Annotated in this window: 56 protein-coding genes and 1 pseudogene (1 of these 57 cut by a window edge); 35 read left to right on the forward strand and 22 right to left on the reverse strand. The window is 62.3% G+C overall.

Translation table 11 applies throughout. The features are described from left to right. Positions 1-646 precede the first annotated feature (646 nt). On the forward strand, positions 647-1,039 hold the full coding sequence (locus BLP82_RS18920; protein ID WP_092171466.1) for a DUF6124 family protein: 393 nt from the start codon (positions 647-649) through the stop codon (positions 1,037-1,039). Between the two features lie 297 nt (positions 1,040-1,336). Beyond that, the gene (locus BLP82_RS18925; RefSeq protein ID WP_092171471.1) at positions 1,337-1,582 is read left to right on the forward strand and encodes a hypothetical protein; all 246 of its coding nucleotides are present in this window, start codon (positions 1,337-1,339) and stop codon (positions 1,580-1,582) included. 129 nt (positions 1,583-1,711) lie between these two features. Here BLP82_RS18925 and BLP82_RS31710 read toward each other — a convergent pair whose 3' ends face one another. Both BLP82_RS31710 and BLP82_RS18935 read right to left on the reverse strand, forming a co-directional pair. After that, a complete protein-coding gene (locus BLP82_RS31710; protein WP_256576645.1) occupies positions 1,712-1,837 on the reverse strand; it encodes a hypothetical protein in 126 nt (41 codons plus the stop codon). Positions 1,838-1,991: 154 nt separating this feature from the next. Beyond that, complete coding sequence (locus BLP82_RS18935) at positions 1,992-2,708, reverse strand: SIMPL domain-containing protein (RefSeq protein WP_092171475.1); 717 nt, start codon at positions 2,706-2,708, stop codon at positions 1,992-1,994. Positions 2,709-3,055: 347 nt separating this feature from the next. Between BLP82_RS18935 and BLP82_RS18940 the strand changes: the two genes are divergently transcribed. The 4 genes from BLP82_RS18940 to BLP82_RS18955 all read left to right on the forward strand — a co-directional run bounded on the left by BLP82_RS18940 (position 3,056) and on the right by BLP82_RS18955 (position 7,690). Continuing rightward, positions 3,056-4,315 (forward strand): ATP-binding protein, encoded by a 1,260-nt coding sequence (locus BLP82_RS18940; protein WP_092171480.1) that lies wholly within the window; start codon positions 3,056-3,058, stop codon positions 4,313-4,315. Beyond that, the gene (locus BLP82_RS18945; RefSeq protein WP_003177957.1) at positions 4,312-4,872 is read left to right on the forward strand and encodes a response regulator transcription factor; all 561 of its coding nucleotides are present in this window, start codon (positions 4,312-4,314) and stop codon (positions 4,870-4,872) included. Before BLP82_RS18940 ends, BLP82_RS18945 begins: the two co-directional genes overlap by 4 nt. A gap of 96 nt (positions 4,873-4,968) precedes the next feature. Next, positions 4,969-6,696, forward strand: a complete 1,728-nt coding sequence (locus BLP82_RS18950) for an ABC transporter ATP-binding protein/permease (RefSeq protein WP_072410830.1) — start codon at positions 4,969-4,971, stop codon at positions 6,694-6,696. 247 nt (positions 6,697-6,943) lie between these two features. Next, a complete protein-coding gene (locus tag BLP82_RS18955) occupies positions 6,944-7,690 on the forward strand; it encodes a FadR/GntR family transcriptional regulator (protein WP_092171484.1) in 747 nt (248 codons plus the stop codon). A gap of 204 nt (positions 7,691-7,894) precedes the next feature. Here BLP82_RS18955 and BLP82_RS18960 read toward each other — a convergent pair whose 3' ends face one another. After that, the gene (locus BLP82_RS18960) at positions 7,895-8,251 is read right to left on the reverse strand and encodes a hypothetical protein (protein WP_092171489.1); all 357 of its coding nucleotides are present in this window, start codon (positions 8,249-8,251) and stop codon (positions 7,895-7,897) included. Positions 8,252-8,619: 368 nt separating this feature from the next. Here BLP82_RS18960 and kdgD point away from each other — a divergent pair, with 368 nt between their 5' ends. The 5 genes from kdgD to BLP82_RS18985 all read left to right on the forward strand — a co-directional run bounded on the left by kdgD (position 8,620) and on the right by BLP82_RS18985 (position 15,341). Continuing rightward, positions 8,620-9,531, forward strand: coding sequence for a 5-dehydro-4-deoxyglucarate dehydratase (gene kdgD, locus BLP82_RS18965; protein ID WP_092171493.1), 912 nt, complete (start codon positions 8,620-8,622; stop codon positions 9,529-9,531). A gap of 129 nt (positions 9,532-9,660) precedes the next feature. Beyond that, positions 9,661-11,106 carry an aldehyde dehydrogenase family protein gene (locus BLP82_RS18970; RefSeq protein WP_092171497.1) on the forward strand — a complete coding sequence of 482 codons (1,446 nt, stop codon included), beginning with the start codon at positions 9,661-9,663 and terminating at the stop codon, positions 11,104-11,106. A gap of 181 nt (positions 11,107-11,287) precedes the next feature. Then, positions 11,288-12,652: an MFS transporter gene (locus BLP82_RS18975; protein WP_060739175.1), complete on the forward strand. Its 1,365-nt coding sequence runs from the start codon at positions 11,288-11,290 to the stop codon at positions 12,650-12,652. A gap of 13 nt (positions 12,653-12,665) precedes the next feature. After that, the gene (gene garD, locus BLP82_RS18980; RefSeq protein WP_092171502.1) at positions 12,666-14,219 is read left to right on the forward strand and encodes a galactarate dehydratase; all 1,554 of its coding nucleotides are present in this window, start codon (positions 12,666-12,668) and stop codon (positions 14,217-14,219) included. 180 nt (positions 14,220-14,399) lie between these two features. Beyond that, entirely contained in the window at positions 14,400-15,341 is a 942-nt protein-coding gene (locus BLP82_RS18985; protein ID WP_092171505.1) for an AEC family transporter, read from the forward strand. Positions 15,342-15,477: 136 nt separating this feature from the next. Here the strand turns inward: BLP82_RS18985 and BLP82_RS18990 are convergent, their stop codons facing one another. The 6 genes from BLP82_RS18990 to gatC all read right to left on the reverse strand — a co-directional run bounded on the left by BLP82_RS18990 (position 15,478) and on the right by gatC (position 20,688). Further along, positions 15,478-15,858 (reverse strand): carboxymuconolactone decarboxylase family protein, encoded by a 381-nt coding sequence (locus BLP82_RS18990; RefSeq protein WP_025211835.1) that lies wholly within the window; start codon positions 15,856-15,858, stop codon positions 15,478-15,480. Continuing rightward, the gene (locus tag BLP82_RS18995) at positions 15,855-16,913 is read right to left on the reverse strand and encodes a calcium/sodium antiporter (protein ID WP_371914142.1); all 1,059 of its coding nucleotides are present in this window, start codon (positions 16,911-16,913) and stop codon (positions 15,855-15,857) included. Before BLP82_RS18995 ends, BLP82_RS18990 begins: the two co-directional genes overlap by 4 nt. A 52-nt stretch (positions 16,914-16,965) precedes the next feature. Beyond that, positions 16,966-17,343 (reverse strand): septal ring lytic transglycosylase RlpA family protein, encoded by a 378-nt coding sequence (locus BLP82_RS19000; protein ID WP_092171513.1) that lies wholly within the window; start codon positions 17,341-17,343, stop codon positions 16,966-16,968. Between the two features lie 133 nt (positions 17,344-17,476). Further along, positions 17,477-18,922 (reverse strand): Asp-tRNA(Asn)/Glu-tRNA(Gln) amidotransferase subunit GatB, encoded by a 1,446-nt coding sequence (gene gatB, locus BLP82_RS19005; protein WP_060739170.1) that lies wholly within the window; start codon positions 18,920-18,922, stop codon positions 17,477-17,479. A gap of 10 nt (positions 18,923-18,932) precedes the next feature. Continuing rightward, positions 18,933-20,384: an Asp-tRNA(Asn)/Glu-tRNA(Gln) amidotransferase subunit GatA gene (gene gatA, locus BLP82_RS19010; protein WP_092171518.1), complete on the reverse strand. Its 1,452-nt coding sequence runs from the start codon at positions 20,382-20,384 to the stop codon at positions 18,933-18,935. Between the two features lie 16 nt (positions 20,385-20,400). Continuing rightward, a complete protein-coding gene (gatC, locus tag BLP82_RS19015; protein ID WP_020297123.1) occupies positions 20,401-20,688 on the reverse strand; it encodes an Asp-tRNA(Asn)/Glu-tRNA(Gln) amidotransferase subunit GatC in 288 nt (95 codons plus the stop codon). A gap of 214 nt (positions 20,689-20,902) precedes the next feature. Between gatC and mreB the strand changes: the two genes are divergently transcribed. The 8 genes from mreB (at position 20,903) to tldD (ending at position 32,158) form a co-directional block, all read left to right on the forward strand. Beyond that, positions 20,903-21,940, forward strand: coding sequence for a rod shape-determining protein MreB (gene mreB / locus BLP82_RS19020; protein WP_002555108.1), 1,038 nt, complete (start codon positions 20,903-20,905; stop codon positions 21,938-21,940). A gap of 141 nt (positions 21,941-22,081) precedes the next feature. Beyond that, positions 22,082-23,212: a rod shape-determining protein MreC gene (mreC, locus tag BLP82_RS19025; RefSeq protein WP_092171522.1), complete on the forward strand. Its 1,131-nt coding sequence runs from the start codon at positions 22,082-22,084 to the stop codon at positions 23,210-23,212. Further along, positions 23,209-23,697 (forward strand): rod shape-determining protein MreD, encoded by a 489-nt coding sequence (gene mreD / locus BLP82_RS19030; RefSeq protein ID WP_003197820.1) that lies wholly within the window; start codon positions 23,209-23,211, stop codon positions 23,695-23,697. Before mreC ends, mreD begins: the two co-directional genes overlap by 4 nt. A 37-nt stretch (positions 23,698-23,734) precedes the next feature. Continuing rightward, positions 23,735-24,331, forward strand: coding sequence for a Maf family protein (locus BLP82_RS19035; RefSeq protein WP_092171526.1), 597 nt, complete (start codon positions 23,735-23,737; stop codon positions 24,329-24,331). Between the two features lie 56 nt (positions 24,332-24,387). After that, positions 24,388-25,845, forward strand: a complete 1,458-nt coding sequence (gene rng / locus BLP82_RS19040; RefSeq protein WP_053118461.1) for a ribonuclease G — start codon at positions 24,388-24,390, stop codon at positions 25,843-25,845. A gap of 60 nt (positions 25,846-25,905) precedes the next feature. Then, positions 25,906-29,709 (forward strand): YhdP family protein, encoded by a 3,804-nt coding sequence (locus BLP82_RS19045; RefSeq protein WP_092171529.1) that lies wholly within the window; start codon positions 25,906-25,908, stop codon positions 29,707-29,709. A 137-nt stretch (positions 29,710-29,846) separates the two neighbouring features. Beyond that, the gene (locus BLP82_RS19050; RefSeq protein ID WP_092171532.1) at positions 29,847-30,710 is read left to right on the forward strand and encodes a carbon-nitrogen hydrolase family protein; all 864 of its coding nucleotides are present in this window, start codon (positions 29,847-29,849) and stop codon (positions 30,708-30,710) included. A 5-nt stretch (positions 30,711-30,715) separates the two neighbouring features. Further along, the gene (gene tldD, locus BLP82_RS19055; RefSeq protein ID WP_003197828.1) at positions 30,716-32,158 is read left to right on the forward strand and encodes a metalloprotease TldD; all 1,443 of its coding nucleotides are present in this window, start codon (positions 30,716-30,718) and stop codon (positions 32,156-32,158) included. Between the two features lie 156 nt (positions 32,159-32,314). On the opposite strand, the gene yjgA is transcribed toward tldD, so the two are convergent. Then, positions 32,315-32,839 carry a ribosome biogenesis factor YjgA gene (yjgA, locus tag BLP82_RS19060; protein WP_072410857.1) on the reverse strand — a complete coding sequence of 175 codons (525 nt, stop codon included), beginning with the start codon at positions 32,837-32,839 and terminating at the stop codon, positions 32,315-32,317. A gap of 108 nt (positions 32,840-32,947) precedes the next feature. On the opposite strand from yjgA, the gene pmbA reads away from it, so the two are divergent. The 6 genes from pmbA to BLP82_RS19090 all read left to right on the forward strand — a co-directional run bounded on the left by pmbA (position 32,948) and on the right by BLP82_RS19090 (position 38,266). After that, complete coding sequence (gene pmbA, locus BLP82_RS19065; RefSeq protein WP_060739165.1) at positions 32,948-34,294, forward strand: metalloprotease PmbA; 1,347 nt, start codon at positions 32,948-32,950, stop codon at positions 34,292-34,294. A 204-nt stretch (positions 34,295-34,498) separates the two neighbouring features. Continuing rightward, the gene (locus tag BLP82_RS19070) at positions 34,499-34,894 is read left to right on the forward strand and encodes a hypothetical protein (protein ID WP_053118468.1); all 396 of its coding nucleotides are present in this window, start codon (positions 34,499-34,501) and stop codon (positions 34,892-34,894) included. After that, the gene (locus BLP82_RS19075; protein WP_092171535.1) at positions 34,887-36,263 is read left to right on the forward strand and encodes a class II fumarate hydratase; all 1,377 of its coding nucleotides are present in this window, start codon (positions 34,887-34,889) and stop codon (positions 36,261-36,263) included. The genes BLP82_RS19070 and BLP82_RS19075 overlap by 8 nt, the downstream gene beginning before the upstream one ends. A 26-nt stretch (positions 36,264-36,289) precedes the next feature. Then, entirely contained in the window at positions 36,290-36,730 is a 441-nt protein-coding gene (locus tag BLP82_RS19080) for a hypothetical protein (RefSeq protein ID WP_092171538.1), read from the forward strand. A 2-nt stretch (positions 36,731-36,732) separates the two neighbouring features. Then, the gene (locus tag BLP82_RS19085; protein ID WP_060739162.1) at positions 36,733-37,356 is read left to right on the forward strand and encodes a superoxide dismutase; all 624 of its coding nucleotides are present in this window, start codon (positions 36,733-36,735) and stop codon (positions 37,354-37,356) included. A 19-nt stretch (positions 37,357-37,375) separates the two neighbouring features. Beyond that, positions 37,376-38,266, forward strand: coding sequence for a ZIP family metal transporter (locus BLP82_RS19090; RefSeq protein ID WP_092171540.1), 891 nt, complete (start codon positions 37,376-37,378; stop codon positions 38,264-38,266). A gap of 186 nt (positions 38,267-38,452) precedes the next feature. Here the strand turns inward: BLP82_RS19090 and BLP82_RS19095 are convergent, their stop codons facing one another. The 10 genes from BLP82_RS19095 to BLP82_RS19140 all read right to left on the reverse strand — a co-directional run bounded on the left by BLP82_RS19095 (position 38,453) and on the right by BLP82_RS19140 (position 45,457). After that, the gene (locus BLP82_RS19095; RefSeq protein WP_092171543.1) at positions 38,453-38,728 is read right to left on the reverse strand and encodes an HPr family phosphocarrier protein; all 276 of its coding nucleotides are present in this window, start codon (positions 38,726-38,728) and stop codon (positions 38,453-38,455) included. A 15-nt stretch (positions 38,729-38,743) separates the two neighbouring features. Next, a complete protein-coding gene (gene rapZ / locus BLP82_RS19100; RefSeq protein ID WP_092171547.1) occupies positions 38,744-39,601 on the reverse strand; it encodes an RNase adapter RapZ in 858 nt (285 codons plus the stop codon). Positions 39,602-39,603: 2 nt separating this feature from the next. Beyond that, positions 39,604-40,068 carry a PTS IIA-like nitrogen regulatory protein PtsN gene (gene ptsN / locus BLP82_RS19105; RefSeq protein WP_092171551.1) on the reverse strand — a complete coding sequence of 155 codons (465 nt, stop codon included), beginning with the start codon at positions 40,066-40,068 and terminating at the stop codon, positions 39,604-39,606. Positions 40,069-40,080: 12 nt separating this feature from the next. Next, the gene (hpf, locus tag BLP82_RS19110; protein WP_003178005.1) at positions 40,081-40,389 is read right to left on the reverse strand and encodes a ribosome hibernation-promoting factor, HPF/YfiA family; all 309 of its coding nucleotides are present in this window, start codon (positions 40,387-40,389) and stop codon (positions 40,081-40,083) included. A 76-nt stretch (positions 40,390-40,465) separates the two neighbouring features. Next, on the reverse strand, positions 40,466-41,959 hold the full coding sequence (locus BLP82_RS19115; RefSeq protein ID WP_072410874.1) for an RNA polymerase factor sigma-54: 1,494 nt from the start codon (positions 41,957-41,959) through the stop codon (positions 40,466-40,468). 164 nt (positions 41,960-42,123) lie between these two features. After that, positions 42,124-42,849, reverse strand: a complete 726-nt coding sequence (gene lptB, locus BLP82_RS19120) for an LPS export ABC transporter ATP-binding protein (RefSeq protein ID WP_060739157.1) — start codon at positions 42,847-42,849, stop codon at positions 42,124-42,126. After that, complete coding sequence (gene lptA, locus BLP82_RS19125) at positions 42,849-43,394, reverse strand: lipopolysaccharide transport periplasmic protein LptA (RefSeq protein WP_092171556.1); 546 nt, start codon at positions 43,392-43,394, stop codon at positions 42,849-42,851. Before lptA ends, lptB begins: the two co-directional genes overlap by 1 nt. Beyond that, complete coding sequence (gene lptC, locus BLP82_RS19130; RefSeq protein WP_060739155.1) at positions 43,381-43,950, reverse strand: LPS export ABC transporter periplasmic protein LptC; 570 nt, start codon at positions 43,948-43,950, stop codon at positions 43,381-43,383. The genes lptA and lptC overlap by 14 nt, the downstream gene beginning before the upstream one ends. Before the next feature lie 7 nt (positions 43,951-43,957). After that, the gene (locus BLP82_RS19135; protein ID WP_060739154.1) at positions 43,958-44,482 is read right to left on the reverse strand and encodes a KdsC family phosphatase; all 525 of its coding nucleotides are present in this window, start codon (positions 44,480-44,482) and stop codon (positions 43,958-43,960) included. Beyond that, positions 44,483-45,457, reverse strand: a complete 975-nt coding sequence (locus BLP82_RS19140) for a KpsF/GutQ family sugar-phosphate isomerase (RefSeq protein ID WP_092171560.1) — start codon at positions 45,455-45,457, stop codon at positions 44,483-44,485. It lies immediately after the preceding gene. Between the two features lie 273 nt (positions 45,458-45,730). Between BLP82_RS19140 and BLP82_RS19145 the strand changes: the two genes are divergently transcribed. The 10 genes from BLP82_RS19145 (at position 45,731) to hisC (ending at position 53,705) form a co-directional block, all read left to right on the forward strand. After that, positions 45,731-46,540, forward strand: a complete 810-nt coding sequence (locus tag BLP82_RS19145; protein ID WP_060739152.1) for an ATP-binding cassette domain-containing protein — start codon at positions 45,731-45,733, stop codon at positions 46,538-46,540. Continuing rightward, positions 46,540-47,337, forward strand: a complete 798-nt coding sequence (gene mlaE / locus BLP82_RS19150) for a lipid asymmetry maintenance ABC transporter permease subunit MlaE (protein WP_092171564.1) — start codon at positions 46,540-46,542, stop codon at positions 47,335-47,337. Before BLP82_RS19145 ends, mlaE begins: the two co-directional genes overlap by 1 nt. Further along, positions 47,337-47,804 carry an outer membrane lipid asymmetry maintenance protein MlaD gene (gene mlaD, locus BLP82_RS19155; protein ID WP_003178020.1) on the forward strand — a complete coding sequence of 156 codons (468 nt, stop codon included), beginning with the start codon at positions 47,337-47,339 and terminating at the stop codon, positions 47,802-47,804. The genes mlaE and mlaD overlap by 1 nt, the downstream gene beginning before the upstream one ends. Positions 47,805-47,815: 11 nt before the next feature. Next, a complete protein-coding gene (locus tag BLP82_RS19160; RefSeq protein ID WP_060739150.1) occupies positions 47,816-48,469 on the forward strand; it encodes an MlaC/ttg2D family ABC transporter substrate-binding protein in 654 nt (217 codons plus the stop codon). A gap of 8 nt (positions 48,470-48,477) precedes the next feature. Then, positions 48,478-48,783 (forward strand): STAS domain-containing protein, encoded by a 306-nt coding sequence (locus BLP82_RS19165; protein ID WP_092171733.1) that lies wholly within the window; start codon positions 48,478-48,480, stop codon positions 48,781-48,783. A gap of 115 nt (positions 48,784-48,898) precedes the next feature. Then, positions 48,899-49,138 (forward strand): BolA family protein, encoded by a 240-nt coding sequence (locus BLP82_RS19170; RefSeq protein ID WP_007953556.1) that lies wholly within the window; start codon positions 48,899-48,901, stop codon positions 49,136-49,138. Positions 49,139-49,160: 22 nt separating this feature from the next. Further along, positions 49,161-50,426: a UDP-N-acetylglucosamine 1-carboxyvinyltransferase gene (murA, locus tag BLP82_RS19175; protein ID WP_018614024.1), complete on the forward strand. Its 1,266-nt coding sequence runs from the start codon at positions 49,161-49,163 to the stop codon at positions 50,424-50,426. 128 nt (positions 50,427-50,554) lie between these two features. Continuing rightward, on the forward strand, positions 50,555-51,190 hold the full coding sequence (hisG, locus tag BLP82_RS19180) for an ATP phosphoribosyltransferase (protein ID WP_047228656.1): 636 nt from the start codon (positions 50,555-50,557) through the stop codon (positions 51,188-51,190). A gap of 123 nt (positions 51,191-51,313) precedes the next feature. After that, positions 51,314-52,651: a histidinol dehydrogenase gene (hisD, locus tag BLP82_RS19185; RefSeq protein ID WP_092171569.1), complete on the forward strand. Its 1,338-nt coding sequence runs from the start codon at positions 51,314-51,316 to the stop codon at positions 52,649-52,651. A 1-nt stretch (position 52,652) separates the two neighbouring features. Continuing rightward, positions 52,653-53,705: a histidinol-phosphate transaminase gene (gene hisC / locus BLP82_RS19190; RefSeq protein WP_092171573.1), complete on the forward strand. Its 1,053-nt coding sequence runs from the start codon at positions 52,653-52,655 to the stop codon at positions 53,703-53,705. A gap of 152 nt (positions 53,706-53,857) precedes the next feature. Here the strand turns inward: hisC and BLP82_RS32085 are convergent, their stop codons facing one another. Next, entirely contained in the window at positions 53,858-54,700 is an 843-nt protein-coding gene (locus tag BLP82_RS32085) for a methyl-accepting chemotaxis protein (protein ID WP_370873798.1), read from the reverse strand. A gap of 15 nt (positions 54,701-54,715) precedes the next feature. After that, a pseudogene (locus BLP82_RS32090) lies at positions 54,716-55,405 on the reverse strand (HAMP domain-containing protein) (its annotated part continues 591 nt past the right edge of the window); the annotation flags it as partial.

Below are 55,405 nucleotides of genomic sequence, written 5' to 3' on the forward strand. Positions count from 1 at the left end.
CCGCCGCGAAGGGCCATCCATGGCCCAGCGCGGCTATCCCGGCATCCATGCCGGGATGCCCACTCCACAATGCCTGCGTTCGGCCAGCGTGGTTAACGGGGCGCCGAGATCAACGTCCACCGCGAGGCGGCCTGACAGCCGGCCTGGTTCTCCGGTCGTACGTCGATCCATTGTGGGAGCGGGCTTGCTCGCGAAGGCGGCCTTGTAGCCGACCTGTTTCTTTCGGGTGTACCCGATTCACCAGTTGAAGCAACACGCCTCGTCCTCGTCGAACATTAATCCCGTGGCGAGGGAGCTTGCTCCCGCTGGGGCGCGAAGCGGCCCTAAAAGCAGCGACTCCATTTATCTGACACAACGCGGCGCTTGGGTTGGGTCTGCTGCGCAGCCCAGCGGGAGCAAGCTCCCTCGCCACGGGGTTTGCGGTGGGGCGGAAGGCTGCATAAATCATTCAGGTGCGTAGGAAGGATCCGCTCTCCAGAACGAAAGATCCGACAAGCTTTTAAGGTTGTCCCTCGGAAGTGGGCTCTCTAACCTTTTGCGTGTCGCTGCGAAACAGCGGCCGGGAGTGGGAACCCGAAATTAATAGGTCGTAAGCCTCACGACCATAACGGCAAGTGATGGCTCCAATTTCATCAGGAGCATTCGCATGAACGAAGGAAAGACTGAACCGAATTTCAACAGAACAAATCCATTGGCGGATTTCGACGCCATCGAAGACCTCCTAAAAGACCGCGCCGCCGCCGAGCGCGCCCTCGATCATTACCTGAATCCAAAAAAACCAGAGCCAAGCACCGATCAGCGCATCGATAGCCTGTTCTCAGTCACCGCCAAAGCCGACACCGATACGCTGCTCACCAGCACCTCGGAAACCCTGGCCTCGATAAAAGCCATGGCCGAGGACCTGGCATTCGAAGTGGAGGGCACGCGCCGGAGCGTGGCGTTGGGGATTCATCAGTTGGTGGAGCTGTGCCAGTTGCTGGTGGACAAGGCGTTGGATCAGGTCGAGGCACCGGCCAGTTCGGCCTGCCCGCCCACTTAAGGTCGGGCACCGTCCTGTGGCGAGGTAGCTTGCTCCCGCTGGGCTGCGCAGCAGACCCAAACCTGACACTTCGGTGTGTCAGACAGATTGAGTCGCTGCTGTTGGGGCCGCTTCGCGGCCCAGCGGGGATAAATCCCCTCGCCACAAAGAATGCTCGATTCTCCGTAGGCTCTACTGTGCGGACGTACACCTGATACTTCTGACAGTAGATTTTTGGAGGCATGGTTATAAGGTAGCAACAGGCGCGCTGCTAAGCGGCGATGCCGTATTGAGCTAATCCATGGAGGAGGTGTAGCGATGGCCGCCGAAGAAATCCGTATATCTCTTAACGACTTCGATAAAGACGAAAGCCCGGAGGTTCGGCTCGAGTTTTTTCGTGACAGCAAGAGTTACTTGCTCACCTTTGTCGCTTCTTCCCTGAAGGATGGACGCTACGACAAGGTGGGTATAAAAACCGATTTAAACGAAGATGGCGCACGCGACGAGCGAGATATTGAGTTGCTCACCCAGCTCGCACAGGCGGCTGTGCCTTTGCTGAAGTAAAGACCGTTTGATCGTTCCCACGCTCCGCGTGGGAATGCAGCCCGGGACGCTCCGCGTCCCTTTCCAAAGCCGAACGCGGAGCGTCCGTGGAGGCATTCCCACGCCGGAGCGTGGGAACGATCAGGCGGGTTACTGCAACGACACCTCAACCACCCCATCCGCCGTCATCGTCACCTTGCTGGTGCCCGCTTCCACGTCAGGTGTCACCGACTCCGCATCCATGGACGCGCCTTTCATCATCATCTGCGGGCGCATGTACGGTTGTGGGTAGCCGTTGGTATTGAGGTTTGATCGTTCCTACGCTCTGCGTGGGAATGCAGCCCGGGACGCTCTGCGTCCCTTTCCAAAGCCGAACGCGGAGCGTCCGTGGAGGCATTCCCACGCCGGAGCGTGGGAACGATCAGGCGGGTTACTGCAACAACACCTCAACCACCCCATCCGCCGTCATCGTCACCTTGCTGGTGCCCGCTTCCACGTCAGGTGTCACCGACTCCGCATCCATGGACGCGCCTTTCATCATCATCTGCGGGCGCATGTACGGTTGTGGGTAGCCGTTGGTGTTGAAGTTCAGGTTGACGATCTTGTAGCCCTTGCCGCCCAGGGCTTCGGTGGCCAGTTGAGCGCGGGCCTTGAAGGCGTTGACGGCGTCTTTGAGCAGGGCGTCTTCGCTGCTCTGGCGGGTGGCGGTGGCGATGGCGAAGTCCATGCCGCCCATTTTCATGTCGCCCAGCAGCTCGCCGGTGAGTTTGGACAGGGCGGCGAAGTCGGCGCTTTCCAGGCGCAGTTCGGCGCGCTCGCGCCAGCCGGTGATTTTCTGGCCCTTGTTGTCGTAGATCGGGTAGCTGTTACGGCTGCCCTGGCGCAGGGTGATGTCCTTGACCTCTTTGGCCTGGCCGATGGCTTTGTTCACCGTAGTGCTGACAGCGGCGGCGAGTTTGGCCGGGTCGGTGTTCTGTTCTTCGGTGTAGAGGGTCACGATCATCAGGTCGCGGGCCACTTCCTGGCTGACTTCGGCGCGCAGGGAAATCTGGTTGTAGTGCAGCTCATCGGCGGCCAGGGCCGGCAGGCTGGCGGCGGTGCCGAGGCTGAAGGCGAGCAGGGCGACGTGGCGACTGAACGTGTGCATGAAAGCTCCTTGGGATGGGGGCGCAGGGGTGAGGTCCGGGCCTGCGTGAAGGATAAGACTCTAGCTTTTATGGGCGAGTTCGCACAGTTACAACTTCTATACAGATGCGAAGGTCAGTGGCGCTTTTGTGGCGAGGGGATTTATCCCCGTTGGACTGCGCAGCAGTCCCTAAGATGTTTGCCTGTAAAATTTGGGGGCCGCTTCGCGCCCAGCGGGGATAAATCCCCTCGCCACAAGGGAATGCAGCGAGGCTGGAGGCTGTGGCGCTTTGCCGCATATCTGCCGCTGCAACCCGCGCCTTGGTTATACTCCGTGCGATCCGCCTGGAGCGCTCATCAGGAGAGCTCATGCTCGCCCCTTTGCAAATGACTTCCGCTTCCCGCCAGAACCTCTGGCGCCTGACATTCATCCGTATTCTGGTCCTGGCGGCCCAGGCCGGCTCCGTGGGGCTCGCCTATTGGTTCGACCTGCTGCCGCTGCCCTGGCTGCAGTTGGCGATCACCCTGGTCTGTTCCAGTGTGCTCTGCGCGCTGACGGCGATTCGCCTGCGTGCCTCGTGGCCGGTGACCGAGTTGGAATATGCGGTGCAGTTGGCCGGCGACTTGTTTATCCACAGCGCGCTGCTGTATTTCTCCGGCGGCTCCACCAACCCCTTCGTCTCTTATTACCTGGTGCCGCTGACCATCGCCGCCGTGACATTGCCGTGGCGGTATTCGCTGATCCTTTCCGGCATCGCCCTGGCGCTGTACACCTTGCTGCTGGCGCGTTTCTACCCGCTGGAAACCTTCCCCATCGCCCGGGAGAACCTGCAGATCTACGGCATGTGGCTGAGTTTCGCCCTGGCGGCGGCGGTCATCACTTTTTTTGCCGCGCGCATGGCCGAGGAGTTGCGCCGCCAGGAAGAGCTGCGGGCCATCCGCCGTGAAGAGGGCCTGCGGGACGAGCAATTGCTGGCCGTGGCGACCCAGGCCGCCGGCGCCGCCCACGAACTGGGCACACCGCTGGCGACCATGAGCGTGCTGCTCAAGGAAATGCGCCAGGACCATCATGACCCGGCACTGCAGGACGATCTCAGCGTGCTTCAGGATCAGGTCAAGCTCTGCAAGGAAACCCTGCAATACCTGGTGCGTGCCGCCGAGGCCAATCGCCGGTTGGACATCGACATGCAGGCGGTCACCTTCTGGCTCGACGATGCCCTGAACCGCTGGCACCTGATGCGCCCGGAAGCCAGTTATCGCTTCCAGTGCCTGGGCAAGGGCGTGGTGCCGCGCATGGCGCCGCCGCCAGACCTGACCCAAGCGTTGTTGAACCTGCTGAACAATGCCGCCGATGCCTGTCCCGACAACCTGGAAGTGGCGTTGGACTGGAACGCTTATGAACTGACTATCTGCATTCGCGACCACGGTGCCGGTGTGCCGCTGGCGATTGCCGAGCAGATCGGCAAGCCGTTCTATACCACCAAGGGCAAAGGTTTCGGCCTGGGCCTGTTCTTGAGCAAAGCCAGCGTGACACGCGCCGGCGGCTCGGTGAAACTCTACCCCCACGAGGAAGGCGGCACGCTCACCGAGCTGCGCCTGCCCCATGCCGACCGAGGAGACGAAACATGAGTGACGAGATCCAAGTCGACGGCGAAGAACTGCCGCACCTGTTGCTGGTGGATGACGACGCCACCTTCACCCGCGTCATGGCCCGGGCCATGTCCCGCCGCGGTTTTCGCGTGAGTACCGCAGGTTCCGCCGAGGAGGGCCTGACCATCGCCCAGGCCGACCTGCCCGACTATGCCGCCCTGGACCTGAAAATGGACGGCGATTCGGGCCTGGTGCTGTTGCCCAAGTTGCTGGAGTTGGACCCGGAGATGCGGGTGGTGATCCTCACCGGTTATTCGAGCATCGCCACCGCGGTCGAGGCCATCAAGCGCGGCGCCTGCAATTACCTGTGCAAACCGGCGGATGCCGATGACGTGCTGGCGGCGCTGTTGTCCGAGCACGCCGACCTCGACACCCTGGTGCCGGAAAACCCCATGTCGGTGGATCGCCTGCAATGGGAGCATATCCAGCGGGTGCTGACCGAGCACGAAGGCAATATCTCCGCCACCGCCCGTGCCCTGGGCATGCACCGGCGGACCTTGCAGCGCAAATTGCAAAAGCGTCCCGTGCGTCGCTGAACCTGCGCTGAACAGGTGTTGTCCACCCTCGCGACACATCGGGCCGTTGCTTTATGATCGGCCCGAGTCTGTTTTATTCTTTATCGAGCCTTAACCATGAATCAGAACGCTGAATATTCCGCGGTCAATGACGCGGTGCGCGGGCAGTTTTTCCGCCGTGTCTGGCAAATGACCACGCCGTACTGGCGCAGTGAGGAGAAGGGCAAGGCCTGGACGCTGTTGATCGCGGTCATCGCGCTGTCGTTGTTCAGCGTGGCGATCTCGGTGTGGATCAACAGTTGGTACAAGGATTTCTATAACGCCCTGCAAGAGAAGAACAGCGCGGCGTTCTGGCAGTTGATCCTGTATTTCTGCGGCATCGCAGCGGTGGCGATCCTCGGCGCCGTCTATCGCTTGTACCTCACGCAGATGCTCACCATTCGTTGGCGGGCCTGGCTCACCGAGCAGCATTTCGCTCGCTGGTTGGGCAACAAGAATTACTACCGGCTGGAGCAAGGGGGGTATACCGACAACCCGGACCAGCGGATTTCCGAAGACCTCAACAGTTTCACCACCAATACCCTGGGCCTGGGGCTGGGATTGCTGCGCACCGTGGTCAGCCTGGTGTCGTTCTCGATCATCTTGTGGGGCGTGTCCGGCAGCATCGAAGTGTTCGGCTACACCATCCCCGGCTACATGTTCTGGTGCGCCCTGGTGTATGCGGCGGTGGGCAGTTGGCTGACGCACCTGATCGGCCGACGCCTGATCGGGCTGAACAACAATCAGCAACGCTTCGAAGCCGACCTGCGTTTCTCCATGGTCCGGGTGCGTGAAAACGCCGAAAGCATTGCGCTGTACAACGGCGAACCGAACGAGAACCGCCGCCTGAGCGGGCGCTTCGGCCTGGTCTGGCATAACTTCTGGGACATCATGCGGGTGTCCAAGCGCCTGACGTTCTTCACCTCTGGCTATGGCCAGATCGCGATCATCTTCCCGTTCATCGTTGCCGCACCGCGTTACTTCGCCGGCAAGATCCAGCTGGGCGAGCTCATGCAGATCAACTCGGCCTTCGGCAATGTGCAGGAGAACTTCAGCTGGTTCATCAGCGCTTACGCCGACCTTGCCGCGTGGCGCGCCACCTGCGATCGTCTGCTGAGCTTCCGCCAGGCCATGAGTGACAACGAAGACCGCGTGCCGGCCATCGATGTGCAGAACCAGGGGAGTGCGTTGGCGGTTCATAACCTCGGCTTGGACCTGGCCGACGGTCGTCATCTGCTCGACAACGCCGACATGAGTGTGGCGCCGGGTGAGCGGGTCATGCTCAGCGGTCGTTCCGGCAGTGGCAAATCCACCCTGTTTCGCGCGATGGGGCATTTGTGGCCCGCGGGGCACGGGACGATCCGGCTTCCGGCGGCGCGTTACCTGTTCCTGCCGCAGAAACCCTATCTGCCCATTGGCAGCCTGCGGGAAGTGTTGAGTTATCCACAGGCTGGCGACGTCTACCCCAACGAACGTTATGCTCAGGTGCTGGAAACCTGCCGCCTGCCGCACTTGATCCCGCGGCTGGATGAAAGCAACCACTGGCAGCGCATGCTCTCGCCTGGCGAGCAACAACGCCTGGCCTTTGCCCGCGCATTGCTTTATGCACCGCAATGGTTGTACATGGACGAAGCCACATCGGCGATGGACGAAGAAGACGAGGCGACGCTGTACCAGGCGCTGATCGACCAGTTGCCGGGCCTGAGCATCGTCAGCGTCGGCCATCGAAGCAGTTTGAAACGTTTCCATCCGCGACATGTGCGTATCGAAAATGGCCAACTGGTGGAGCGCACCGTGACCGCTTGATGACCATCGCCGAGCATTACTGTGGCGAGGGGATTTATCCCCGCTGGGCGCGAAGCGCCCCATCAAATCACAGGTCCCTACCCATGCGGCCTGTTGACCTATCAAGGGGCTGCTACGCAGCCCAACGGGGATAAATCCCCTCGCCACAACGGCAGTCCTCAGCGAGGGCTGCCCGGTTGGGCGGTGATCGTACAACCACGTTGCGCTATGATGTTGTCATTCAGCCGCTTGCCGAGACACAGACACAATGGAAAACCCGATCGACGTACCCCGCCTTCCCCGCAAGCGCCGCAGCCTGGCGCAGGAACTGGTGACGGTGCTGACCGAGCAGATTCGCGACGGCCTGCTCAAGCGTGGCGATAAATTGCCCACCGAGTCGGCGATCATGGAAGCCCATGGCGTCAGCCGCACCGTGGTGCGCGAGGCGATTTCCCGGTTGCAGGCCGCCGGCCAGGTGGAAACCCGCCATGGCATCGGCACCTTCGTGCTGGACACGCCCAGCCCGAGCGGTTTTCGCATCGACCCGGCCACGGTGGTCACCTTGCGGGACGTACTGGCGATCCTGGAGTTGCGCATCAGCCTGGAAGTGGAATCCGCCGGGCTCGCGGCGCAGCGCCGCAGCGAAGAGCAACTGGCGACGATGCGCGCCGCCCTCGACGCCTTGAAGGAAAGCGCCGCCCACGCCAGCGACGCGGTGGCCTCGGACTTCGCCTTCCACCTGGAAATCGCCCTCTCCACCGGCAACCGCTACTTCACCGACATCATGACCCACCTGGGCACCAGCATCATCCCGCGTACCCGGCTGAACTCGGCGCGCCTGGCCCACGACGACCACCAGCACTACATGGACCGCCTGAGCCGCGAGCACGAGGAAATCTACGAAGCCATCGCCCGCCAGGACTCCGACGCGGCCCGTGCGGCCATGCGTTTGCACCTGACCAACAGCCGCGAAAGGCTGCGCCAGGCCCATGAAGAGGCCCAGGCCCAGGGCTGAAATGTGCTCGGACACGTTGGACACATGCTGTGGCGAGGGGATTTATCCCCGCTGGACTGCGAAGCAGTCCCAAGACTGATACCTCGGTGTATCAGGTTGATCTGATCGTCACTTCTGGGGTCGCTGCGCAACCCAACGGGGATAAATCCCCTCGCCACAGGGAAATGGTGTGCGCCTGTCTGACCAAATGACAGGCACGCCGTCCTACGCGCTGATCCGCAACATTTGCGGCTCGGATGTATCGGGATCCCAGCTCTCGTAGCTAACCTCATAACGAAGCTCAACCAATTGGCCGACGTAAGCTGCCAAGTCGGTATTGGTTAGCGTCATTGTCACATCCTTGCGTGGCGTACCTTCCTCGCCGTCGGTCAGAGGTGTAAACGCGCCTACCGGAGTGGGAGGCGTCGAGCCGACGCCCAGAGTCAGTCGGGCGTTCGAGTACGGGTCGAAAGCTGCATCCGGAATTTTCACGGTTAACGTCTTTGTCTTTGCCAAGCTGATCGTGACTTCCCCGGTGGCTGGAAAATCCTTGAGCATCGGTTTCGCATACGTCTTCGCCATGATGTCACTCCTTGTGAGGCGGCCTTGATCGTTGCGTACGGGCGACTCACTTTAAAGATTTCAGAAAAGGACCATAGCCGGGCGTCGCACGGCCACACTGCCGTTATGCCTCCTTCCCGTAATCTCGCCTACTGACAGAGTTGACAGTCGCGATGAGCGGTCCGGGGGACTCGCTCCCAAGTTTCATTGGCTCTCAATTTCGCCGGATGGCCCGATTTACAAGGCTTCGCGACCAACCTCCATGCCCTCACACCTGACAAAGGACGAAATACAGTTGACGTCTACATTTTAAGTTGTACGATGACCTACAACTTCTGGCCGAAGCTTAACCATCTCATACACATTTTGCGTCCCAGGGTGTTCGAATAATGAATCCACAAGAACTGAAGTCCATCCTCTCGTCTGGCCTGCTGTCGTTCCCGGTCACCGATTTCACTGCCCAAGGCGATTTCAATCGCGACAGCTACATCAAACGCCTCGAGTGGCTGGCCCCGTATGGCGCCTCTGCACTGTTCGCAGCGGGCGGCACTGGTGAATTCTTCTCCCTGGCCGCTAGCGAGTATTCGCAGGTTATCAAGACCGCCGTCGATACCTGCGCCACCAGCGTGCCAATCCTTGCCGGTGTTGGCGGTGCCACCCGCCAGGCCATCGAATACGCTCAAGAAGCCGAGCGCCTGGGCGCCAAGGGCTTGCTGCTGCTGCCGCACTACCTGACCGAAGCCAGCCAGGACGGCGTTGCCGCCCACGTTGAAGCCGTGTGCAAATCGGTGAAAATCGGCGTGGTGGTGTACAACCGCAACGTCTGCCGCCTGAACGCCACCCAGCTGGAACAACTGGCCGAGCGCTGCCCGAACCTGATCGGCTACAAGGATGGCCTGGGCGATATCGAACTGATGGTCTCGATCCGTCGTCGCCTCGGCGATCGTTTCAGCTACCTGGGCGGCCTGCCGACCGCTGAAGTCTACGCTGCGGCCTACAAGGCCTTGGGCGTGCCGGTCTACTCCTCGGCGGTGTTCAACTTCATCCCGAAAACCGCGATGGACTTCTACCACGCCATTGCCCGCGACGATCATGAGACCGTCGGCAAAATCATCGACGAGTTCTTCCTGCCTTACCTGGACATCCGCAATCGCAAGGCCGGTTACGCCGTGAGCATCGTCAAGGCCGGCGCGAAAATCGTTGGCTACGACGCAGGTCCTGTGCGCACGCCGCTGACCGATCTGCTGCCAGAAGAATACGAAGCCCTGGCCGCGCTGATCGACAAGCAAGGCAAGCAATAACAGACCCGACAAGGCCGCTGAGTAATCAGCGGCTTTTTGCGTAAGGCTCGATCGTTCCCATGCTCTGCGTGGGAATGCAGCCAGGGACGCTCGGCGTTCCTAGACAGCTTTTGTAGAAGGAGTAGCTCCGTGGCAGATGCAAAGCGTTTCGATAACTACATCAACGGTCAGTGGGTGGCCGGTGCCGACTATTGCACCAACATCAACCCGTCTGACTTGTCCGATGTCATCGGTGAATACGCCAAGGCTGACGCAGCGCAAGTCAACGCCGCCATCGAAGCCGCCCGCGCCGCGTTCCCGGCCTGGTCGACCTCGGGCATCCAGGCCCGTCACGATGCGCTGGACAAAGTCGGCAGCGAGATCCTCGCCCGCCGCGAAGAACTCGGCCAATTGCTGGCCCGGGAAGAGGGCAAGACCCTGCCTGAAGCCATCGGCGAAGTGACCCGCGCCGGCAACATCTTCAAATTCTTCGCCGGTGAATGTCTGCGCCTGTCGGGCGACTACGTGCCGTCGGTGCGCCCAGGCGTCAACGTCGAAGTCACCCGCGAAGCCCTCGGTGTGGTCGGCCTGATCACCCCGTGGAACTTCCCGATCGCCATCCCCGCGTGGAAGATCGCCCCGGCCCTGGCCTACGGCAACTGTGTGGTGATCAAGCCCGCCGAGCTGGTGCCAGGCTGCGCCTGGGCCCTGGCCGAGATCATTTCCCGCGCCGGTTTCCCGGCTGGTGCGTTCAACCTGGTGATGGGCAGCGGCCGCGTCGTCGGTGAAGTCCTGGTCAACAGCCCGAAAGTCGACGGCATCAGCTTCACCGGTTCCGTGGGCGTGGGCCGGCAGATCGCGGTCAACTGCGTGTCGCGCCAGGCCAGGGTGCAGCTGGAGATGGGCGGCAAGAACCCGCAGATCATCCTCGACGACGCCGACCTCAAGCAAGCCGTCGAACTGGCGGTGCAGAGCGCGTTCTACTCCACCGGCCAACGTTGCACGGCCTCCAGTCGCCTGATCGTCACCGCCGGCATCCACGACAAGTTCGTTGTGGCCATGGCCGAGCGCATGCAATCGATCAAGGTCGGTCATGCGTTGAAGGCCGGCACCGACATCGGCCCGGTGGTTTCCGAAGCCCAGCTCAACCAGGACTTGAAGTACATCGACATCGGCCAGAGCGAAGGCGCGCGGCTGGTCAGCGGTGGTGGTTTGGTGACGTGCGATACCGAAGGTTATTTCCTGGCGCCGACCCTGTTCGCCGACAGCGAAGCCTCGATGCGCATCAGCCGCGAAGAGATCTTCGGCCCGGTGGCCAACGTCGTGCGCGTGGCTGACTACGAGGCAGCGCTGGCCATGGCCAACGACACCGAGTTCGGTCTGTCGGCTGGTATCGCCACCACCTCGCTGAAGTATGCCAACCACTTCAAGCGCCATTCCCAGGCGGGCATGGTGATGGTCAACCTGCCCACCGCCGGCGTGGATTACCACGTGCCGTTCGGCGGGCGCAAAGGCTCGTCCTATGGTTCGCGTGAGCAAGGTCGCTACGCGCAAGAGTTCTACACCGTGGTTAAAACTTCTTACATCGGCTCCTGAAACACCGCAGAACCCTGTAGGAGCTGCCGAAGGCTGCGATCTTTTGACCTTGATTTGTGAGGTGTTCGCTCATGACTCAATTGTCTGGGGAAAGATCGCAGCCTCGTTGCACTCGGCAGCTCCTACACGGGCATAACACGACATTTACCCGCATAAAAATAAATAGTGGGAGTACATCTACATGCAAGCGACCAAGCCGACACACGTCCGCTATTTGATCCTGCTCATGCTGTTTCTGGTGACGACGATCAACTATGCCGACCGTGCCACCATCGCCATCGCTGGCTCCAGCCTGCAAAAAGACCTCGGTATCGATGCCGTCACCCTCGGTTATATCTTCTCCGCTTTCGGCTGGGCCTATGTGGCCGGGCAGATTCCCGGCGGCTGGCTGCTCGACCGTTTCGGCTCGAAAAAAATCTATGCCTTGAGCATTTTCACCTGGTCGCTGTTCACCGTGCTGCAAGGCTATGTGGGTGAATTCGGCATGTCCACGGCTGTGGTTGCGCTGTTCATGCTGCGCTTCCTGGTTGGGCTGGCCGAAGCGCCGTCCTTCCCGGGCAACGCACGGATCGTCGCCGCCTGGTTCCCCACCGCAGAACGCGGCACCGCCTCGGCGATCTTCAACTCGGCGCAGTATTTCGCCACCGTGTTGTTCGCACCGCTGATGGGCTGGATCGTCTACCGTTTCGGCTGGCAGCACGTGTTCATCGTGATGGGCGTGATCGGCATCGTGTTCTCGCTGATCTGGCTGAAAGTGATCTACAGCCCGCGTCAGCACCCGATGATCAACGAGGCCGAGTTCAATCACATCGCCGCCAACGGCGCGATGGTCGACATGGACCAGGACAAGGGCAAGGAAAAGAAAGCCGACGGTCCGAAGTGGGATTACATCCGTCAACTGCTGACCAACCGCATGATGCTGGGCGTATACCTGGGCCAGTACTGCATCAACGGCATCACGTACTTCTTCCTGACCTGGTTCCCGGTGTACCTGGTGCAGGAACGCGGCATGACCATCCTCAAGGCCGGATTCATCGCGTCCTTGCCGGCCATCTGCGGTTTCATCGGCGGCGTGCTGGGCGGGGTGATTTCCGACTACCTGCTGCGCAAGGGCCACTCGCTGACCTTCGCCCGCAAAGCGCCGATCATCGCCGGCCTGCTGGTGTCCAGCAGCATCGTGGCGTGCAACTACGTGGACATCGAATGGATGGTGGTGGGCTTCATGGCCCTGGCCTTCTTCGGTAAAGGCGTCGGAGCGCTGGGCTGGGCCGTGGTTTCCGACACGTCGCCAAAACAGATCGCCGGCCTGAGTGGTGGCCTGTTCAACACCTTCGGCAACCTGGCATCGATCACTACGCCAATCGTCATCGGCTACATCATCAGCTCCACTGGCTCGTTCAAATGGGCACTGGTGTTCGTCGGTTGCAACGCGCTGATGGCGGTGTTCAGCTACCTGGTCATCGTCGGGCCGATCAAGCGTGTCGTGCTCAAGGAACCAACGGCCAAGGATGCCGGCATCTCCAGCCTGTCCGAAGCTAAATCCTGAAGGAGCGGCAGCAATGCAATTGATTGAACATGCCGACTCGCCCCGTTACATCCGCTTGCATGAGCGGGACAACGTGGTGATCGTCGTCAACGACCAGGGCGTACCGGCCGGGACCGAGTTCCCGGACGGCCTGGTCACCGTGGACTTTGTGCCCCAGAGCCACAAGGTCACGCTGCAGGATATTCCCGAGGGTGGCGAGGTGATTCGCTACGGCCAGGTCATTGGCTACGCGTTGCAACCGATCCCCCGTGGCAGCTGGGTCAAGGAAGACCAGTTGCGCATGCCCACCGCGCCGCCGCTGGACAGCCTGCCGCTGTCCACCGATGTGCCGGAGGCCGATGCGCCGCTGGAGGGCTACACTTTCGAGGGTTATCGCAACGCCGACGGCACCGTTGGCACGCGCAACATCCTGGGCATCACCACCACGGTGCAGTGCGTGACCGGGGTGCTGGACCATGCGGTCAAGCGCATCAAGGATGAGCTGCTGCCCAAGTACCCGAACGTCGATGACGTGGTGGCGCTGACCCACAGCTATGGCTGTGGCGTGGCGATCACCGCCACCGACGCCTACATCCCGATTCGTACCGTGCGCAACCTGGCACGCAACCCGAACCTGGGAGGCGAGGCACTGGTGATCAGCCTGGGCTGCGAGAAATTGCAGGCCGGGCAGGTGATGCATGAGAACGACAGCTCGGTGGACCTCAGCGAGCCGTGGTTGTATCGCTTGCAGGATTCGAGTCACGGTTTCACCGAAATGATCGAGCAGATCATGGAATTGGCCGAGACCCGCCTGAAGAAACTCGACCTGCGCCGTCGCGAAACCGTGCCGGCCTCGGAGCTGATCCTGGGCATGCAGTGCGGCGGCAGCGATGCGTTTTCCGGCATCACCGCCAACCCGGCCCTGGGTTATGCCTCGGACCTGTTGCTCCGGGCGGGGGCAACGGTGATGTTTTCCGAAGTCACCGAAGTGCGCGATGCGATCTACCTGCTGACCTCCCGGGCGCAAACCCAGGAAGTCGCCCAGGAGCTGGTGCGGGAGATGGACTGGTACGACCGCTACCTGGCCAAGGGCGAGGCCGATCGCAGTGCCAACACCACGCCTGGCAACAAGAAGGGCGGGCTGTCGAACATCGTCGAAAAATCCCTGGGCTCGATCGTCAAGTCTGGCAGCAGCGCGATCAACGGTGTGCTCGGTCCGGGCGAGCGCTTCAAGCAAAAGGGCCTGATCTTCTGCGCCACGCCGGCCAGTGATTTTGTCTGCGGCACCTTGCAACTGGCGGCGGGGATGAACCTGCATGTGTTCACCACCGGCCGGGGCACGCCGTACGGCTTGGCCATGGCCCCAGTGGTGAAGGTCTCGACCCGTACCGAACTGGCCCAGCGCTGGCCGGACCTGATCGACATCGACGCCGGTCGGATCGCCACCGGACGGGCGACCATCGAAGAGTTGGGTTGGGAGCTGTTCCACTACTACCTGGACGTGGCCAGCGGCAAGAAGCAAACCTGGGCCGAGCGGCACAAGCTGTACAACGACATCACCTTGTTCAACCCGGCGCCGATTACCTGACCTAGCGTTGTCGTTGATCGTTCCCACGCTCCGCGTGGGAATGCCTCTGCGGACGCTCCGCGTTCGGATCTTGGGACGCGGAGCGTCCTTGGCTGCATTCCCACGCAGAGCGTGGGAACGATCAGTGGGAAAGTGGCTTATCATTAGCCACCTAACGACACCCCTCTCAAGGTCCCCGGCATGCTGGCAATTTTCCTCGAAACCCTGAACGTCACCGCGCCGGTGTTTGCCATGCTGTTTCTGGGGGTGTTGCTCAAGCGCATCGACTGGATCAACGACAACTTCATCCACATCGCCTCGTCCCTGGTGTTCAACGTCACCATGCCGGCGCTGTTGTTCCTTGGCATCCTGCATGCCGACTTGCATGCGGCCTTGCAACCTGACCTGCTGATCTATTTCTCCGTCGCCACCCTGGTGAGCTTTGCGATGGCCTGGGGCTGGGCGATCTGGCGTTGCCTGCGGGAAGATCGCGGCATCTACACCCAAGGTGCGTTCCGCGGCAACAACGGGGTCATCGGCCTGGCGCTGGCGGCGAGCATGTATGGCGACTACGGGATTTCCCTGGGGGCGATTCTCGCGGCGCTGGTCATCCTGTTCTACAACACCTTGTCGACCATCGTCCTGGCGGTCTACAGCCCGGTGATCAAGTCCGACCCGTGGAGCATCTGCAAAAGCGTGATCAGCAATCCGCTGATCATCAGCGTGATCGTCGCCGCGCCGTTCGCCTACTGGCAGATCGGCGTGCCCAACTGGTTCGAGACCTCGGCCAAGTACCTGTCGCAAATGACCTTGCCCCTGGCGCTGATCTGCATCGGCGGCACGCTATCGCTGGCGGCCCTGCGCAAGAGCGGCAAGATGGCCCTGAGTTCGAGCCTGGTGAAAATGGTCGGCCTGCCGCTGGTGGCTACCCTCGGTGCCTGGCTCTGGGGCTTTCGCGGGGCGGAACTGGGGATCCTGTTCCTGTACTTCGGAAGCCCCACCGCCGCCGCGAGCTTCGTCATGGCACGGGCGGCCGATGGCAACCATGAACTGGCGGCGGCGATCATCGTGATCACCACCTTGATGGCGGCGATTACCACCAACCTGGGGATCTTTGTGTTGCAGTGGGGTGGGTGGATCTAGGTTCTGAGAGGACGGTGTGCTTGAGGGCCAATCGCGAGCAAGCTCGCTCCCACAGGAGGTTCGTGGCGTACACAAATTTTGTGTTCAGCGCCGGTCAACTGTGGGAGCGAGCTTGCTCGCGATAGCGATCTAACGATCACTCCGGCTTCTGGTAGCTATCGATCACTTCCTGCGCCGCCCGAAACGCATCGATCGCCGCCGGTACGCCCGCGTACACCGCGCAATGCAGCAACGCCTCGCGAATCTCTTCCACCGTGCAACCGTTGTTCAGCGCGCCGCGCACGTGGCCTTTGAGTTCCTGCGGGCACTTGAGGGCGGTGAGGGCGGCGAGGGTGATCAGGCTTCGGGTCTTCAGCGGCAGCCCCTCGCGTTGCCAGACACTGCCCCAGGCATGTTCGTTGACGAAGTCTTGCAACGGCTGGGTGAACTCGGTGGCGTTGCCCAGGGCGCGGTCGACGAACGCGTCGCCCATGACCTGGCGACGCATGTCCAGGCCGGTCTTTGGAGTGTCGGTCATGGCAAATCCCTCTTGTGATGTTGGCGGCGCCAGGCGCGCAGGGAGGTGAACAGCAAAAACGCGAGCAGGGCCGGCAGCACATAGAACAGCATCAGCCGTTCCAGTTGGCCGGCCAGGGGCATGCCGGTGGTGAACGACACCACGTGCAGCCCGTAGGCCAGGTACAAGCCCAGGAACAACAGGCCTTCGGCACGGGTGACGCGATAACCGGAATAGAACACCGGCAGGCACAGCACCGCCACGCCGAGCATCACCGGCAGGTCGAAATCCAGGGCGTTCGGCGAGACCGACAGTGGCGTGGGCGCGGCGAGGGCGGTGACCCCCAGCACGCCCAGCAGGTTGAACAGGTTGCTGCCGATCACGTTGCCCACCGCAATGTCCCGCTGGCCCCGCAAAGCGGCGATCAGCGAAGTGGCGAGCTCCGGCAGCGAGGTGCTGACGGCGACGATGGTCAGGCCGATGATGCGTTCCGAGAGCCCGAGGTCCGTCGCCACTTCCACCGCCGCTCCCAGCAACAGGTGCCCGGCGAAAACCAGCATCGCCAGGCCCGACGCAATCATCAACACACTCTTGAGCCAGGACAGGTGGGCCACGTCGCCCCCCACCGGGTGCGGTCGCCCCGAATGCCGTGACTGGCGCAGCAACAGCCCGAGGTACACCGCCAGGGCCAGCAGAAGCCAGACGCCGTCCAACCGGGTCAGTTCTTCGTTCCAGGCCAGCACGAACACCAGCAGGCTGGCACCGATCATCAGTGGGATGTCCAGGCGCACCAGTTGGCGCGAGACGCGTAACGGAATGATCAGCGCCGACAACCCGAGGGTGACGAGGATGTTGAAGATGCCGCTGCCGATCACGCTGCCCACGGCGATGTCGGCGTTCTGTGCCAGGGTCGCCTGCAGGCTGACGGCCATTTGCGGCGCGCTGCTGCCGAAGGCGACGACGGTCAGGCCGATGATCAGTGGTCGTACCTGCAAGCGGGCCGCCAGGCCCACGGCGGCGCGCACCAGCAGTTCGGCGCCGCCGATCAGCAACAGCAGAGCGCCGAGCAATTCCATCAGGCTGAGCAGCGGTAGGGCGGTGAGTAGGGAAATGGCCGGGCTCCGTCTATCAATCGTCGAGGGCTTGCACGCGCACCCGTGCGGTGCCGCTGCGCAGCATGCCCAGTTGCTCGGCGGCTTCGCGGGACACGTCGATCAAACGGCCTCGGGAGTATGGGCCACGGTCGTTGATGCGCACCACCACGCTGTTATTGTTGCCCAGGTTGGTGATTTTCACCCGAGTGCCGAACGGCAACTGGCGATGGGCGGCGGTCAGGCCGTTCTGGTTGAAACGCTCGCCGCTGGCGGTGCGCTTGCCATGGTGCCTGGCACCGTAATAAGAGGCGACGCCGGTCTGGTCGTAGCCGTGTGGATCGACCGTCCCGCTCTGGCTGGCGCAACCGGCCAGCAAGGACAGCAGGGCGCAGGCGCCGAGGAGACGCTTCATTCAATGACCCCATGATCGTACCCACGCTCTGCGTGGGAATGCAGCCCGTGACGCTCTGCGTCACAAAAAGCGGACGCGGAGCGTCCAGTGAGGCGTTCCCACGCAGAGCGTGGGAACGATCACCGTCTAGCAATCAGCCCTCGAGCTTGCTTTTCAGCAGTTCGTTGACCTGTTGCGGGTTGGCCTTGCCCTTGGAGGCTTTCATGGCCTGGCCGACGAAGAAGCCGAACATCTTGCCGCGCTTGGCTTCGTCTGCCGCACGGTATTGTTCGACCTGCTCGGCGTTGGCCGCGAGCATTTCATCGAGCACGGCGCTGATCGCCCCGGTGTCGGTGACCTGCTTCAAGCCGCGCTTCTCGATGATTTCGTCGGCGCTGCCTTCACCATTGGCCATGGCTTCGAACACCATCTTGGCGATCTTGCCGGAAATGGTGTTGTCCTTGATCCGCAGCAGCATTCCGCCCAGTTGCTCGGCCGAGACCGGCGACTCATCGATTTCCAGGCCTTGCTTGTTCAACAGGCTGCCCAACTCGACCATCACCCAGTTGGCCGCCAGCTTGGCGTCGCCGCCGATGCTCACGACTTTTTCGAAGTAATCGGCCTGTTCGCGGCTGGTGGCCAGGACGTTGGCGTCATAGCTCGACAGGCCGAACTGCGCCTGGAAGCGCTCGCGTTTCTGCGGCGGCAGTTCCGGCAGGGTGGCGCGCACGTCATTGAGGAACGAGTCCTCGATGACCACCGGCAGCAGGTCCGGGTCGGGGAAGTAACGGTAGTCGTTGGCTTCTTCCTTGCTGCGCATCGGACGGGTCTCGTCCTTGTTCGGGTCATACAGGCGGGTTTGCTGGATGACCTTGCCGCCGTCCTCGATCAGTTCGATCTGGCGCTGGATCTCGCTGTTGATCGCCTTCTCGATGAAGCGGAACGAGTTGACGTTCTTGATCTCGCAGCGGGTGCCGAACTCGACCTGGCCCTTGGGCCGGATCGACACGTTGCAGTCGCAGCGCAGCGAGCCTTCGGCCATGTTGCCGTCGCAGATGCCCAGGTAGCGCACCAGTGCGTGGATCGCCTTGACGTAGGCCACGGCTTCCTTGGCGCTGCGCATGTCCGGCTCGGAGACGATCTCCAGCAGCGGCGTGCCGGCACGGTTCAGGTCGATGCCGGTGGCGCCGTTGAACTCTTCGTGCAGGCTTTTGCCGGCGTCTTCTTCCAGGTGCGCCCGGGTGATGCCGACGCGCTTGACCGTGCCGTCTTCCAGGGCGATGTCCAGGTGGCCCTTGCCGACGATCGGCAGTTCCATCTGGCTGATCTGGTAGCCCTTGGGCAGGTCCGGGTAGAAGTAGTTCTTGCGGGCGAACACGTTGTGCTGGCCGATCTCGGCGTCAATCGCCAGGCCGAACATCACTGCCATGCGCACGGCTTCGGCGTTGAGCACTGGCAGCACGCCGGGCATGCCCAGGTCGACCAGGCTGGCCTGGGTGTTGGGCTCGGAGCCGAATGTGGTGGAGCTACCGGAAAAGATTTTCGACCGGGTGGTGAGCTGGGTATGAATCTCCAGCCCGATCACGACTTCCCATTGCATGTGTTTCTCCTCAGAAGCCGGTTGGGGTGCGGGTGTGCCAGTCAGTGTTCTGCTGGTACTGGTGCGCCACATTGAGCAGGCGGCCTTCCTGGAAGTACGGCGCGAGCAACTGTACACCTACCGGCAGGCCATCGACGAAACCGGCCGGCATGGACAGGCCCGGCAAGCCGGCGAGGTTGGCGGTGATGGTGTAGACGTCTTCCAGGTATTCGGCGACCGGGTCGCTGTTCTTGGCGCCGAGCTTCCAGGCCGGGTTCGGCGTGGTCGGGCCGAGAATGATGTCGACCTCGTTGAAGGCGGCCATGAAGTCGTTCTTCACCAGGCGGCGGATTTTCTGCGCCTTGAGGTAGTAGGCGTCGTAGTAACCGGCGGACAGCGCATAGGCGCCGACCATGATCCGGCGCTGCACTTCGGCACCGAAGCCTTCGCCACGGGAGCGCTTGTACAGGTCGATCAGGTTTTCCGGGTTCTCGCAGCGATAGCCGAAGCGCACACCGTCGAAGCGCGACAGGTTCGAGGACGCTTCCGCCGGGGCGATCACGTAGTACGCCGGAATCGCGTGCTGCATGTTCGGCAGGCTGATTTCCTTGATGACCGCGCCGAGCTTCTCCAGCTCTTTGACGCTGTTGTGGACCAACTCGGCGATGCGCGGGTCGAGGCCGGCGCTGAAGTATTCCTTCGGCACGCCGATGCGCAGGCCTTGCAGCGAGCCGTTGAGGCTGGCGCTATAGTCCGGCACGGGCTCATCGATGCTGGTGGAATCGTTCGGGTCGAAGCCGGCCATGCCTTGCAGCAGGATCGCGCAGTCTTCGGCGGTGCGCGCCAGCGGGCCGCCCTGGTCGAGGCTGGAGGCGTAGGCGATCATGCCCCAGCGCGAGACACGACCGTAGGTCGGCTTGAGGCCGGTGAGGTTGGTGAACGCCGCTGGCTGGCGAATCGAGCCGCCGGTGTCGGTGGCGGTAGCGGCCGGCAACAGGCGCGCGGCCACGGCGGCGGCGGAACCGCCGGACGAGCCGCCCGGTACGTGTTCCAGGTTCCATGGGTTCTTCACGGCGCCGTAGTGGCTCGACTCGTTGGCCGAGCCCATGGCGAATTCGTCCATGTTGGTCTTGCCCAGGGTCACGGTGCCAGCGGCGGCCAGCTTGGCGACCACGGTGGCGTCGTACGGGGCCTTGAAGTTGTCGAGCATCTTCGAGCCGCAGCTGGTGCGGATGCCCTGGGTGCAGAACAAGTCCTTGTGGGCAATCGGCGCACCGAGCAGGGCGCCGGTTTCACCGTTGGCGCGACGGGCGTCGGCGGCCTTGGCCTGGCTCAGGGCCAGCTCCTGGGTGAGGCTGATGAAGCTGTTGAGCTGCGGGTCGAGTTGGGCGATGCGCGCCAGCAGGACCTGGGTCAGCTCTTCGGAAGAAAACTTTTTGTCGGCGAGTCCGCGGGCGATCTCGGCCAGGGTCATGTGATGCATGAGAGGCTCTTTCCCTTTAGTCGATGACTTTCGGAACCAGGTACAGGCCGTTTTCGACCGCTGGTGCGATGGACTGGTAGGCCTCGCGGTGATTGGACTCGGTCACGACGTCGGCGCGCAGGCGCTGGCTGGCTTCCAGTGGGTGGGCCAGCGGTTCGATACCGTCGGTGTCGACCGCCTGCATCTCGTCGACCAGCCCCAGAATGCTGTTCAGGGCAGAAGTAATGTGTGGAAGATCGGCTTCATTGAGGCCCAGACAGGCCAGATGAGCGATTTTTTCCACGTCGGAGCGTTCAAGCGCCATGGGATTCTCCAGTGGAAAACAAAACGGACGCAGTCTGTCCGTGTGTTAGATTGTCGGAACACTACCGCATTTCTACGGTCTTACGGCCGCGATTGTGGGGTTTGGTGCACAGAAAAGCAGCCAATTTAACATATTGGCGCCTTGCCCAAAATCCCTGTCGTTGTTAGAGTTTGCCGCACTTTTTTACCCACGCGTTGCCTAGGGTCCCTTTCCCATGTTCAAGAAACTGCGTGGCATGTTTTCCAGCGATCTTTCAATCGACCTGGGCACTGCCAACACCCTTATTTACGTGCGCGAGCGCGGTATCGTCCTGAATGAACCCTCGGTCGTGGCCATCCGCACCCACGGTAACCAGAAGAGTGTCGTGGCTGTCGGTACGGAAGCCAAGCGCATGCTGGGCCGTACACCGGGCAACATCGCGGCCATTCGCCCAATGAAGGACGGCGTGATCGCCGACTTCAGCGTCTGCGAAAAGATGCTGCAGTACTTCATCAACAAGGTTCACGAAAACAGCTTTTTGCAGCCCAGCCCTCGTGTGCTGATCTGCGTTCCATGCAAGTCCACCCAGGTAGAGCGTCGCGCTATCCGTGAATCGGCCCTCGGTGCCGGTGCCCGTGAAGTGTTTCTGATCGAAGAACCCATGGCCGCTGCCATCGGTGCCGGGCTGCCGGTGGAAGAAGCCCGCGGCTCGATGGTCGTCGACATCGGTGGCGGTACCACTGAAATCGCGCTGATCTCCCTCAACGGTGTGGTCTACGCCGAATCCGTACGTGTGGGCGGCGACCGTTTCGACGAAGCGATCATCACTTATGTACGTCGCAACTACGGCAGCCTGATCGGCGAATCCACCGCCGAGCGTATCAAGCAGGAAATCGGCACGGCCTACCCAGGCGGTGAAGTGCGTGAAGTCGACGTGCGCGGTCGCAACCTGGCCGAAGGCGTTCCACGGGCCTTTACCCTCAATTCCAACGAAGTGCTCGAAGCGCTGCAAGAGTCGCTGGCGACCATCGTCCAGGCCGTCAAGAGCGCCCTGGAGCAGTCGCCGCCGGAACTGGCCTCGGATATCGCCGAGCGCGGCCTGGTGTTGACCGGTGGTGGTGCGCTGTTGCGTGACCTCGACAAGCTGTTGGCCCAGGAAACCGGCCTGCCGGTGATCGTTGCCGAAGACCCGTTGACCTGCGTTGCCCGCGGCGGTGGCCGTGCATTGGAAATGATGGACAAACACACCATGGACCTGCTCTCCAGCGAATAAGTCTGGCGCAGTGGCCTATGTTGTTCGCTCTCGGGCAGCACTTTGCAGTGCTGCCCGTTGGCGTTTATCTTCTGTCATTCGTATCCAGGCCGGTTTGATGCCGTATGAATAAAGAAAACATTTGCCTGGGAGGAGCGGCCTATTAAACCGCTTTTCGCCAAAGGCCCCTCATTGGGTGTGCGCCTGCTGGTGCTGACCGTGCTATCGGTCGCGCTGATGGTGGTCGATGCCCGCTTCACGCTGCTCAAGCCTGTACGCAGCCAGATGTCGCTGGTGTTGATGGAATCCTATTGGATCACCGACCTGCCGCAGCGCTTGTGGCAAGGTGTCGCCAGCCAATTTGGCAGTCGGACCGAACTGGTCGCCGAAAACGAAAAACTCAAGACCGAAAACCTGCTGTTGCAGGGGCGCATGCAGAAGCTGGCGGCCCTCACCGAGCAGAACGTGCGACTGCGCGAGTTGCTCAACTCCTCCGCACTGGTCAACGAGAAGGTCGAAGTGGCCGAGTTGATCGGCATGGACCCCAACCCCTTCACCCATCGCATCCTGATCAACAAGGGCGAGCGCGACGGTGTGGTCCTCGGCCAACCGGTGCTCGATGCCCGGGGCCTGATGGGCCAGGTGGTGGAGTTGATGCCCTATACGTCTCGCGTGCTGTTGTTGACCGATACCACCCACAGCATTCCGGTGCAGGTCAACCGCAATGGCCTGCGGGCGATTGCCAGCGGCACCGGCAACCCGGAGCGCCTGGAACTGCGGCACGTGGCCGATACCGCCGATATCAAGGAAGGCGACCTGCTGGTCAGTTCCGGCCTCGGCCAGCGTTTCCCGGCTGGGTATCCGGTGGCGACGGTCAAGGAAGTCATCCATGACTCCGGCCAGCCGTTCGCCATTGTGCGCGCGGTGCCGACGGCGGCGCTGAATCGCAGCCGCTACCTGCTGCTGGTCTTCAGCGACAACCGCACGCCCGAAGAGCGCGCCAACGACGCTGCCGTGGCCCAGGAAGCCCAGGATCGGCAGGGCGGCGAGCCGGCCGCCCCGGCTACGGCTGCGCCGGCGCCAGTCCCTGCCATCGTGCCAAAACCACCCGTGCCTGCACCGGCTCCGGCAGCAACGCCGGCGGCCGCACCGGCCGCGCCTGCTGCGAAACCGACCCGGTCGGCCACCCACGCGCCCACCGCGCAGCCTGCTCAGCCAGCCCGGCCCGCGGCCAAACCGCCAGCCTCCACGCCGGCCACCGCGCCAGCCACCAGGGGAGCACGAGAAGAATGAGCAGTACCCAATCCGGTAACGGCTGGATGGTCTGGTTGACCTTCGCCATCGGCCTGTTGCTCAGCGTTTCACCGCTGCCGCAGTTCATGGAAATCCTGCGCCCCCTGTGGCTGGCCCTGTTGCTGGCCTTCTGGGCGCTGGCCTTGCCCCACAAGGTCGGCATGGTTACCGCCTGGTGCCTGGGCCTGGCCGAGGACGTGCTTTACGGCACGTTGCTGGGGCAGAACGCGTTGATCCTGACGCTGATCACTTTCCTGGTGCTGTCGCTGCAACAACGCTTGCGGATGTTCCCCATGTGGCAGCAGTGCCTGGTGATCCTGGTGATCTTCGGCCTGGCGCAACTGGTGCAGCTGTGGCTCAGCGCGCTGACCGGCAATCGCCAGCCAACCCTGGCGCTGGTCTTGCCAGCCCTGGTCAGTGCCTTGCTCTGGCCATGGGTCAGCTTCGGTTTGCGTGGCCTGCGCCTGCGTTTCAAAATCAACTGATTCGGTCAGGCATTGGCCTTGATAGGGAGATGTCTTGATGAAACCGCTTTACCTCGCCTCAGGCTCGCCGCGTCGGCGTGAGCTGCTCACGCAGATCGGCGTGCCCTTTACCGCCATTGGCGCGGACATCGATGAAACACCCCAGGATCACGAAACCCCCTCGGCCTATGTCGAGCGCCTGGCGCGCGGCAAGGCCGAGGCTGGACGACGAGCCCTGGACACCGGTGTGGAGGGCTGCGTGCTCGGTGCGGACACCGCCGTGGTGCTGGAGGGGCGGATTCTCGGCAAGCCAGTGGATCAGGCCGACGCCTTGTCCATGCTGCTGAGCCTGTCCGGTCGCGACCATGAAGTGCTGACCGCCATTGCCGTGCTGGACGGCTCGCGCTGCGAGTCACAGGTGGTGCGCAGTCGGGTGCGTTTTCGTCCCATCACCGAACAGGAAGCGCTGGCCTATTGGGCCAGCGGCGAACCCCGGGACAAGGCCGGCAGCTATGGTATCCAAGGGTTGGGCGCGGTGTTCGTCGCCGGGCTCGAAGGCAGCTATTCAGCCGTGGTCGGCCTGCCCCTGTGCGAAACCGCAGAACTGCTGGGCCATTTCGGCATACCCTGTTGGCAAACCTTGAGCGCGCGCTGAGCGCCGTCTGACTTGATGCGGCCATTATCGTGAACATGCCTGAACGAGACCCTGCCATGAGTGAAGAGATCCTGATCAACATCACGCCGATGGAATCGCGCGTGGCGGTGGTTGAAAACGGTGTGCTGCAAGAGGTCCACGTCGAGCGCACGCAAAAGCGTGGCATCGTTGGCAATATCTACAAGGGCAAGGTGGTGCGAGTGCTACCGGGCATGCAGGCGGCCTTCGTCGACATCGGCCTGGACCGCGCGGCGTTCATCCATGCGTCGGAAATTTCCATGCGCGAAGGGCCGGCCGTGGAGAGCATCAGCGCGCTGGTGCATGAAGGCCAGAGCCTGGTGGTGCAGGTCACCAAGGACCCCATCGGCTCCAAGGGCGCGCGCCTGACTACGCAGTTGTCGATTCCGTCGCGCTATCTGGTGTACATGCCGCGTACCGCCCATGTCGGTATTTCCCTGAAAATCGAAGACGAAGCCGAGCGCGAGCGCCTCAAGCAGGTGGTCAGCGATTGTGTGGAAAAAGAAGGTATCAAAGAAACTGGCGGGTTCATCCTGCGCACCGCCGCCGAAGGGGCCGGAGCCGATGAGATCCTCATGGACATCCGCTACCTGCGAAGGCTCTGGGACCAGATCGCCGCGCAGATCAAGACCATCGCCACCCCCAGCGTGATCTACGAAGACCTGGGCCTGGCGTTGCGCACGCTACGGGACCTGGTCAGCCCCAAGATCGAGAAAATCCGCATCGACTCCCGGGAAACCTTCCAGAAAACCACGCAGTTCGTCGCCGAACTGATGCCGGAAATCGCCGATCGCCTGGAACATTACCCTGGCGAGCGGCCGATTTTCGACCTGTACGGGGTCGAGGACGAAATCCAGAAAGCCCTGGAGCGCAAGGTGCCGCTCAAGTCCGGCGGTTACCTGGTGGTCGATCCGGCCGAAGCCATGAGCACCATCGACGTCAACACCGGGGCGTTCGTCGGCCATCGCAACCTGGAAGAAACCATCTTCAAGACCAACCTGGAAGCCGCCACGGCGATTGCCCGCCAGCTGCGCCTGCGCAACCTGGGCGGGATCATCATCATCGACTTCATCGACATGGAAGATGAAGAGCACCAGCGCCAGGTGCTGCGGACCCTGGAAAAACAACTCGAACGCGATCACGCCAAGACCAACATCATCGGGATCACCGAACTGGGCCTGGTGCAAATGACCCGCAAGCGCACCCGCGAAAGCCTCGAGCAGGTGCTGTGCGAGCCGTGCAGCAGTTGCCAGGGGCGCGGCAAGCTCAAGACCCCGGAAACCGTGTGTTACGAAATCTTCCGGGAAATCCTCCGGGAGGCGCGCGCCTACCAGGCGACCGGCTATAGAGTGTTGGCCAACCAGAAAGTGGTGGATCGCCTGCTCGACGAGGAGTCAGGCAATGTCGCGGAGTTGGAAGCGTTTATCGGACGCACCATTCGTTTCCAGGTCGAAACCATGTATTCCCAGGAACAATACGACGTGGTGTTGCTCTGAAGAGCTTGGGAAGCGGCGGGCCCGCGGATTTGATTGTCTTTGCCAGGGGAGCCCACTGACATGGAGCGTCTGACACGCATGATTGCGACGCTGACCCGTTGGGGGCTGGGGCTTTGCGCCCTGTTGCTGGTGTTGCTGGCGTTGTACGTCAGCCTCGGTCGCGAGCTGGTCCCGCTGGTGGCCGAATACCGCGCCGAGGTCGAGACCCGCGCGGGTGCCGCCTTGGGCATGCCTGTGCACATCGGCAGCCTGGACGGCAGTTGGGACGCTTTGGCACCGATCCTGGCGGCGCGCGACGTGGTGGTCGGCGAGGGCCCCAATGCCTTGCACCTGGACCAGGTGCGGGCCGTGCCTGACCTGTGGGGCAGCCTGCTGGCGCGTCAGGTGCGCATCGCCCACCTGGAAGTCAGTGGCCTGAAGATCAGCCTCAAGGAAGGCGCCGACGGCAAGTGGGCTTTGGAAGGCCTGCCGGTGAAGGACGAGCAGCCCCTCGATCCGCAGCAACTGCTCGAACGCATGCAAGTGGTCGCCAAGCTCTCGGTGCTCGATAGCCAGGTGACCTTGCAACCCGTCGAGCAACCGCCGTTGACCTTGACCTACGTCGGCTTGAGCCTGCGCACCGGCGCCACCCGCCAGCGCCTGGATGCACGCCTGACCCTGCCTGACGGGCAGCCGGTGGCGATCAACCTGCGCACCCGCCTGCGCGCCAGCGACTGGAAGAACGGCCAGGCCGATGCCTATTTGAGCCTGCCGCAAAGCGACTGGTCCAAATGGCTGCCGAAACGCCTGACCCAACAATGGAATTTCTCCCGGATCCAGGCCGGCGGTGAGTTCTGGCTCAGTTGGGGCGAGGGCACGGTGCAAAGCGCAGCCATGCGCCTGAACGCGCCGCAGCTCCAGGGCGCCTACGGCGAACGCAAGCCGGTACAGATCCACAACCTGGCCCTCAACGCTTATTTCCAGCGCGGTAGCCAAGGGTTCACCGCGACCTTCGATTCCCTGGCGATGAACCTGGGCGAGACCCGCTGGGAATCGCACCTGCAACTGCAACAAACCGCCGCCACCGAGCAGGCCGAGGAGCGTTGGCACCTGCAGGCCGACCGCCTCGACCTGACCCCGCTCACGCCTTTGCTCAATGCCCTGGCACCGTTGCCCGACGGCCTGGCCACGACGATTGATCGGCTCAAGGTGACCGGTGGCCTGCGCAACGTGCTGCTGGACTACCGGCCGCAGAACACCGGTGACCAGAAAGTCAGCTTCGCCACCAACCTGGACACTGTCGGCTTTGATGCCTATCGCGGGGCTCCGGCGGCGCGCAACGTCTCCGGCAGCCTGAGCGGCGACCTGGGCGGCGGCGAACTGCGCATGGACAGCAAGGACTTTTCCCTGCACCTGGACCCGATCTTCGCCAAGCCCTGGCAGTACTTGCAGGCCAATGCCCGGCTGACCTGGAAGCTCGACAAGCAAAGCTTCACCCTGATCGCGCCGTATCTGAAGGTGCTGGGCGAGGAGGGTCGGATCGCCGGCGACTTCCTGATTCGCCTGCATTTGGACCACAGCCAGGAGGACTACATGGACCTGCGGGTCGGCCTGGTGGACGGTGACGGGCGTTACACTGCCAAGTACCTGCCGGCGGTCCTCAGTCCGGCGCTGGATGAGTGGTTGCGCACGGCCATCGTCAAGGGCGCGGTGGACCAAGGCTTTTTCCAGTATCAAGGCTCGCTCAATCACGGTGCCGGGGACGCGGCGCGCAGCATCAGCCTGTTTTTCAAGGTGCATGACGCCGAACTGGCGTTCCAGCCGGGCTGGCCTTCGGTCAGCAAGGTCAGCGGCGATGTCTTCGTCGAAGACAGCGGCGTGCGCATCTATGCCAGCCAGGGGCAGTTGCTCGATACCCAGGTCAAGGATGTTTCGGTGAACATTCCCCATGTACCGACCGGCCAGAGCTCTCATCTGCTGCTGGACGGCGGGTTCGCCGGTGGGTTGGGCGACGGTTTGAAAATCCTCCAGAGCGCACCGATCGGGACCGCCGAGACGTTCGCCGGCTGGGAAGGCGAGGGCGACCTGAAAGGCAGCGTGAAGCTGGATATACCGCTGGTCAAAGGCGAGCAACCGAAGATCCTGGTGGACTTCGCCACCGACCAGGCTCGTCTCAAACTCAGCGAGCCGGCGCTGGAGCTGACCCAGCTCAAGGGCGATTTCCGCTTCGACAGCAACAAGGGGTTGAGCGGCAAGGGCATCAGCGCCCGGGCATTCGACCGGCCCGTGACCGCGCAGATTTTCGCCGAGGGCCGTGCCGGTGCGCTCAATACGCGGGTCGCCGCGTCCGGGCAGGTGGAGATCAACAAGCTCACCAGTTGGCTGAACGTCACCCAACCGTTGCCGGTATCGGGTGTCGTGCCCTACCAGTTGCAAGTGATCCTCGACGGCGCCGACAGCCAGTTGTCGGTCAGTTCCAGCCTCAAGGGCGTGGCCGTCGACCTGCCGGCCCCCTTCGGCATGGCCGCCGATGTCGGGCGCGACACGGTGTTTCGCATGACCCTGCAGGGGCCGGAACGGCGTTATTGGGTCGATTATGGTGACCTGGCCAGCTTCACTTACGCCGCACCCAGCGGGAAAGTCGCCGACGGCCGCGGCGAGTTGCTGCTGGGGGCCGGCGATGCGGTGCTGCCTGGGGCCAAGGGGCTGCGACTGCGTGGCACATTGTCGGAACTGGACGTAAGTCCCTGGCAGGACCTGGTGAACAAGTACGCCGGCCAGGATCCGGGCGGCAGTGCCAAGCAATTGCTCAGCAGCGTCGATCTGACCGTCGGCAAACTCACGGCCATGGGCACCACCCTGGACCAGGCGTCTGTGCAACTGGATCGCAAGCCGAACGCCTGGGCCTTGCGGCTCGATAGCCAGCAGGCCAAAGGCAATGTCAGCCTGCCGGACGCCAAGGCCGCGCCGATTGGCATCAAGCTTGACTACGTTCGCCTGCCGGCCACAGACCCGACGGTCCAGGCCGATGAGAACGCCCCGGACCCGTTGGCGTCGGTCGATCCCGGCAAGATCCCGGCGATGGATATCGCCATCGACCAATTGTTCCAAGGCCCCGATCTCATCGGCGCGTGGTCGTTGCAAGTGCGACCGACCGCCAAGGGCATCGCGCTGAACAACCTGGACATGGGCCTCAAGGGCATGGTGTTGAACGGCAGCGGCGGCTGGGAAGGTACGCCTGGCGCCACCAGCAGTTGGTACAAGGGACGGATCGGCGGCAAGAACCTGGCCGATGTGCTCAAGGGCTGGGGGTTCGCACCGAGCGTGACCAGCCAGGCATTCCGCCTGGATGTCGATGGCCGCTGGCCCGGTTCGCCGGCGTGGGTCGCCACCAAGCGCTTCTCCGGCAGCCTCGACGCGTCGTTGACCAAGGGCCAGTTCGTCGAAGTCGAAGGCAGCGCCCAGGCGTTGCGGGTATTTGGTTTGCTGAACTTCAACTCCATCGGCCGACGCCTGCGCCTGGACTTCTCCGACCTGTTCGGCAAGGGCTTGAGCTACGACCGGGTCAAGGGGCTGCTGGTGGCGAGCGACGGGGTGTACGTGACCCGCGAACCCATTACCCTGACCGGACCGTCGAGCAACCTGGAACTCAACGGCACCCTGGACATGGTGGCCGACCGCGTCGACGCCAAGCTGCTGGTGACGTTGCCGGTGACCAACAACCTGCCGATCGCCGCGCTGATCGTCGGTGCACCGGCGGTGGGTGGGGCACTGTTTCTGATCGACAAACTGATCGGCGACCGCGTGGCGCGTTTTGCCAGCGTAAGATACGACGTCAAGGGGCCGTGGAAAGAGCCGAAGATCACTTTCGACAAGCCGTTCTGATAGACGATGGGATAACCCCTGTGGGAGCGAGCTTGCTCGCGATAGCGGTGTATCAGTCACATTTCCTTTGCTGATCCTGCGCTATCGCGAGCAAGCTCGCTCCCACAGGGGATGATGCAAAAAATGAGGGAAACACCATGCCAGTCGCCGTGATTCAAATGGTCAGCCAAAGCGACGTGCTCGCCAACCTGGCCCGTGCCCGGGTGCTGCTGGAGCAGGCTGCCGCCGGCGGCGCGAGGCTGGCGGTGCTGCCGGAGAATTTCGCGGCGATGGGGCGACGGGACATCGCCGATATCGGCCGTGCCGAAGCCTTTGGTCAGGGACCGATCCTGCCGTGGTTGAAACAGGTCGCCCGTGACCTCAAGTTATGGATTGTGGCCGGTACGCTGCCGTTACCGCCGGTGGACCAGCCCGAGGCCAGGTCCCATGCCTGTTCGTTGCTGGTCGACGATCAGGGCCAGATCGTGGCGCGCTACGACAAGCTGCACCTGTTCGATGTGGATGTGGCGGACAATCGCGCGCGCTATCGCGAGTCGGATGACTATGCTTATGGTGCCAACGTGGTGGTTGCCGATACCCCCGTCGGCCGGGTGGGCCTGACGGTGTGTTATGACTTGCGGTTCCCGGAGCTCTACAGCGAGTTGCGGGCGGCCGGGGCCGAGCTGATCACGGCACCGTCGGCGTTTACCGCGGTGACCGGTGCTGCCCATTGGGACGTGCTTATCCGCGCCCGGGCCATCGAGACCCAGTGCTACGTGCTGGCGGCCGCCCAGGGTGGCGTGCATCCGGGGCCTCGGGAAACTTTTGGCCATGCCGCGATTGTCGACCCGTGGGGCCGCGTGCTGGCACAACAGGATCAAGGCGAGGCCGTGCTGGTGGCCGAGCGCGACAGCAGCGAACAAGCGTCCATCCGGGCGCGCATGCCGGTGGCCAGCCATCGGCGCTTTTTCTCGCAGGGCGCTCGACAGCGGCCTGTCCAAGACGACGAATTCAAGGCGTAAAACATATGAGCGGGTTGTTATCCTCAGTCAGTGAACACCTTTTAGCCCCTGGCGGCGTGACGCTTGAAAGCCTGCAAGGCGTGCTGGGCGACCTGGCCGGCCCGGGCATCGATGCCGCCGACCTGTATTTCCAAGGGCAGATTTCCGAGTCCTGGTCGCTGGAAGACGGCATCGTCAAGGAAGGCAGTTTCAACCTCGACCAGGGTGTGGGCGTGCGTGCCCAGTCCGGGGAAAAGACCGGTTTTGCCTACAGCAACGCCATCACCCTCGAAGCCCTCGGCGCTGCGGCCCGTGCGGCCCGCTCGATCTCCCGCGCCGGGCAGAATGGCACGGTACAGGCGTTCAGCAGCCAGGACGTGGCGCAACTCTATGCCCCGGACAACCCGCTGGAAGTCATGAGCCGCGCCGAGAAAGTCGAATTGCTCAAGCGCATTGACGTCGCCACCCGCGCCCTTGACCCGCGCATTCAGCAGGTGTCGGTCAGCATGGCCGGGGTCTGGGAGCGGATCCTGGTGGCTTCCACCGATGGCGGCCTGGCGGCGGACGTACGGCCGCTGGTGCGCTTCAACGTCAGCGTGATCGTCGAACAGAACGGTCGCCGTGAGCGCGGCGGCCATGGCGGTGGCGGGCGCACCGATTACCGTTATTTCCTCAGTGAAGACCGCGCCATGGGCTACGCCCGCGAAGCGTTGCGCCAGGCCCTGGTCAATCTGGAAGCCATCCCGGCCCCGGCCGGCACGTTGCCGGTGGTGCTCGGCTCCGGCTGGTCCGGTGTGCTGCTGCACGAAGCGGTGGGCCATGGCCTGGAAGGCGACTTCAACCGCAAGGGCAGTTCGGCCTACAGCGGGCGCATGGGGGAAATGGTCGCTTCGAAACTCTGCACCATTGTCGATGACGGCACCCTGGCCGGGCGTCGTGGCTCCCTGAGCGTCGACGATGAAGGCACGCCAACCGAATGCACCACGCTGATCGAGAACGGGGTGCTCAAGGGGTACATGCAGGACAAGCTCAACGCCCGGCTGATGGGCGTGGCTCGCACCGGCAACGGTCGTCGTGAGTCCTATGCGCATCTGCCGATGCCGCGCATGACCAACACTTACATGCTGGGCGGTCAAAGCGACCCGGCGGAAATCATCGCCTCGGTGAAAAAAGGCATCTATTGCGCCAACCTCGGCGGCGGTCAGGTGGACATCACCAGCGGCAAGTTCGTGTTCTCCACCAGCGAGGCCTACCTGATCGAAGACGGCAAGATCACCGCACCGGTCAAGGGTGCGACCCTGATCGGCAACGGGCCGGAGGCGATGAGCAAGGTGTCGATGGTCGGTAACGACCTGGCGCTGGACAGCGGGGTGGGCACATGCGGCAAGGACGGACAATCGGTGCCGGTTGGCGTCGGTCAGCCGACCCTGAAGATCGATGCGATTACCGTGGGTGGCACGGGCGCGTAAGGATGATACGGTCCCCTATGAGCTGCGTAGGAGCTGGTGTATGAGCGTAGGAGCTGTCGAGTGCAACGAGGCTGCGATCTTTCCAAAAACCCTTGAATCCCAAGCGAAGGATCAAAAGATCGCAGGCTTCGCCAGCTCCTACGGACCAGGTGAAACTCAGCGCAAGCCGCGTTGAGTTTCGTCCAGCTCACGGATGTACTTGAAGATTTTACGGCTCGAAGCTGGTGGCTTGTTCTGCGCCAGTTCGTGCTGGGCCTGACGGATCAGGGAGCGCAATTGCTGGCGATCGGCCTCCGGGTAGTCGATGACGAATTTTTCCAGCACGCCGTCGTCGCCTGCGATCAAGCGATCGCGCCAGCGCTCCAGGTTATGGAAGCGTTCGTTGTACTGCCGGGTGGAAGCATCGAGTTGATCGAGCAGCACCAGGATGGCGTCAGTGTCCTGATCGCGCATCAGTTTGCCGATGAACTGCAGGTGCCGTTTACGCGCGATATGCGCGGTGTGCTTGGGCGCATCGGCCAGGGCCCGACGCAAGGCGTCGGTCAAAGGCAATTTGGCCAGCAAGTCAGGCTTGAGTGTTGTCAGGCGCTCGCCGAGGTCAACCAGAGCATGCAGCTCGCGTTTGACCTGGGATTTGCTTTTTTCACCCTCGTAGAGGGAGTCGTCGTAAGAATCAACCATGGTGGCAGTCCGCAAAGAAACGCCGCCATGATAACCAGTCGGGGGCCGCTTGTCCGGCCCGGTCGCTCGATGGCCATCACCGAAAACAGAATTTGAGTGGAGAACACCATGAGTGCAGTTCAAAGCGTCGGCCCGCAAGCATTGCCGGCACTGCAGGAACAAGTCGAGCAGATCCTCGCCGAGGCCAAGCGACAAGGCGCCAGTGCGTGCGAGGTGGCGGTGTCCCTGGAGCAAGGCCTGTCGACGTCGGTACGCCAGCGCGAGGTGGAAACCGTCGAATTCAACCGCGACCAGGGCTTTGGCATCACCTTGTACGTGGGCCAGCGCAAAGGCTCGGCCAGCACGTCGGCCAGCGGCCCGGACGCTATTCGCGAAACCGTCGCCGCGGCACTGGCGATTGCCCAGCACACCTCCGAAGACGAAGCCTCGGGCCTGGCCGATGCCGCACTGATGTGCAAGGAACTGCGCGACTTCGACCTGTTTCACGCCTGGGACATCACCCCTGAACAGGCCATCGAACAGGCGCTGCGTTGCGAAGCGGCGGCGTTCGATGCCGACTCGCGGATCAAGAATGCCGACGGTACGACGCTCAACACCCACCAAGGCTGCCGCGTCTACGGCAACAGCCACGGTTTCATCGGCGGTTATGCATCGACCCGCCACAGCCTCAGTTGCGTCATGATCGCCGAAGCCAACGGCCAGATGCAGCGTGATTACTGGTATGACGTCAACCGCCAGGGCACCTTGCTGGCGGACCCGGTGAGCATCGGCCAGAAAGCCGCGCAACGGGCGGCCAGTCGCCTGGGTGCACGGCCGGTGCCGACCTGCGAAGTGCCGGTGCTGTTTTCTGCCGAGCTGGCCGGTGGTCTGTTCGGCAGCTTCCTGTCGGCGGTGTCTGGCGGCAACCTGTACCGCAAGTCGTCGTTCCTCGAGGGCGCGCTGGGCCAGAAACTGTTCCCGGAATGGATGACCATCGACGAGCGTCCGCACCTGATGCAGGCCATGGGCAGCTCGGCGTTCGATGGCGATGGCCTGGCCACCTATGCCAAGCCGTTCGTGGAAAAGGGCGAGCTGGTGTCCTACATTCTCGGCACCTATTCGGGACGCAAACTCGGCATGCCGAGCACCGCCAATGCCGGTGGCGTGCATAACCTGTTCGTGACCCATGGCGAAGAAGACCAGGCCGCCTTGCTGCGGCGCATGGGCCGGGGCCTGCTGGTGACGGAACTGATGGGCCATGGCCTGAACATGGTCACCGGCGACTATTCCCGTGGCGCGGCGGGTTTCTGGGTCGAGAACGGCGAGATCCAGTTCCCGGTCCAGGAAGTCACCATCGCCGGGAACATGCGCGACATGTTCAAGCAGATCGTGGCCGTGGGCAATGACCTGGAACTGCGCAGCAACATCCGCACCGGCTCGGTACTGATCGAGCGGATGACGGTGGCGGGTAGCTGACCCTCAAGCGCAGAAAAAAGGCGCGTCATTCAAGCGGATGACGCGCCTTTTTTATGTTCGCAGATCCCTGTTTGGACCGGGGGACACGGTGGACACCCTGTGGTGAGGGGATAAATCCCCTCGCCACAATGATGCGCTCCCAGGCTTGTGTTGCTTCTTATTATCATCTAATAATGAATCTCATTCGCCGAGTGAGCCCCGGTCATGAGTTCTGCCCTGCACGAACAACCCTACCTTGAAAGCTGGCGCTGGATGAGCCGCCAGATCCGATGCGCGATGAACCCGGACGAGCCGCGGTTGATCGAGCATTATCTGGCCGAGGGTCGCTACCTGGCCTGTTGCACCGCCACCTCGCCGTGGATGATCTCCGAAACCGCCTTCCGCCTGCTGCTCGACACCGCCTCGGATGTCGCGCTGCCCTGGCATTGGCGCAGCCTCTGCCTCGACCAGGCCTGGCGCCCCCTGCGTGATCTCGAACGCCAATCACTGTGCCGCTGCCGCCTCAAGCGCTGGCAGAGCCATGCCTGGGCGCTGGCGACCTGCGCCCTGGCGCCATCGATTCCCCTTATTGAACTGGTGCAAGGATCTCCCGATGAGTAATACCCGTATCGAACGCGACAGCATGGGCGAGCTGCACGTCCCGGTGGACGCCCTCTATGGCGCCCAGACCCAGCGTGCCGTGGATAACTTCCCGGTCAGCGGCCAGCGCATGCCGGCGCCATTCATCCGCGCCCTGATCCTGGCCAAGGCTGCGGCCGCCCGGGCCAACGTAGAGCTGGAACAGATCAGCGCGGCCCAGGGCAAGGCGATCGTCGATGCCGCCCTGGGGTTGCTCGAAGGTCGTTTCATGGATCATTTTCCGGTGGACATCTTCCAGACCGGCTCGGGCACCAGCTCCAACATGAATGCCAACGAAGTGATCGCCACGCTCGCCAGCGGCCTGCTGGGAGAGGCGATCAACCCGAACGACCATGTCAACTGCGGCCAGAGCAGCAACGACATCATCCCCACCAGTATTCATGTCAGTGCCGCGCTGGCCCTGCATGAGCAACTGCTGCCGGCGTTGTTGCACCTGGTGCAGGTGATCGAGCGCAAGGCCGAAGAAGTCCACCCGTTCATCAAGACGGGTCGCACCCACCTGATGGACGCCATGCCGGTGCGCCTGAGCCAGGTGCTCGACGGTTGGGCGCAACAACTCAAGGCTAATATCGGCCACTTGCAGGGCTTGTTGCCGAGCCTGCAATCCCTGGCCCAGGGCGGTACGGCGGTCGGCACTGGGGTCAATGCCCATCCACGCTTCGCCGAGTTGTTCAGCCAACAACTGACGCAATTGACCCAGGTGCAATTCACCCCGGGCAAGAACCTGTTCGCGCTGATCGGCTCCCAGGACACCGCCGTGGCGGTTTCCGGGCAGCTCAAGACCACGGCCGTGTCGCTGATGAAAATCGCCAACGACCTGCGCTGGATGAACTCCGGGCCGCTGGCGGGCCTGGGTGAGATCGAGCTCGAAGGCTTGCAGCCGGGCTCCTCGATCATGCCCGGCAAGGTCAACCCGGTCATTCCTGAAGCCACTGCGATGGTCGCGGCCCAGGTGATCGGTAACGACACGGCGATCACCATTGCCGGTCAATCGGGCAACTTCGAATTGAACGTGATGTTGCCGATCATCGCCCAGAACCTGCTGAGCAGCATCGGCCTGATGTCCACCGCCAGCCGCTTGCTCGCGGACAAGGCCATCGCCACGTTCAAGGTCAACGAAGCCAGGCTCAAGGAAGCGTTGTCGCGCAACCCGATCCTGGTGACCGCGCTGAATCCGATCATCGGTTACCAGAAGGCCGCTGAAATCGCCAAGAAGGCTTATCAGCAAGGCCGACCGGTCATCGATGTCGCCCTGGAACACACCGACCTGTCTCGCAGCGAACTCGAAGTCCTGCTGGACCCGGAGAAGCTCACCGCTGGCGGCGTGTAACCCGACACCTGTGTGGAGGACTCACCATGGAACACTGGAAACGTACGATCGAACGGGCCAATCGCTGTTTCATGCTGGGCGAGCTGGTGGATGCCCGCGAAGCCTACCTGCAAGCCCTGGCGCTGGCCCAAGTGTTGTTCGAGCGCTGGGCCGATGCCGACGAAGCGGTCGCTGCTTGCGTCGTCTCCCATCACAACCTGGCGGACCTGCACTTGCGCCTGAACCAACCGGAGGAGAGCGCCGAATATTTGTGTGCGATCCACCAACGGTTGTTGCAGACGATGCAGGACGAACGCCTGGCACCGGCCCTGCGCGCCGCCGCGCAACGCCAGAGCCACAAGACCTACGTCGAACTGCTGAATTTCATCAGCGAGCACGGTGAGTACCCACGCACCCAGCGCCTGCTGCATTGCAATGCCGCTACGTCCCGGCAGCGCAATGCTCCTCTTCATCATGGAGTTCATTGAACATGGCTTTTACCTTGCCTGCATTGCCCTACGCCTACGACGCCCTGGAACCGCACATCGATGCGCAAACCATGGAGATCCATTACACCAAGCACCACCAGACCTATATCAATAACCTCAACGCGGCGGTGGACGGCACCGAATACGCCGGATGGCCCGTCGAAAAACTGGTGTCCAGCGTGGAGCAGTTGCCGCCCAGCCTGAAGGCGGCGGTGATCAACCAGGGCGGTGGCCATGCCAATCATTCGTTGTTCTGGGAGGTGATGACGCCCCAGGGCGGCGGCCTGCCCGAGGGCGCCCTGGCGGCGGCGATCGATGCGCAACTGGGTGGTATCGAGCGTTTCAAGGAAGCGTTCACCAAAGCGGCACTGACCCGTTTCGGCAGCGGCTGGGCGTGGTTGAGCGTGACCCCGCAAAAGACCCTGGTGGTGGAAAGCAGCGGCAACCAGGACAGTCCGCTGATGAATGGCAACACGCCGATTCTTGGCCTGGACGTCTGGGAGCATGCCTACTACCTGCGCTATCAGAACCGTCGTCCGGAATACATCAGCGCCTTCTACAACGTGATCAATTGGCCTGAAGTCGCCCGGCGCTATCAGGCGGCGCTGGCGTCGAGTCCTTCATGAACACCCTCCAAGGCTGACTATGGATACTCAAACACTGGCGATTGGAAGCGGGCGGATGTTCCGCTATGCCTTGGGGTCATTGCTGCTGTTGGCCGGGATGACGTTGTTGGCGGCCCAGGGCCTGGCGTGGCTGGACCTGGAGCCCAGGCTGTTGCGAGCCCTGCAAGGCGGCGGACTTTGTGCCTTGGGCACCGCGCTGGGGGCTGTGCCGGTGCTGGTCATCCGGCGCATGCCCCAGACCGTGAGCGATTCGCTGCTGGGCTTCGGTGCCGGAGTGATGCTCGCGGCCACGGCGTTTTCGCTGATCGTGCCGGGCATTGCCGCGGCCGAGCAGTTGGGATTCACGCCTTGGGCAGCCAGCGGCCTTATCTGCTTTGGCATTCTGTCGGGGGCGTTCGGGCTGTACCTGGTGGACCGCAAGGTCTCGGCCAGCCCGGAAAGGGTGGTGGCGGCGCCAGGCCGTCCGATCATAGCGCCGCGGATCTGGTTGTTCGTGTTCGCCATCATCGCCCACAACATTCCAGAAGGCATGGCGGTGGGTGTGTCGGCGGGCGGCGGCATGCCGGATGCCGACAGCCTGGCGATGGGCATCGCCTTGCAGGATGTCCCCGAAGGGCTGGTGATCGCGTTGGTGCTGGCTACGGCGGGCATGTCGCGGGTCAGGGCTTTCCTGATTGGCGCGGCGTCAGGGTTGGTCGAGCCCGTGTTCGCGCTGCTGTGCGCCTGGTTGGTGAGCCTGGCCGAGCTGCTCTTGCCCCTGGGCCTGGCGTTGGCGGCTGGGGCGATGCTGCTGGTGGTGACCCACGAAGTCATTCCCGAATCCCGCCGCAATGGTCACGAGAAGCTGGCGAGCCTGGGGTTGTTGGTGGGGTTTTGCCTGATGATGGTGCTGGATACGGCGTTGGCGTGACAGGGGGAATCTGTGTGACAGGGACCATCCGTAGGAAGGGACCATTTGTGGCGAGGGGATTTATCCCCGCTGGGCTGCGAAGCAGCCCAAAAACCTACTCTCGCGGTATCTCTGGTCGATTGTATGGGCCCTTTTTTGGGGGGCTGCTTCGCACCCCAGCGGGGATAAATCCCCTCGCCACAGGGGTTATTCGCCTTCGTCGAAGTATCGGTTGATCAGGTCCACCAGGGCATCCATCGCTTCCTTCGCCTGATCCCCTTCGGTGCTCAGGTAGATCTTGGTGCCCTTGCCGGCGGCGAGCATCATCATCGCCATGATGCTTTTGCCGTCGACCGTGGACTCCGGCGTGCGGCCGACCCTGATGGTGGCGTCCTTGAACTGTCCCGCGACTCCGACAAACTTGGCCGACGCTCGGGCATGCAAGCCCAGCTTGTTGATGATTTCAATTTCCTGAGCAGGCATCGCGGTGTGAATCCTTTAGCTGAGGTCGCGGTGGCGAACCTGGACATTCTTCAGGGATTTTTGCAGGAGCTGGCCGAGGCGTTCGGTCAGGTAGACGGAGCGGTGGTGACCGCCGGTACAGCCGATGGCGATCGTGACATAGGCGCGATTGCTCGCGGCAAAGCGGGGTAGCCATTTAAGCAGGTAGCTGGAGATGTCCTGGTACATTTCCTCGACGTCCGGCTGTGCGGCCAGGTAGTCGATCACCGGCTGATCGAGCCCGGACTGCTCGCGCAGTTCCGGTTTCCAATAAGGGTTGGGCAGGCAACGCACATCGAACACCAGGTCGGCGTCTACCGGCATGCCACGCTTGAAGCCGAACGACTCCACCAGGAACGCCGTGCCCGGCTCCGGTTGGTTCAGCAGGCGCAGCTTGATGGTGTCGCGCAACTGATACAGGTTCAGGTGCGTGGTGTTGACCTTCAGGTCCGCCAGGTCGGCGATCGGCCCCAATAGTTGGCTTTCATCCTCGATGGCTTCGGCCAGGGAGCGGTTGGCGTTGCTCAACGGGTGACGCCGACGGGTTTCGGAAAAACGCTTGAGCAGCGTCTCCTCGTCGGCATCCAGGTACAACACATCGCATTGAATATGCCGGCTGCGCACTTCCTCCAGCAGTTCGGGAAAGCGCGAGAGGTGGCTCGGCAGGTTGCGCGCATCGATGGACACCGCCACCAGCGGCTGCGCCAGCTCGGTGTGGATCAGGGCGCGCTCGGCCAGTTCCGGCAGCAGGCCGGCGGGCAGGTTATCGATGCAATAGTAGCCGCTGTCCTCAAGCACGTTGAGGGCCGTGCTTTTACCGGAGCCGGAGCGGCCACTGACGATGATCATGCGCATGTTTAATGACCGTTCTGCTCGTCCAGGACCACCTGGTACAGAGCTTCGTTACTTGGCGCGCTGCGCAGTTTTTCGCGCACTTCCTTGCGGTCCAGCATGCTGGCGATCTGGCGCAGCAGCTCGAGGTGCGCATCGGTCGCCGCTTCCGGAACCAGCAATACGAACAGCAGGTCGACCGGGGCGCCGTCGATGGCGTCGAAATCTATGGGGGCTTCAAGGTGCAACAGTGCGCTGATGGGCGCGGTACAACCCTTGAGGCGGCAATGGGGAATGGCGATGCCGTTGCCAAAACCGGTGGAACCGAGTTTTTCACGGGCAACCAGCGCCTCGAAGACATCCTGCATTCCCAGATCCGGCACTTCGCGGTGGATCAGGTTGGCAGTTTGTTCGAGGGCTTTCTTTTTACTGCCGCCCGGCGCGTTCACTAGGGAACGGCCGGGGGTCAGGATGGTTTCTAGTCGGATCATGGATTGGGGGGGTTAACGACCGGTCGCGCCCTGGAGGAGGCTCTGGGTCTTTTCCTTATGCTTTTTGAGTTGGCGATCCAGCTTGTCGGTCAGCAGGTCAATCGCGGCATACATGTCTGTGTGCTCTGCGTTGGCAACCACTTCTCCGCCGGGAATATGCAGCGTGGCTTCGATTTTCTGCAGCAGCTTCTCGACGTTCATCGTGACTTGCACGTTGGTGATCTTGTCGAAATGCCTCTCCAACCGGTCGAGTTTTTCGCCGATGTAGGTGCGCAGGGGTTCGGTCACTTCCAGTTGGTGTCCACTGATGTTGACTTGCATACAGCTTCTCCTTCGTTGCCAGTGCATAAAGCGGCAGGCAGAAATGCCTGCCACTGGAACGCTGTGGCGTGGCCTGTTACATCAACCGCTTGCGTTCGCTCGAAGGCGCGATCCCGAGGGATTCGCGGTATTTGGCGACGGTACGGCGGGCCACCTGAATGCCTTGTGCCTCCAGTAAACCAGCGATCTTGCTGTCACTCAACGGCTTTTTCTGATTTTCCGCGGCCACCAGTTTTTTGATGATCGCGCGGATGGCCGTGGACGAGCATTCGCCGCCTTCGGAGGTGCTGACATGGCTGGAGAAAAAGTATTTCAATTCATAGATGCCCCGGGGGGTATGCATGAATTTCTGGGTGGTCACCCGGGAAATCGTCGACTCGTGCATGCCCACTGCCTCGGCAATGTCATGCAGGACCAACGGTTTCATCGCCTCATCGCCGTACTCCAGGAAGCCGCGCTGATGCTCGACGATCTGGGTGGCCACTTTCATCAGGGTTTCGTTGCGGCTCTGCAGGCTCTTGATGAACCAGCGGGCTTCCTGCAACTGGTTGCGCATGAAGGTGTTGTCGGCGCTGGTGTCGGCGCGCTTGACGAAGCCGGCGTACTGGGCGTTGACCCGCAGCTTGGGCACCGACTCCTGGTTGAGCTCCACCAGCCAGCGATCGTTGTGCTTGCGCACGATCACATCGGGGACAACGTACTCAGGCTCCGTGGATTCGATCTGCGAGCCGGGACGCGGGTTGAGGCTCTGTACCAGCTCGATGACCTGGCGCAGCTCATCTTCCTTGAGCTTCATGCGCCGCATCAATTGGCTGTAGTCGCGACCGCCCAGCAGGTCGATGTAATCGGTGACCAATCGCTTGGCTTCGGCCAGCCATGGTGTCTTGGCAGGCAACTGGCGCAGTTGCAGCAGCAGGCACTCGCCCAGGTTGCGGGCGCCGATGCCGGCCGGTTCGAATTGCTGGATGCGATGGAGGACGGCTTCGATCTCGTCCAGCTCGATGTCGAGCTCGGGGTCGAAGGCTTCGAGGATTTCTTCGAGGGTCTCGTCCAGGTAGCCCTGGTTGTTGATGCAGTCGATCAGGGTCACGGCGATCAGGCGATCGGTGTCGGACATCGGCGCCAGGTTCAGTTGCCACAGCAGGTGGCTTTGCAGGCTTTCGCCGGCCGAGGTGCGGGTGGTGAAGTCCCACTCGTCATCATCGCTGCTGGGTAGGTTGCTGGCGCTGGTCTGGTAGACATCTTCCCAGGCCGTGTCCACGGGCAACTCGTTGGGGATGCGCTCGTTCCATTCGCCATCCTCGAGGTTATCCACCGTCGGGGCGGCTTCCTGGTAGGACGGTTCCGGGATCTCGGTGTTGGTCTTCTGCTCGACGTTGTCGGCCAGCGGATCGGTGTTATCGAAGTCGTCGCCTTCTTCCTGGCGTTCGAGCATCGGATTGGACTCCAGGGCCTCCTGGATTTCCTGTTGCAGGTCCAGGGTCGACAATTGGAGCAGGCGGATGGCCTGTTGCAGCTGCGGTGTCATCGTCAGCTGCTGGCCCATTCTCAAGACTAGCGATGGTTTCATGGCAGGGGCTTAACACCTTATTCGCCGGCGCACATGCGCCATCCACTACAGGGCGCCGGAGCGCCAAACTTAAGCAAATTATATGCCTGAAACCGAAGTGTTTGCCTAGAGCGTCGCCATAATAAAGTTAAACGACGCCCGGGCAATTCGCCAGACACGTGTGCTTACAGGCGGAACTCATGGCCCAGGTACACTTCCTTGACCAGGTCGTTGGCCAGGATCGCGGCGGAGTCACCTTCGGCGATCAATTGGCCGTCATTGACAATGTAGGCGGTTTCGCAGATATCCAGGGTCTCGCGCACGTTGTGGTCGGTGATCAGCACGCCGATGCCCTTGGCCTTGAGGTGATGGATGATCTGCTTGATGTCGCCCACCGAGATCGGGTCCACGCCGGCGAACGGTTCGTCGAGCAGGATGAATTTCGGTGCGGTGGCCAGGGCGCGGGCGATTTCCACACGGCGCCGTTCGCCGCCCGACAGGCTCATGCCCAGGTTGTCGCGAATGTGGTTGATGTGGAATTCCTGCAGCAGGCTTTCCAGCTCCTGGCGACGGCCAGCCTTGTCGAGCTCCTTGCGGGTCTCGAGGATCGCCATGATGTTGTCGGCAACCGACAGTTTGCGGAAGATCGACGCTTCTTGCGGCAAATAGCCGATGCCGGCCTTCGCCCGGCCGTGCATCGGCTGGTGGCTGACATCCAGGTCGTCGATCAGCACGCGACCCTGATCGGCCTGGACCAGGCCGACGATCATATAGAAGCAGGTGGTCTTGCCCGCGCCATTGGGGCCGAGCAGGCCGACGATCTGGCCGCTGTCGATGGACAGGCTGACATCACGCACGACTTGCCGGCCCTTGTAGCTCTTGGCCAAGTGCTGGGCTTTCAGAGTTGCCATTACTGGGCCTTCTGCTCGGTTTTCTTTTTAGGCTGGATCACCATATCGATCCGCGGACGCTGCTCGGTCACCTTGCTGCCGGTGGCGCGGCCGGCGCTGGCGAGTTTCTTGTTGGTGTCGTAGACGATTTTCTCGCCCTGGGTGACGTTGTTGTCCTTGTCGACGACCTTGGCGCGGTCGATCAGGACCACGCGATCCTGGGAGGCGTGGTATTGGATGGTCACCCCGTAGCCCTGTACTGGCTTGGTGTCGCCCGCAGTCTGCAGTTGCTCGAAATAGGCCAGGTTGCCCACTGAGGTCACCACGTCGATGTCGCCGGACTGGGTGCGGGTGATGGTCACGGTGTTGCCGGTGACCTTCATCGAGCCCTGGGTGATGATCACGTCACCTTTATAGGTGGCGACGCCATTCTTGTCGTCGAGTTGGGCGTCGTCGGCCTGGATGCGGATAGGTTGGTCGCGGTCGTTGGGAAGAGCCCAGGCGCTCGCGCTTCCCAGTGCTGCGCCCAGACTGAGCAAAATAGGGAGGGTTTTAGCGAGCTTCATACTGTCCTCTTACGTTCGATAGCAGGTGTATCCTGCTTTCCTTCAAATACGCCTTCATGCCCGTGCCGGTCGATACACCCCCGGCGCCGTCGATTCTAACGGGTTGCTCGGTCTGCGCATATTCTTGCTGTGGGAACACGGTCATGCGTGTGCTGGTGATGATGGTCGTGCGGTTTTTCTCGTCGGTTCGGGCGACGCGTACCGAGTCGATCAATTCCACTTCGGTGCCGCCGGAATTGACTTCGGCGTGCTCGCTCTGCACGTGCCACGGGAATTCGGTGCCGCGGAACATGTTCAGGTCCGGCTTGGTGACCAGCGTAATGTCAGTGGCCTTTACGTGGTCAACCTTGTCGGACGTCATCTCATATTGCACTTTGCCGTCGGGCAGGTACTGCAGGGTGTGGGTGTTGGTCGCGTACCAGTCGATCCGTTCCTCGACCTGGGCCGCAGGCTGGTCGAGAAAGCGTTCGGGGCTGATGTTCCAATAGCCCACCGCGGCGAAAATCGCCGCGATACAGGCAAACACCACAATGGTGCGAATCTTTTTGCTCAGCATAAATGGCTCACAGGTACGCGGCGTTGGCCGCTTCGAGGCGGCCCTGGGCGCGCAGGATCAGTTCACAGAATTCACGGGCCGCACCTTCGCCGCCTCGCGCCGTGGTGATGCCGTGGGCATGCTCGCGGACAAAGCTGGCCGCGTTGGCGACCGCCATGCCCAGGCCGACCCGGCGAATCACCGGCAGGTCTGGCAGGTCGTCACCGAGGTAGGCCACCTGTTCATAGCTTAGGTTGAGTTGACCCAGAAGCTCGTCCAGCACCACCAGTTTGTCTTCGCGCCCCTGGTAAAGGTGCGGGATGCCGAGGTTCTTCGCACGCCGTTCGACCACCGGGGTCTTGCGGCCGCTGATGATAGCGGTCTGCACGCCGGCGGCCATCAACATCTTGATGCCTTGGCCGTCGAGGGTATTGAAGGTCTTGAATTCGCTGCCGTCTTCGAGGAAGTACAGGCGACCGTCGGTCAGCACGCCATCGACATCGAAGACGGCCAGCTTGATGGCTTTGCCGCGTTGCAACAGGTCTGTGTTCATTTACATGACTCCCGCACGCAGCAGATCGTGCATGTTCAGGGCGCCCACCGGACGGTCTTCGTCATCGACGACCACCAGGGCGCTGATCTTGTGGTCTTCCATGATTTTCAGGGCCTCGGCGGCGAGCATCTCGGCGCGGGCGGTCTTGCCGTGGGGGGTCATGACCTGCTCGATGGTCGCGCTGTGGATGTCGATGGTGCGGTCCAGGGTGCGGCGCAGGTCGCCGTCGGTAAAGATCCCGGCGAGCTTGCCGTCGGCCTCCAGGACCACCGTCATGCCCAGCCCCTTGCGGGTCATTTCCATGAGCGCGTCCTTGAGCAGCGTGCCGCGCACAACCTGCGGCAGTTCCTGGTCGGCGTGCATCACGTTTTCGACTTTCAGCAGCAGGCGACGGCCGAGGGCGCCACCGGGATGGGAAAAGGCGAAATCTTCCGCGGTGAAGCCCCGGGCTTCCAGCAGCGCCACGGCCAGGGCATCGCCCATGACCAGTGCCGCGGTGGTGGAGGAGGTCGGTGCCAGGTTCAGCGGGCAGGCTTCGTGCTCGACATTGACATTGAGGTTCACTTCGGCGGCCTTGGCCAGCGGCGAGTCGGGGTTGCCGGTCACGCTGATCAACTGGATGCCCAGGCGCTTGATCAGCGGCAGCAGGGTGATGATCTCGTTGGTGGAGCCGGAGTTGGACAGGGCCAGGATGATGTCGTCCCGGGTGATCATGCCCATGTCGCCATGGCTGGCTTCGGCCGGGTGGACGAAAAAGGCCGTGGTGCCGGTGCTGGCGAGGGTGGCGGCGATCTTGTTGCCGATGTGCCCGGACTTGCCCATGCCGACCACGACCACGCGGCCCTTGCTGGCCAGAATCATCTCGCAGGCGCGTACGAAATCAGCGTCGATATGGGGCAACAAGCCTTGCACGGCTTCGAGCTCGAGGCGGATGGTACGTTGTGCCGATTGAATCAGGTCGCTGGATTGGCTCATGTCTGGAATCGTATAGCCCGATGAAAAGGCGGCGATTATAGCGGTAATGAACAATTCCCTCACGTAAGTTCGTCATGCTTTGTTCAAGGGGCCGCAACGTTTGACATAAAATGTGGCTTTTACCTTAAGCCAGGCTTAACGGGCGGGGCGTTGGCCTTGGGCGCTTGGCTGTTGCAGTGATATAGTTCGCCGCCGGTTCGCGTGCCCGGCGGTACCGGCGCTTGTCGGCTGCCCAGGGCATTCGAATGTGAGGCTGCATCGCAAGGAGTTTAGATGAGTGCCGACAACGCCTACGCGGTCGAGCTGAAGGGACTGTCCTTCAAGCGAGGGACGCGCAGCATTTTCAATGACATCGATATTCGCATACCACGGGGCAAGGTCACCGGCATCATGGGGCCCTCCGGGTGTGGCAAGACCACGCTGCTGCGGCTGATAGGCGCGCAGTTGCGTCCCAGCGCCGGCGAAGTCTGGGTCAATGGCCAGAATCTTCCCCAGTTGTCTCGCAGCGACCTGTTCGATGCACGCAAGCACATGGGCGTGCTGTTCCAGAGCGGCGCGCTGTTCACCGACCTCGATGTGTTCGAGAACGTGGCGTTTCCGCTGCGGGTCCATACCGACCTGCCGGAAGAAATGATCCGCGACATCGTCCTGCTCAAGTTGCAGGCCGTCGGGCTGCGCGGCGCCATCGACCTGATGCCGGACGAGCTGTCCGGCGGCATGAAGCGGCGGGTCGCGCTGGCGCGGGCGATTGCCCTCGATCCGAAGATCCTCATGTACGACGAACCCTTCGTCGGCCAGGACCCGATCGCCATGGGTGTACTCGTGCGCCTGATCCGCCTGCTCAACGATGCGCTGGGCATCACCAGTATCGTGGTCTCCCATGACCTGGCCGAAACCGCCAGCATTGCCGACTACATCTATGTGGTCGGCGATGGCCAGGTGCTGGGGCAGGGCACACCGCAGGAACTGGCGGATTCGGACAACCCGCGTATTCGCCAATTCATGAAGGGTGATCCGGACGGCCCGGTGGAATTCCATTTTCCGGCCACGGATTACCGTACCGATCTGCTGGGGAAGCGCTGATGCGCAAGAAGTCACTGTTGGAAAGAGTTCGTCTGTTTGGTCGCTCCGGCATCGATGTGGTGGCGGTGCTGGGCCGTTCCTCGCTGTTCCTGATGCACGCCCTGCTCGGTCGCAACGCGACAGGCGGCGGCTTTGGCCTGCTGGTCAAGCAGTTGCACTCGGTGGGCGTGATGTCCCTGGTGATCATCGTGGTCTCCGGGATCTTCATTGGCATGGTGTTGGCGCTGCAGGGCTTCAGCATTTTGTCCAGCTACGGTTCGGAGCAGGCGGTCGGGCAGATGGTCGCCCTGACGCTGCTGCGCGAGCTCGGCCCCGTGGTGACGGCGCTGCTGTTCGCCGGGCGGGCCGGTTCGGCGCTGACGGCTGAAATCGGTAACATGAAGTCCACCGAGCAACTGTCCAGCCTGGAAATGATCGGTGTCGACCCGCTCAAGTACATCATTGCCCCGCGCCTGTGGGCCGGCTTCATTTCCCTGCCGGTGCTGGCGATGATTTTCAGCGTTGTGGGGATCTGGGGCGGCTCCTGGGTGGCCGTCGACTGGCTGGGGGTCTATGAAGGTTCCTACTGGTCGAACATGCAAAACAGCGTCGACTTCCTCGACGATGTCCTCAATGGCGTGATCAAAAGTGCCGTGTTCGCGTTCGTCGTGACCTGGATCGCCGTGTTTCAAGGCTATGACTGTGACCCCACTTCAGAGGGGATCAGCCGTGCCACAACCAAGACCGTGGTGTACGCCTCGCTGGCGGTCCTGGGCCTTGACTTTATTCTGACCGCCTTGATGTTTGGAGATTTCTGATGCAAAACCGCACCCTGGAAATCGGTGTCGGCCTTTTCTTGCTGGCTGGCATCCTGGCTTTGCTGCTGCTGGCCTTGCGGGTCAGTGGACTGGCGCCGACGGCAAGCACCGATACTTATAAACTTTATGCCAACTTCGACAATATCGCCGGTTTGACGGTCAGAGCCAAGGTGACCATGGCCGGTGTGACCATCGGCAAGGTCACGGCAATCGATCTGAACCGCGAGGATTTCACCGGTCGGGTGACGCTGCAGCTGGAAAAGCGCGTGGACAACCTGCCGACTGACTCCACGGCATCTATCCTCACGGCCGGGCTGCTGGGCGAGAAATACATTGGCATCAGCGTGGGAGGAGAAGACACCGTGCTCAAGGACGGCGGGGTCATCCATGACACGCAGTCGTCCCTGGTGCTCGAGGACCTGATCGGTAAATTCCTGCTCAATACCGTTAGCAAAGACGCCAAATGAGGAGCTTTTGAATGATCTCTATCTTGCGACGTAGCCTGTTGGTGCTGCTCGCGGCGCTGCCGTTGATGGCCAACGCCGTGGCCGCGCCTTCGGCCCATGACATCATCCAGGACACGACCACCCGGTTGTTGGCGGACCTTGCCGCCAATAAAGAGAAGTACAAGCAAGACCCCAGCGCGTTCTATGATGCGCTGAACGGCATCGTCGGCCCTGTGGTGGACGCCGATGGCATCTCCAAGAGCATCATGACCGTCAAGTACTCGCGCAAGGCAACCCCGGCGCAGATGACCCGCTTCCAGGAGAACTTCAAGCGCAGCCTGATGCAGTTCTATGGCAACGCCTTGCTGGAATACAACAACCAGGGCATCACCGTTTCCCCGGCCAAGGACGAAAGCGGCACCCGCACCAGCGTCGACATGCAGGTCAAGGGCAACAACGGCGCGGTCTACCCTGTCTCCTACACGCTGGAGAAGATCAACAGCGAGTGGAAGGTGCGCAACGTGATCATCAATGGCATCAACATTGGCAAGCTGTTCCGCGATCAGTTCGCCGATGCGATGCAGCGCAATGGCAACGACCTGGACAAGACCATCGACGGTTGGGCCGGCGAAGTCGCCAAGGCCAAGGAAGTGACCGAAGAAGCCAAAGAGAAGCAGGAACAATGATCGAGTCGGTGAGTGAGTCGGCCGTTCGTCTGGGCGGCGCGGGTGAGCTGCTGCTCAGTGGCGTGCTGGACTACCGCACCGGCCCTGCCTTGCGCAAGCAGGGCCAGGCGCTGATCAAGTCCGTCGGTGCCGCCGAGGTGGTCATTGACTGCTCGGCGGTGCAGAAATCCAGCAGTGTCGGCTTGTCGCTGCTGCTGTGCTTCATGCGGGACGCCCAGGCGGCCGGCAAAACGTGGAGCATCCGTGGGATGCCCGAAGACATGCGCGAAATAGCCCAGGTCAGCGAGCTGACCGAGCTGTTGGCGCACTCCTGACCCACATTGTCGGAAAAGTCCCCCCGTCAGAGTCCTGCTTCGCGGGGTTCGCAGGCGCGGGGCTTTTTTGTATGATGTGCGACCCGCGCGCACAGGGCGCCGATTGAGGTTGAGCATGCAGGCTGTAGAAGTGAAGAGCTTCCTTGAAGGAAAGCTGCCTGGTACGCAGGTGGAAGTTGAAGGCGAAGGCTGCAACTTCCAGCTGAACGTGATCAGCGATGAACTGGCGGCATTGAGCCCAGTGAAGCGTCAGCAGAGCATCTATGCCCATTTGAACCCATGGATTGCCGATGGCAGCATCCACGCGGTCACGATGAAATTTTTCAGCAGCGCGGCCTGGGCCGAGCGCACCTGAGCCCAAGGGCCTCGAGATTCTTATGGATAAACTGATTATTACCGGCGGCGTTCGTCTTGATGGCGAAATCCGTATTTCCGGGGCAAAGAACTCCGCCCTGCCAATCCTGGCCGCAACCCTGCTGTGCGATGGTCCTGTGACCGTGGCCAACCTGCCGCACCTGCACGACATCACCACGATGATCGAGCTGTTCGGCCGCATGGGCATCGAGCCGGTGATCGACGAGAAGCTCAGCGTCGAGATCGACCCACGCACCATCAAGACCCTGATCGCCCCGTACGAACTGGTGAAGACCATGCGTGCGTCGATCCTGGTACTGGGCCCGATGGTCGCCCGTTTCGGTGAAGCCGAAGTCGCCTTGCCTGGCGGTTGCGCCATCGGCTCGCGTCCGGTGGACCTGCACATCCGCGGCCTGGAAGCCATGGGCGCGGTGATCGACGTCGAAGGCGGCTACATCAAGGCCAAGGCGCCGGAAGGCGGCTTGCGCGGCGCGCACTTCTTCTTCGATACCGTCAGCGTGACCGGTACCGAGAACATCATGATGGCCGCCGCACTGGCCAAGGGCCGCAGCGTGCTGCAGAACGCTGCCCGCGAGCCTGAAGTGGTCGACCTGGCGAACTTCCTGATCGCCATGGGCGCCAAGATCAGCGGTGCCGGCACTGACACCATCACCATCGATGGCGTCGAACGCCTGCATTCGGCCACCTACAAGGTAATGCCGGATCGGATCGAAACCGGCACCTACCTGGTGGCCGCTGCCGTCACCGGTGGTCGCGTCAAGGTCAAGGACACCGATCCGACCATCCTCGAAGCCGTCCTGGAGAAACTCAAGGAAGCCGGTGCCGAAGTCACCTGCGGCGAAGACTGGATCGAAGTGAACATGCACGGCAAGCGCCCCAAGGCTGTCAACGTGCGGACCGCTCCATACCCGGCGTTCCCGACCGACATGCAGGCGCAGTTCATTTCCCTCAACGCCATTGCCGAAGGCACGGGCGCGGTCATCGAGACGATCTTCGAAAACCGTTTCATGCACGTCTACGAACTGCACCGCATGGGCGCCAAGATCCAGGTCGAAGGCAACACGGCCATCGTCACTGGCACCGAGAAGCTCAAGGGCGCGCCAGTCATGGCCACCGACCTGCGGGCCTCGGCCAGCCTGGTGATCTCGGCCCTGGTTGCCGAAGGCGATACCCTCATCGATCGCATCTACCACATAGACCGTGGTTATGAGTGCATCGAAGAGAAGCTGCAGATGCTTGGCGCCAAGATCCGCCGCGTACCGGGCTAGTTCTGGTTGCATGGATGCAGGGACGCATCCGTTGATTTCGTTTCATTCGAGGGTGGTTGCACCCTCGATGTGTGTCCGGCGCCGCTTGCGACCGGGCATGAGTACCTTGATAAGGACTGACGTTTCCCATGTTGACCATCGCACTGTCCAAGGGCCGCATCCTTGACGACACCCTGCCGCTTCTGGCTGAAGCGGGCATCGTGCCGACCGAGAATCCGGACAAGAGCCGCAAGCTGATCATCCCCACGACCCAGGCCGACGTGCGCTTGCTGATCGTGCGTGCCACCGATGTGCCGACCTATGTGGAACATGGTGCCGCCGACCTGGGCGTTGCCGGCAAGGACGTGCTGATGGAATACGGCGGCCAGGGCCTGTACGAACCCCTGGACCTGCGGATCGCCCGTTGCAAGCTGATGACCGCCGGTAAAGTCGGCGCGCCGGAGCCCAAGGGGCGTTTGCGCGTGGCGACCAAGTTCGTCAACATTGCCAAGCGGTATTACGCCGAGCAGGGCCGTCAGGTCGACATCATCAAGCTGTACGGTTCGATGGAGCTGGCGCCGCTGATCGGCCTGGCGGACAAGATCATCGACGTGGTCGACACCGGCAACACCCTGCGGGCCAATGGTCTGGAGCCCCAGGATTTCATCGCCGACATCACCTCCCGGTTGATCGTCAACAAGGCGTCGATGAAAATGCAGCATGCTCGTATCCAGGCTTTGATCGATACCCTGCGCAAGGCAGTGGAATCGCGACACCGCGGCTGATTCACCTGCGCGACCTCGAGTCGCGCCCGTCTATCCGTGTCATAGCCAATTTTCTCAGGTGCCCACGCGAATGGACTGGTAGCTTAGGGCGCCTGAGCATTTGCCATTAATGAGGCCCTCGCTATGACCGCTCCCACTTCGATTCGCCGACTCAACGCTGCCGATCCGGATTTCGCACATCATCTGGATCATCTGCTGAGCTGGGAAAGCGTGTCTGACGACTCGGTCAATCAGCGGGTGCTGGACATCATCAAGGCTGTGCGCGAGCGTGGCGATGCCGCCCTGGTGGAATTCACCCAGAAATTCGACGGCCTGCAAGTGGCGTCCATGGCCGACCTGATCCTGCCGCGCGAGCGCCTGGAGCTGGCCCTGACCCGGATCACCGTGCCCCAGCGCGAAGCCCTGGAAAAAGCCGCGTCGCGGGTGCGTGATTATCACGAAAGGCAGAAACAGGATTCCTGGAGCTACACCGAAGCCGACGGCACGGTGCTGGGCCAGAAAGTCACGCCGCTGGATCGCGCCGGTCTTTACGTGCCGGGCGGCAAGGCGTCCTATCCGTCCTCGGTGCTGATGAACGCCATCCCGGCCAAGGTCGCCGGCGTGACGGAAGTGGTCATGGTCGTCCCGACCCCGCGGGGTGAAATCAACGAACTGGTGCTGGCCGCCGCCTGCATCGCCGGGGTGGACCGGGTGTTCACCATCGGCGGCGCCCAGGCCGTTGCTGCGCTGGCCTACGGTACCGAAAGCGTGCCACGGGTGGACAAGGTGGTCGGGCCGGGCAATATCTATGTCGCCACCGCCAAGCGTCACGTGTTTGGCCAGGTCGGTATCGACATGATCGCCGGCCCTTCGGAAATCCTCGTGGTGTGCGACGGCCAGACCGATCCGGACTGGATCGCCATGGATCTGTTTTCCCAGGCCGAGCACGACGAAGACGCCCAGGCGATCCTGGTCAGCCCGGACGCCGAGTTCCTCAACAAGGTCGCCGCCAGCATCGACAAGCTGCTGCCGACCATGGACCGCGCCGAGATCATCAACACCTCGATCAACGGCCGTGGGGCGCTGATCAAGGTCGATGACATGGCACAGGCCATCGAAGTCGCCAACCGCATCGCGCCGGAACACCTGGAGTTGTCGGTTGCCGATCCGCAAGCCTGGCTGCCACAGATCCGCCACGCTGGCGCGATCTTCATGGGCCGCCACACCAGCGAGGCGCTGGGCGATTATTGCGCGGGGCCCAACCACGTGTTGCCGACTTCCGGCACCGCCCGCTTTTCGTCGCCGCTGGGGGTGTATGACTTCCAGAAGCGCTCCTCGATCATCTTCTGCTCCGAGCAGGGTGCTTCCGAACTGGGCAAGACCGCCTCGGTGCTGGCCCGTGGCGAATCGCTGAGCGCCCACGCCCGCAGCGCCGAGTACCGCATTCTTGATGAGAACTCCGTAAAAGGGCAGGGGAACTGAAATGAGTAAATTCTGGAGCCCGTTCGTCAAGAACCTGGTGCCCTACGTGCCGGGCGAACAACCGAAGTTGACCCGCTTGGTCAAGCTCAACACCAACGAGAACCCCTACGGCCCATCGCCCAAGGCCTTGGCGGCGATGCAGACCGAACTGAACGACAACCTGCGCCTGTATCCGGACCCCAACAGTGACCTGCTCAAAGGCGCCGTGGCCCGCTACTACGGCGTGCAGAGCAACCAGGTGTTCCTGGGTAACGGCTCGGATGAAGTGCTGGCACACATCTTTCACGGCCTGTTGCAGCACGACCAGCCGTTGTTGTTCCCAGACATCAGCTACAGCTTCTATCCGGTGTATTGCGGGTTGTATGGCATCCAGTTCGAGGCAGTGCCGCTGGATGAACAATTCCGCATCGACCCGGCGGACTATGCCAAGCCGAACGGCGGGGTCATTTTCCCCAACCCGAACGCGCCGACTGGCTGCCTGCTGGCGCTGGACGCGGTCGAGCAGATCCTCAAGGCCAGCCCGGATTCGGTGGTGGTGGTCGACGAGGCCTACATCGACTTCGGCGGCGAGACGGCCATCAGCCTGGTGGATCGTTATCCGAACCTGCTGGTGACCCAGACATTGTCCAAGTCGCGCTCGCTGGCGGGGCTGCGGGTGGGCCTGGCGGTGGGCCATCCGGACTTGATCGAAGCGCTGGAACGGATCAAGAACAGCTTCAACTCCTACCCGCTGGATCGCCTGGCGAACGTCGGCGGCGCGGCGGCGTTCGATGATCGCGAGTATTTCGACCGGACTTGCCGGTTAGTCATCGAGCACCGTGAATGGGTCGTGGCCCAATTGGAAGCCAAGGGTTTTGAAGTGCTGCCCTCGGCGGCCAACTTCATCTTCGCCCGTCACCCCCGGCACGATGCGGCCGGGTTGGCGGCGAAACTGCGGAAACAGGGGGTGATCGTGCGGCACTTCAAGCAGGAACGGATTGCCCAGTTCCTGCGGATCAGCATCGGCACACCGGAGCAGAACCAGGCCCTGATCGAAGCCCTCGGCGAACTCTGAAACCCTGCATTGACCTTGTGGGAGCGAGCTCGCTCGCGAAGGCGTAGTGTCAGTCACTTCATGGTGGCTGAACTGACGCCATCGCGAGCAAGCTCGCTCCCACATTTGATCGCATTCCCCTGTGGGAGCTTGCTCGCGATGGGGGCCTCGGATCAGACCCTGAACTGATTGATCAACCGCCGCTGCTGTTCCGCCAGTTTGGTCAGTCCGGCGCTGGCCGCGCTGGACTCATCGGCACCGCTGGCCACTTCGTTCGCCACTTGTCCGATGTTGATCACGTTGCGGTTGATGTCGTCGGCCACGGCGCTTTGTTCCTCGGCAGCGCTGGCGATCTGGGTGTTCATGTCGTTGATCACCGACACGGCCTGGGTAATCGTTTCCAGGGCCTGGGCCGCTTTCGCCGCATGCTGCACGCTTTCATCGGTACGGTGCTGGCTGTCTTCCATCACCCGCACCACATCCCGGGTGCCTTGCTGTAGCTGCTGAATCATCGCCTGGATTTCTTCGGTCGCCTGCTGCGTCTTCTGCGCCAGGTTGCGCACTTCATCGGCGACCACCGCGAAACCACGGCCCTGCTCACCGGCCCGAGCCGCTTCGATGGCCGCGTTGAGGGCCAGCAGGTTGGTCTGCTCGGCGATCCCGCGGATGGCGGTGAGGATCGCGTTGATGTTCTCGCTGTCCTTGGCCAGGGTCTGCACCACGCCCACCGCCTTGCCGATTTCCACGGCCAGGGCACCAATGGAGGTGGAGGTATCCCGGACGATCTGCATGCCCTGGCTGGCGGCCTGGTCCGCATGACTGGCGGCCTGGGCCGCTTGGGTCGCGTTGCGGGCCACGTCCTGGGCGGTGGCGGTCATTTCATGCACCGCAGTGGCGACCTGATCGATCTCGGACATTTGCTTGTGCACGCCCTGGTTGGTGCGGATCGCAATATCGGCCGTGTGCTCCGATGAATCGCTGACGCTCTGCACCGAGGTCACCACTTGGGTGATCATGCCCTGCAACTTGCTCAGGAAGGTGTTGAAGCCCCTGGCGATCGCCCCCAGCTCATCGGCGCGGTCGCTCACCAGGCGACGGGTCAGGTCGCCTTCGCCCTGGGCGATGTCATCGAGCATCGCCACCATTTGCTTGAGCGGCCGGGCAATGCCATGGCCCACCAGCCAGATCACCAGCAGACCGATGCCGGCAATCACCAGGCCCACCATCGCCATGCCGAAGATATCGGCTTGGCGCTGATGGTCGAGGTCTTGCTGCAAGGCTTGCAGGTCGGCCATGACCGCATTCAGCGGCAACTGCAGCATCAGCGTCCAGCGGGCGTTGGTCTCGCCGATGCCGAACGGCATGTACACCTCGATATGCCCGTGTTCTTCGTCGATGTCGTAGCGCACCTCGCCGACGCCCAGCTTGGCCAGGTTGTCCAATTCGCTGGCATCCAGCAGGTCGCTGGCCTTTTCCCCGAGTTTGCCCGGGTCCTTGGTGAAGGCCACCAGCCGGTTGTTGCTCGAGAGCAAGGCCATTTCCCCGGCGCCGTCGTACAACTTGCCATCGGCGGCCACCAGCATGTCCTGGATGAAGTTCACCGACAGGTCGGCGCCGACGATGCCCTGGAACTTGCCATCGATCATGATCGGTTCGATGAACGAGGCGAGCATGGTCATCGTGCTGCCGACGCGATAGGGCGCCGGGTCGATCACGCAGGC

It is taken from the genome of Pseudomonas sp. NFACC37-1, assembly GCF_900101575.1.
Lineage (GTDB): Bacteria > Pseudomonadota > Gammaproteobacteria > Pseudomonadales > Pseudomonadaceae > Aquipseudomonas > Aquipseudomonas fluorescens_AA.

What these genes read in the sequence shown, in the direction of transcription:
- lptC (WP_060739155.1), bottom strand. Translation starts at nt 43,950, where the DNA reads ATGCTGAGCAAAAAGATTCGCACCATTGTGGTGTTTGCCTGTATCGCG.
- tldD (WP_003197828.1), top strand. Translation starts at nt 30,716, where the DNA reads ATGAGCGGGTTGTTATCCTCAGTCAGTGAACACCTTTTAGCCCCTGGC.
- BLP82_RS18925 (WP_092171471.1), top strand. Translation starts at nt 1,337, where the DNA reads ATGGCCGCCGAAGAAATCCGTATATCTCTTAACGACTTCGATAAAGAC.
- gatC (WP_020297123.1), bottom strand. Translation starts at nt 20,688, where the DNA reads ATGGCGCTTGAACGCTCCGACGTGGAAAAAATCGCTCATCTGGCCTGT.
- mlaD (WP_003178020.1), top strand. Translation starts at nt 47,337, where the DNA reads ATGCAAAACCGCACCCTGGAAATCGGTGTCGGCCTTTTCTTGCTGGCT.
- BLP82_RS19090 (WP_092171540.1), top strand. Translation starts at nt 37,376, where the DNA reads ATGGATACTCAAACACTGGCGATTGGAAGCGGGCGGATGTTCCGCTAT.
- hisD (WP_092171569.1), top strand. Translation starts at nt 51,314, where the DNA reads ATGACCGCTCCCACTTCGATTCGCCGACTCAACGCTGCCGATCCGGAT.
- BLP82_RS19115 (WP_072410874.1), bottom strand. Translation starts at nt 41,959, where the DNA reads ATGAAACCATCGCTAGTCTTGAGAATGGGCCAGCAGCTGACGATGACA.
- BLP82_RS31710 (WP_256576645.1), bottom strand. Translation starts at nt 1,837, where the DNA reads ATGCGCCCGCAGATGATGATGAAAGGCGCGTCCATGGATGCGGAGTCG.
- yjgA (WP_072410857.1), bottom strand. Translation starts at nt 32,839, where the DNA reads ATGGTTGATTCTTACGACGACTCCCTCTACGAGGGTGAAAAAAGCAAA.
- mreD (WP_003197820.1), top strand. Translation starts at nt 23,209, where the DNA reads ATGAGCAGTACCCAATCCGGTAACGGCTGGATGGTCTGGTTGACCTTC.
- gatA (WP_092171518.1), bottom strand. Translation starts at nt 20,384, where the DNA reads ATGCATCACATGACCCTGGCCGAGATCGCCCGCGGACTCGCCGACAAA.
- lptA (WP_092171556.1), bottom strand. Translation starts at nt 43,394, where the DNA reads ATGAAGCTCGCTAAAACCCTCCCTATTTTGCTCAGTCTGGGCGCAGCA.
- hisC (WP_092171573.1), top strand. Translation starts at nt 52,653, where the DNA reads ATGAGTAAATTCTGGAGCCCGTTCGTCAAGAACCTGGTGCCCTACGTG.
- BLP82_RS19135 (WP_060739154.1), bottom strand. Translation starts at nt 44,482, where the DNA reads ATGAACACAGACCTGTTGCAACGCGGCAAAGCCATCAAGCTGGCCGTC.
- BLP82_RS19045 (WP_092171529.1), top strand. Translation starts at nt 25,906, where the DNA reads ATGGAGCGTCTGACACGCATGATTGCGACGCTGACCCGTTGGGGGCTG.
- garD (WP_092171502.1), top strand. Translation starts at nt 12,666, where the DNA reads ATGCAATTGATTGAACATGCCGACTCGCCCCGTTACATCCGCTTGCAT.
- gatB (WP_060739170.1), bottom strand. Translation starts at nt 18,922, where the DNA reads ATGCAATGGGAAGTCGTGATCGGGCTGGAGATTCATACCCAGCTCACC.
- murA (WP_018614024.1), top strand. Translation starts at nt 49,161, where the DNA reads ATGGATAAACTGATTATTACCGGCGGCGTTCGTCTTGATGGCGAAATC.
- BLP82_RS19145 (WP_060739152.1), top strand. Translation starts at nt 45,731, where the DNA reads ATGAGTGCCGACAACGCCTACGCGGTCGAGCTGAAGGGACTGTCCTTC.
- lptB (WP_060739157.1), bottom strand. Translation starts at nt 42,849, where the DNA reads ATGGCAACTCTGAAAGCCCAGCACTTGGCCAAGAGCTACAAGGGCCGG.
- BLP82_RS18975 (WP_060739175.1), top strand. Translation starts at nt 11,288, where the DNA reads ATGCAAGCGACCAAGCCGACACACGTCCGCTATTTGATCCTGCTCATG.
- BLP82_RS18995 (WP_371914142.1), bottom strand. Translation starts at nt 16,913, where the DNA reads ATGGAATTGCTCGGCGCTCTGCTGTTGCTGATCGGCGGCGCCGAACTG.
- BLP82_RS19075 (WP_092171535.1), top strand. Translation starts at nt 34,887, where the DNA reads ATGAGTAATACCCGTATCGAACGCGACAGCATGGGCGAGCTGCACGTC.
- BLP82_RS18920 (WP_092171466.1), top strand. Translation starts at nt 647, where the DNA reads ATGAACGAAGGAAAGACTGAACCGAATTTCAACAGAACAAATCCATTG.
- mlaE (WP_092171564.1), top strand. Translation starts at nt 46,540, where the DNA reads ATGCGCAAGAAGTCACTGTTGGAAAGAGTTCGTCTGTTTGGTCGCTCC.
- BLP82_RS18990 (WP_025211835.1), bottom strand. Translation starts at nt 15,858, where the DNA reads ATGACCGACACTCCAAAGACCGGCCTGGACATGCGTCGCCAGGTCATG.
- BLP82_RS19140 (WP_092171560.1), bottom strand. Translation starts at nt 45,457, where the DNA reads ATGAGCCAATCCAGCGACCTGATTCAATCGGCACAACGTACCATCCGC.
- BLP82_RS18950 (WP_072410830.1), top strand. Translation starts at nt 4,969, where the DNA reads ATGAATCAGAACGCTGAATATTCCGCGGTCAATGACGCGGTGCGCGGG.
- BLP82_RS18985 (WP_092171505.1), top strand. Translation starts at nt 14,400, where the DNA reads ATGCTGGCAATTTTCCTCGAAACCCTGAACGTCACCGCGCCGGTGTTT.
- pmbA (WP_060739165.1), top strand. Translation starts at nt 32,948, where the DNA reads ATGAGTGCAGTTCAAAGCGTCGGCCCGCAAGCATTGCCGGCACTGCAG.
- rng (WP_053118461.1), top strand. Translation starts at nt 24,388, where the DNA reads ATGAGTGAAGAGATCCTGATCAACATCACGCCGATGGAATCGCGCGTG.
- BLP82_RS18960 (WP_092171489.1), bottom strand. Translation starts at nt 8,251, where the DNA reads ATGGCGAAGACGTATGCGAAACCGATGCTCAAGGATTTTCCAGCCACC.
- BLP82_RS18940 (WP_092171480.1), top strand. Translation starts at nt 3,056, where the DNA reads ATGCTCGCCCCTTTGCAAATGACTTCCGCTTCCCGCCAGAACCTCTGG.
- BLP82_RS19170 (WP_007953556.1), top strand. Translation starts at nt 48,899, where the DNA reads ATGCAGGCTGTAGAAGTGAAGAGCTTCCTTGAAGGAAAGCTGCCTGGT.
- BLP82_RS19000 (WP_092171513.1), bottom strand. Translation starts at nt 17,343, where the DNA reads ATGAAGCGTCTCCTCGGCGCCTGCGCCCTGCTGTCCTTGCTGGCCGGT.
- hpf (WP_003178005.1), bottom strand. Translation starts at nt 40,389, where the DNA reads ATGCAAGTCAACATCAGTGGACACCAACTGGAAGTGACCGAACCCCTG.
- BLP82_RS19035 (WP_092171526.1), top strand. Translation starts at nt 23,735, where the DNA reads ATGAAACCGCTTTACCTCGCCTCAGGCTCGCCGCGTCGGCGTGAGCTG.
- ptsN (WP_092171551.1), bottom strand. Translation starts at nt 40,068, where the DNA reads ATGATCCGACTAGAAACCATCCTGACCCCCGGCCGTTCCCTAGTGAAC.
- BLP82_RS19050 (WP_092171532.1), top strand. Translation starts at nt 29,847, where the DNA reads ATGCCAGTCGCCGTGATTCAAATGGTCAGCCAAAGCGACGTGCTCGCC.
- BLP82_RS18945 (WP_003177957.1), top strand. Translation starts at nt 4,312, where the DNA reads ATGAGTGACGAGATCCAAGTCGACGGCGAAGAACTGCCGCACCTGTTG.
- BLP82_RS19070 (WP_053118468.1), top strand. Translation starts at nt 34,499, where the DNA reads ATGAGTTCTGCCCTGCACGAACAACCCTACCTTGAAAGCTGGCGCTGG.
- hisG (WP_047228656.1), top strand. Translation starts at nt 50,555, where the DNA reads ATGTTGACCATCGCACTGTCCAAGGGCCGCATCCTTGACGACACCCTG.
- BLP82_RS19085 (WP_060739162.1), top strand. Translation starts at nt 36,733, where the DNA reads ATGGCTTTTACCTTGCCTGCATTGCCCTACGCCTACGACGCCCTGGAA.
- kdgD (WP_092171493.1), top strand. Translation starts at nt 8,620, where the DNA reads ATGAATCCACAAGAACTGAAGTCCATCCTCTCGTCTGGCCTGCTGTCG.
- BLP82_RS19160 (WP_060739150.1), top strand. Translation starts at nt 47,816, where the DNA reads ATGATCTCTATCTTGCGACGTAGCCTGTTGGTGCTGCTCGCGGCGCTG.
- mreB (WP_002555108.1), top strand. Translation starts at nt 20,903, where the DNA reads ATGTTCAAGAAACTGCGTGGCATGTTTTCCAGCGATCTTTCAATCGAC.
- BLP82_RS18955 (WP_092171484.1), top strand. Translation starts at nt 6,944, where the DNA reads ATGGAAAACCCGATCGACGTACCCCGCCTTCCCCGCAAGCGCCGCAGC.
- BLP82_RS19095 (WP_092171543.1), bottom strand. Translation starts at nt 38,728, where the DNA reads ATGCCTGCTCAGGAAATTGAAATCATCAACAAGCTGGGCTTGCATGCC.
- BLP82_RS32085 (WP_370873798.1), bottom strand. Translation starts at nt 54,700, where the DNA reads ATGATCACCCAAGTGGTGACCTCGGTGCAGAGCGTCAGCGATTCATCG.
- BLP82_RS18935 (WP_092171475.1), bottom strand. Translation starts at nt 2,708, where the DNA reads ATGCACACGTTCAGTCGCCACGTCGCCCTGCTCGCCTTCAGCCTCGGC.
- BLP82_RS19080 (WP_092171538.1), top strand. Translation starts at nt 36,290, where the DNA reads ATGGAACACTGGAAACGTACGATCGAACGGGCCAATCGCTGTTTCATG.
- rapZ (WP_092171547.1), bottom strand. Translation starts at nt 39,601, where the DNA reads ATGCGCATGATCATCGTCAGTGGCCGCTCCGGCTCCGGTAAAAGCACG.